Below are 54,716 nucleotides of genomic sequence, written 5' to 3'. Positions count from 1 at the left end.
CAACGCCTATACCGGGAGGAATAGCCAACCAAAGTGCGGCGCCGGATGGGGATCCGGCGCCGCAAACCCTTGAATGCAAACACACATATTGATATACTTTTATATATCAAGGTTGAACTATAGATGTAAGGAAGCGTCATGAATATCACAACATTGACCCAGTTGCTCCACACGACCATTGAGGGACTGGGGAAGCCAGTGCCGAATCCTGCCATCAAGGCATGGCCGCTCGGTTACCCCAAAGCACTCAAGGCCATCCCAACCTGCGGGGCACGTAACGTCCTTACCTCGCTCAAGCACTGCTCCGACGCAGAGCAAAAGTCGGTGCCTGAATTGGTCTCCGACATGCTGATCAACGCAATGCACTATGTCAGCCTTGATGCCGATGAGTCTGACTACGAGCCGGACGAGGACCTCGCCGAGCGCTTTGCCCTAGGGATGGCAGACTATGCGCCTAAACTGCAAGACAGTGAGCACGCGGTGCGTGACTACTGCCACGGGCTACTCCGGCTTGCCAGCCAGTACAAACCCGACAAAGCGGCACTGCAAGCCCAGGTCGCCGCGGCCACCGTCAACTTCGAGAATGAAGCACAGCCTGACGGTTAGGGGGTGGGTTGCCTTCACCGCCCCTACAGCGCAAAATACCACCGGCAGAGACGATGCAAAACTTGCTCTGCCAGTTGACTTTTTGTCGCATTAATATACAATAGTATATGTTGATTGAGTGAAGGATATACGGACATGCTGCACGGATACGCTGCGGTCTCTGACGGAGACACTCCCCTGTCGGCTGAGGTAATGCTCACCGACGGCAAGCTTTACCTGCTGCTGAAAAACGATAACGGCACCGCCGGAGCTCCGGTGGCCAGCCAAGCAGAGTCCAACCGACGCTGGCAGGACTTTTGCCACCAGCACGGATCCCTGAACCCACCGGTTCTTAGCTGGGGCCAGACCGATCCATTGCCACCTGACAAATACCAAGCCCTCACCAATCAGGGCAATGGGGCCGCCAGCGCCCACGCCAAGAGTTGGCCTGAGCAAGTTGCTACCCCCCGCACTGCGTGGCTGAGTGGCTACACCCCCAACGGGACACCTGCGGTCGAACTTGCGGATGAAGAGTGCTGCATCAACAGCCCCGACGAGCTTCTACCTACAGTGAACCGGCTGATTGACTCCGGCGCCGTCGAAATCTTCCTTGAAGGCACCGTGGACCTTGCAGAATCCGCCGCTGACACTGAGCCTGATCTCTTACAGAGCTTCTCTAAGGACTGGGCAGCGCGGATTTGGACTGACAAGCTCGGCTACCTCACTGCCCCCGAGGTCCGGCTAGAGTAAGCACAGACGGCGCAGACCATGGGCTGCCCAACGCCACACCCTACTCAAGGCGATCGCCAGACGACGGTTGACCGCCACACTTCTGGGTTGCCCCTTTCCCCTACCAGGCAACCCGTTATGACTGACAACAACGACCAAAACCCTGAGCCGGAAGCCAACTGGAGTGTTCATGAACACTCGACCCTGGTGCTGTTGCTGACCCTCAACCAGTTCCGCGAGCGCTTAGCCGCAAAATATTACGGTCGCTTCGATAAGACCTTGGCGTTCGCCATCTTTCTGCTCAGCTCATCGGCGCTGTCCGGGATCACCGCTGCCACCATCACCCTCGACAGCACCTCTGCTTCCGAGGTGGCCAGTCAACACAGGCCGGGTGAAGATGGCCAGCCCGACGAACATACCGATGACGACAATGCACTGAATGGTGACACCGACACCGCGCAGACTTCCAACCGCTCCGAGGGCGATACTTCAAATGACTCCAACCAAACAAGCGAACACATCAATAACACGTGGGCGGTGTTCCTAGGCTTTGTTGGCGCGATCATCGCAGGCATGCAGGCGGTGTGGAAGCCCGGCGAGCAAGCCGGCAAGGCATCTAATCAGGTCCGCTCATATCGACAAATGGCCATTAAGGCACAGCGACAACCCCAGAAATACGACGTGAATATGCTGGTCGAGGAATGGCTCTCCATCATCGACGGCAATGCTCAGTTCGACTGCGCCTTTACCGCCTACGCCAAGCACGAAGCGCGAGAAGAGTTGAATTTGGAAGAGATCTACGTCGGCAGAATCGGACGATGGAACCGCCTTCGCCTGTTGTATGCCGGGGCGTCCAGCGCCAGAATCGATAGGATCAACAGCCTGCAGCGTCCCACCCCCGCTCCTCAGCAGGCAACCCAGCAGCAGACCGAGCCGAAGCCCGAGCAACAGCCCGATCAAGAACCAGACACCCCGTGAACAGCTGCACCCAGGGCCTGCCTCCGGTTTTTGCTCACACAACCGGCGGTTGGCCCTCTGGCCCCCTTGATCCGGCAGCCAGCTTTGGACATGCTCTAAAGCCCCTGTGAACAGATAACTACAACGACGAAATGACCACAGAAGCTCAAACAAGCAAGCAGCTGTTCAAACTGGCTGACCGACTCAACAAGCAGAGCATCAGCAACCAGGCCTACGCCCTGGAAAAGGCCCCCGACGACCCTCTGCTGCAGTTCATCTCACAGGAGTATCCGGTACTGTCCGAAACCCCGGTCCCCTATGTCGATGAGGACAAGTTCCGCTCCCTGGTATCCAGCACTGTACGCTCCTCGATGAAAAGCGCCCGCGCCCCTCTGGAAGCATGGCTTGAGGAATTACGCCAGCTCAATAACGAGTACGCCGGATGCGACCAACTCACCCCAAGCATTGAGCTGTCCGGCTCGGCCACCGAGATGCGACTGATGGACGAAGGCCTCGCCATCGCCAAGCAGATCGCCTATCACTGGATCAAGCGCCTTCGCCGCAACCCCACGGCCAAAGAGCTCTCTAAGCTCATCGAAACCCACGTCCGCCCTATCGAAGCCTGGCCCCAGGAAAACCCTCTGCTATGCCACTACGTGCTGGCCATGACTGAGCTGGTGGTGTTCTGGTGCATCCACGCCTATGCGGAAGGCAAGATTAGGATCGGCAACCAATACGGCATTGACGAGATCGCCATACACTACGTGGCCAGACTCAGCGACGGTGAAGTCGAGTTTGCCAAGCACCACATGCGGCTTTGGGGACTGGACCAAGCAGCACGAGCCCAAGGCTTCGCAGATCTCATCCCCGCCAATGACCTCACCAGTGACGAACTACGCCAGCAGTGCGCCCTGCTGTTCGAAGACATCCAGGCCATGCGTGCCCGACTGCTTCAGATCAACCAGTTCTACACCTTCGAGCTAAGCAACGGGTTTGCCTGTGGCTTCCGCTTTGCGGTACTTAACGGCATGCTACAGGTGATCATCGATAAGGAACTGGCGCCGCTTAAGGCATTGCAGGACAAAAAGGGCGGTCTGATGGTCGTGTCGCTCAATTTCCGCGGCCAGCTGATCTACATCGACGGCCACTGGGGCCGGGCCGCGCACATTGGCATGAGCGAGCACGACGATCTGCGCGTTACCCACTACCTGCTCTCTGGCATTCACCAAGCCGCGCTGGAGCATTACAGCCGCTTGCCGAGCCAGTCAGATACCCGCCTGGACGAGCCCAAGAGCATGAACGAGCTGGACATGGCCAGCGCCATCGATGACCTGATCAGCCAACAACCTGATGCGCCAGAACTGGTACAGGCCGATGAGCCGACACCGGCGGCGCCAGCAGAAGAACAACCCAAGCCCAAGCCGCGTCTGCGTCAGCTGCGCCGCTCTGTGGTGCTCTCCAGGCTTGAAAGCATGGGCGTGACCATCAGCCGGGCTAAAGGCTCTGAGCTTAAGCTGCACCGCCCTGGTGGCCGCGTGTTCGTGCTAGGCGATCACGGCGGCAACGACCGACTTCCCTCGTTCATCATGGCAAAGCTGGTGCAGCGACTGGCTCTGAGCCATGACGAGATCACCACCTTGTGTCGGTGACTTCAGTGCCATGCTCTATTGTGCATGGCGCCACGCTCAATTAGGCCGTTTACCACCCTTACACCTGCCAACGCCGCCAAGATCATCTCAGGGTGCTCTGCCCACCAACGGTAGAGGGTCTTGCGCGGCACCCCCAGCCTCGAAGCCAGGTCGACCACCTTGCAGTCCAGCTGTTCACGAACCACCTGCCTGAGCGAGACATCTACAGCCTCTTCCTGAGGCTTTTCCTGAACCAACCCCAGACACACAAACCTGGCCATCCGTTGTGAGATGCGGTCCACCGACCCAAGCGGCCTGCAGCCCTTCGGTAACCGCTTCTGCAAGCTGGCTGGAGTCTCTCCCGCCAACTGCATTGTAAAATCCACCAGCATTCCCTGCTCCAACAACAAAGAGCGCTGGCCAAAGGCCAACGCTCGTAACATCACGATATTATCGCAAGCTATCGGCACTGTCACTGCCGCTGCTCATACCCTAGGGCTCCACTTCAACTTCCCCAGTCACTTTGAAGTTGTCAGAGTTCGTTTTGTTCATCTGCCAGGTCGGCAGAGCCGGAGCAACTGGAACAGTATCCGTTGTCATATCCAGCGAGAACACCAGGGGGTAACCGGTCCGCCATTTGTAGTTTTTGACAGGGAATACAGCATCATTCTGGATAAAGACCGCCACGCCAACCTGACCAACGATGGAGACAAGATCTCTGTACGCGCGGTCTGTTTGCGGGACGGGCCCCATACTGTCCACATGTCCTCACCCTGGCAGCGACCTGAGGGAGAACGCAGCTGGTTTGGCAACGCCATTGAACGTTTTCTGCGAAAGGCCGTGAGTAACCAGATGTTCACCGGACCAGACCGCTAGTCCCAGACACAAGAGCGCCGGCTACCGCCGGCGCTCTTTGGACCCATTCTTATCGACCTGGCATCTCTAGCGTGCTTTGCTGGCGCTTCTCGAATCGCTCCATGTCGCTGTATGGAGTGATCCGCTCTGCACTGCCATTAGCATCCGCCTCGAAGTAACGCAGTGGAATGGCGTTCTTTGATTTCTCGCCGTACAGGCTATCACAGTGTTCTGGTGCCACCATGAAAGCCTGCGAAATCGCCTCAGCAGGCCCACGAGCCAATGTGGAATCCAGCAGCATTGCTTCCTTAATGGTTGGCGCCACGATTGCCTGGAGGTCCTTCATGGCCCTCCCAGGTCGCCACCTGATGTGTTCCGCAACCCGCCTTACGCCGGCCAAATCCCAGCCCCCCGACGTCTGCGGCAGGAAAAACTGGCAATGGGCTTGTATCTCAGGCCCGCTGCACATTCGACATGGAGTAATCCCATGGATATCCAGCTCTTCCTGGCAGGTCTGCAGTGATGTGTGTGGCATCAGCATGACAAACAGTCCTTTACCAGCGATCCGCCCACCGTGTAGCAGCTCAATCTGCACTACATTCCGCACCTTGTCTAAAGCCCGCTGAAAAAGCTCAAACTCACCATGGTCTTGGACCTCGACCGTCATCATGACATCGCAATAATCCCGCCCACCAGCCTCGACGTAGCGCTGCACTCCCTGCTGGTACCTATCAGCGGCATTCTTTAGTTGCTGCTCCCAACCGTCTTCGGCTTCATTGAGTTGCTCCAGCTCTGCCCTCAGCCTCGCATCACTCTCCTGGAGCATCTGGGTTGTGAAGAATTCGGACCCATATCTCGCTTCGGAGTCCTTCCAGCGTGATTCGTTAGCCCCAATCTCGGACGGGAGCTTGTTAAGACGGCGCCTGCCCTTATGGACCTCACCGGCCACCCTCAACGCGGTATGCATGGGTGCTTGAATGATCTTGTGCACCATTTCTCTACTCCTCAAGTGCCATCAACCTAACGCAGACTCGTTGCTGACCTCCAGGGCCCACTGTTTTTCCGCCAGTTCTATATCACTGTAAGGCTCGACTCGCACCGGATCGCGCCCATCTTCAAACCTGAACTCGGTTGCGCCGGCATTGGGGTGCTTCCTGTCGTTCTGAATCCCAGGGGCTTCCTTGATCATCCGCACAATGGCATCTCGGATCCTGTCTCCAATGTTCCGCTTACCAACAAACGGAAATTGAGCGGTACCACCCAAGGGGATGCAGACATCGTCGTAACCTGCCCCATCGTACCTAGCTCCGATTTTCTCAGCAGTTTGAGTCATTGAAGTAGTTGGGAGAACAACCCCGAACTTGGTGTATCCCAGACCCCTTAGATTGCGCTCTTCTTCAAAAGCCTTCTTAACATCTACAAAAGCCTCTAGATGCCAATGCGGCATAACCAGGTATCGTGTCTCCACGACGTCAAACGGTCCTCGTTTAGGGCTGGCATTTGGGTTTTTCCAACGTGCTGCCTGTACCACATCCAACCCTGAGTCCAGTGCCTTTGCCAGCATCTCTTCAAACAGAGGGAGCTGACTTTTCTCATCGAACTCCAGCTCGCAGCTGGCCGTGTAAATAGGATCGCCACCGGCTTTTTGAAGTCGCTCGCAAGCCTCTAGGTAACGCGGCGATTCCAATTGCTTAGCAGCATTCGCCGGGTAACGCTTTGTCTTTTGCCTGGCCACACCCAACTGGTGCCGCAATTTCGCCTCGTACTGCTGATGCCCTTTGGCAAAATCACACTCCCCATCCGGGAACGCAGCCAGCATCTCTGCGGATTTTGTCCTGAAATTGTCTAGCGCTTGCGAAGCATCCTGCTCTTCGGTTAAGGCACGATTTACTGCGCTCGATACCTGTAAGTCACTGTGCAACGCCTCATAAACTGCTTTGTGGTGCTTCGCCAACTTCGATACTGTCACGCCCAACTCCAAATGGTAGCTTGTGCCTATTCGGGCACCCTTGCTTTAATTTTACCACCTGGCCCAAACACCCCTGCGGTATCGGCCCACCCACAACAAGCCGACAAGCTTCCAAACAAAGAGCCCTGTCAAAACTTCGCGTTTTTGACAGGGCTCTCTGAACTGGTTGCGGTGCTTCTGCTTGCGGTTGTAGGCCTTAACACTCTCTTCTCGCTTGGGCCTGAACACCTTTGACGTTACCAATGCGGCAAGCGCATCGTCCTTCACGGCTCCCCGGCCGTGGTCTACCTTCTTCATGGTTTACCTCTGTTGTTTAAAGCACCCTTACGGGCACAGTTCCGCGGCTCTTAGGCCGCCACTTACCCCCAAAGTCCCAGCGCGTACTCCACCAGGAATATCAGTACACAGATCACTGCACCGGTTTTTAGCCAGGCCCGGATGGTGTTATCGGGTCGCTTCTGCACCTGTAACACGGCCCGCAGATCATCCGGCGAGTTCACGCCCTTGGAGCCACGCATCATCCGAAATGCCCGCTCTACCGCGTCGTCGCTACTGCAGGCGCGCTGCACCGCGACCAGGTCATCGCCGCGATAAATCGCCCAAGCAGGCTCTGGATCTCTTCTGCTCATGATTTCGACCTCACTAAGACTGGGTCCGGCATTATGGCCCAGACCGCAGATCAGCGCCAGCGATAACCCACCCTCAAGGGCTAACCGGTAGAAGACACCTCGATCAACCGAGCCGCTAGTTTCTCCCAGGCCCAGGTCCTGATGGCGTTGGCCACCATGTCCTCGGACATCGCGTTAAGATCCATCGGATCCATCGCCAGATGTTTCTTGGCCGGTGTGTATTGTGCTTCGGCCAGAACACGAACATGCCCGGGATCATCAACTGCCCGCTCAAACTCTTGCTCCACCACCACGACAAACTGGTATACCTCACCCTGGTAAAAGCATAGCACCAGCACCCGGCCGACAAACTCATAGCCCTTGTCCTGGATCATGCTCATCCGGGTCACAACCTCAGCGTCCTTCAGGCTTTGATAATGCCTTGTCCTCATTAACCACTACCTCGACTTAAACCGGCACGCACATTGCCACCGTCAACGCCACAACGGTACCACCTAGACTACAAAAGGCCTACCCGAGGGCAGGCCTTCGAGCGTCCCTTGCCGTTTAGCGACCAGGGCGGAGATCAGCTTGCTTGGCCTGTCTCTGAGCGACAATGAGGGTCTCCAGAGATTCCGCCACACCCTCCTGATCCATGCCCTGATGACGCACGACGTCACCCAGCACAGGCAAATCCCTTGCATGCTCATTTTGGAGGCCCACGATTACCTCTCGTAGACTATCAGCAAGCTCCGGATGTTCAGCACCTAAATCGCGGCGCACTGACCCCAGATCCCTCTCCATTGCACCCAGGCAAGCACAGCTCTGCTTGTCCAATTGCTTGCCCTTTTGTGCCTGCTTGCCATGATGAGCAGCCATTGTTTCCAACTGGTCAAAAAGACTGCCCTGAATGCCAAGAACGGTTTCGTAGGCCTTGTCCAGAACTAACCTGGCATCAAAAACGCAGTCTGCCAGCGTTTCTCTAGCGCCTTCCAGTCGTTCGGCGCTGCCCCATTCATCACAACTCAATTCATCCTCAAAGTCCCTGCAGGCCTGATAAACCAAACCAATCGAACCCTGTTCTACGTTTGTGCGTTCAACCAGTAGACCTTTTTGCGCTTTCGGCAATGCGTTCCAGCATTGAACTTCTTTTGGCAGAACGCGCAAACTTGGATACACACTGATTGGCAAACTCTCATCGCCATCTTTCAAGGTTTGCTCGATCTGATCGAGCGCGTTGCGGATTCTCTTGAGGCCGCCCGCCAGGCCACGCAACAATTCAGCGCTCTGACGCGCACTTTCAAGGTCGATCATCACTGTACTTCCCGTGAGATTGTCTTCCCCTATTATACCGCTGCCCCCACTCTAGCTGACGAACACCAGCGTATGCCTGATAGGGTTCTACAACCCAACACAGTGCCTAGGGATAGAACTCTGTTTTGCCAGCTTTCTGCCGCACCACTACACACCGGAACGACATTACCCAGCATTCCACACCCTATTGGCAACGGCACCTCCGCCACCCTTGACGATATACTTTCATATATTGTAACTTTGAGCTTCACGGTGAGTTTTGCTCACCAGGGAATGCGGATGAACCGCAAGAGACACCAAGGATGGAACAAAGATGAAGAATATTTTTGCTGCGCTGTTTTTATCACTGCTACTCGCTGCCTGTGGCGGCGGTGGCGGTGACGAGCCGGCTCCGACCAACCCGACTACCCCTGAATCCGGCACTGGTACCGGTTCTGGTGGCGACCAAGGCACTGACAATGACGACAGTGACGGTGATCAGGGTACCGACAATGGCGACGGTACCGAAAGCGGCAGTGGGGACGGCGACTCTGCTCCACCCACTGGGACCTTCACCCTGACCCTGACCGAATCGAATATTCACGGCTATGCCGGCTTTGGCCGCGTTGACGTTGAGACCTCGCCCAACCAGCGGGCCATCACGGCGATGCTGCCCCACTCCGCTGCAGCCCAGGCCGCCAATGTCGCCAGTAACGAGAGTAGTCTGGCGGTGGGGATCACCGAGGACAACCAGGTTGAACCGATCGTGGCCAGCTTCACCGCCGTGGATGCCGATGGCAACCCGGCAGACCTCGCCGCCTGCAACCTGGTGGCTATGGATCCCTGGGTGATCCGGGACCTCAGCCAGGGCTGGCTACTGATCCGAGCAACCATCATCGAGCAGGTGCACAATTGCGATGTCGTTCACGCTCGCTTGGTCGATCTGCTTTCGCACGTCGATCACGGCACCTTTGAACTGGAAGAAGGACCCAACTTCGATCTTGAAATGCCGATCAACCTTCCTAACAGCAACCGCAACGACACCAACGGCGCCTTGATCTCTGGCTGGTATATGACCGAAGACAAGGACGGTCCGACCCACCATGACGCGCTTTGGCACGTCACCCTGCCCACCAGCGCCGAAGACGCTCCAACCGTTGCTCTGGTCAGCCCCAACCAGAGTAAGTTCAACGTGCTGCTCGATGGCCACCTATACACCTACGTGGATGAGTTGCTCAAGGTGATCGAGGTCGAGAGCGGCAACATCACCGGGTCCTTCCCACTGCGCAGCCACAATGCACTGGCCACCCTCAATGGCAAGACCATCGTGTCCACGCTGTTCCTCGACCCGGAACTGTTCGGCCCCGACATGGGGATCATCGAACTCAATCCCGACGGCACCTACGGCGAGAAGACCCTGTTGCCCCTGCACCAGCAGGATGATGTTAGCTGGACCTACATCGATATCCGCCAGGTCGTCGGTGTGTATGCTGACCGTTACGTGGTTGGCGAGAGTTGCGCTATCTGGGACACCCAGACCGGCGACTGGAGCGCCCCGACTGAGGCTAACAACCTCCCGTGGTTCCAAGAGGTGGGCATTGAAGGCGTCCGGATCACTGATAACGGCGTCTACTGCACCTCCGCGCTGCATGATACTGAATCCACTCTGTTCCTGACCAAGCAGTCCTACGACCCGCTTGAGCCTGTTACCGTCTACACCCGGCCCTGGGACAGCGAAGTAGGAAACTCAATCCAGCTCAATCCGCCCATGGTGAGTTTCGTCGCCAAGGACACCAATGTGTTCGACGAGGAAATCACCCTGCTTAACCTCGACACCGGCGAGTCGGAGACCCACACCTGGCTGTTCGATGGCGCCAAGGTCTACAACTTCGTTCCACTATCCCAGTAGCCCACACCGGCGGGGCCTATGCGCCCCGCCCTACCCTTCATAATTAATGTTAAACGGCTATTTAGCAATATTAATGGCTACACTTACACCCCCTCAGCAGTGCATCTCACTTCTGCGGGAGTTCCGATGGTCAAGCCAACACGCGCACAGCTCATCCTGCTCTACTGCAACAACGGCCTGTCCGCTAAAGCACTTGCAGACCAACTGAGGATCAGCCGCAACAAGGTCTACCGCCTATTGGCCGAGTACGGCATCCCCCGGCGCTCACCCCGTGATGCCAAACTGGTCGACGGGCCCAGTACCGCCAGCGTCATCAAAAGCTACGTGCAGCACTACCTCGGCCAGGGCCTGACGGTTGCTGAATGCGGCCAACTGATTGGCTTGTCAGCACCCGCGCTGCTTGCACGCTGGCAGCAGCTCGGCTTTGAAACCCGCAACCACGCAGAGGCGATGGCCAACAAACTCAAACAGCAAACCCCCAGGTTGCTGCAATTACAAGCCCAAATCCTCGACGAGGAGATTACCCTTAACGAGGCCGCCAACTCATTGGAGATCACTCCCGGCCAATTTCAGAACAAACTCAAAGCCATCGGCTCTCCCATGCCCAAGGCCAAGGGCGCGACCCTGACCCCAGAGGATGAGCAGCAGTTGGTGGCGCTGTACCAGCAACACAGTCTCGCCGAGGTCTCCCGCCGTCTTGAGATCAGCACCAAAAAAGCCAGAGAGGTCTTAACCCGGCATAACGTCAGCATCCGGCCTCACCAACAAGCATTAAGGCAAGCGATGGCCCAGACCTCTGGCAAACACCTCAGGGTGGAAAGTGGCAATCCGCAACGGCTCGGCAACGAACTTAATCCGGCTACCGCATGGGCTCTTGGCGTGATCTGGGGTGATGGCACCCTTTGCCGTTCTACCGGGGTTTGCCACGTCTACTCCAAAGACCGCGGCATGCTCGAGCAGATTGCCGATGCCTTTGAACTGGATCACCGTGCCATTTACGACCTGCAGCGCTGCCATTCTAACCGCGCCCAGAGTCACACGCTGACCATTGCCAACCCGGCCATTCTCCGTCACCTGGTGGATTACGGCCTCACCCCCAACAAAAGCGCCACTATCAGCACCCCGCCTATTGCAGCCGACCTCCGCCACCATTTCTATCGCGGCTACTTTGACGCTGACGGCGGCTTTAGCCTGCACGGGCCTAAACGGCGACTTCGTGCCTCGATCTCCAGCAAATCCGTTGTCATGATGATCGAGTTCTCGAAGTGGCTCCGCTCTATTGGGATCACACCCATTAGGCGCCAGGCCTCACTGCGGCGCATTACCGATCAACCCGAGGAATGCCTGTCCATCATGAAAACGAAGTCCGGCGTGTTTGCCCTGGCCATCCAAGCTGAATCCCACGTCACTCTGTTTGCCCAGGCCCTTTACCTGGGCAGCCACGTGAAAACCCGGCTGGAGAGAAAGTACCGGATGATCCAGCACCTTTTGTGATCGCCGCTCGGCCAAGGCACATGGGATACGGTCAAGCCCCTGCTGCCCCTATCCGTGACTGATCCGAGTCGCTACAATGCTTGAATCACATTGAGAACATTGCTGCCCATGGAATCCGCCACCCACTTTAGCCACCGGCTTGAACAGTTGCACCAACGCGCCATCAAGACCTGCAAACTCAGAAACCTGCTACAGAGCAAAGTTGCCGCGTGCGCCTTCACTGCCAGCTTAACGATCCTGGGCACTGCCATCGACTGGGCCTTCGGGTCCCACCTGACCACCATCCTACTGGTCTTTGGCATGTTTGCGTTCATGCTGGTACATGGAGGGTTTGAGGAACACCAGTGGAATCCGCTGTGCCGGGACTACAGCAACCTGATCAAAGATCTCAAGCGCGCCACCGACGAAGCAGAGCAGGCGGTCCTCCAGCACCCAACACCCGAGCGCATTGAGGTACATGGGGCCCTGGTCCGAGTCATGGTCGACCTGGCGGACTCCCATACCCAGATGGTGCACATCCCGGCGGTGTACTCGTTCTATGAGATGCGAAAGCTGGCCATAGCAGAACAGGAAGGCACACGATGACCGAGGACGTGGTGTTGCGACAATGCTTTGAAGCCCTTGAAGGCAAGGTGGAGCGGCTGGCCCCTGTTCGCAATCTGGTCACCCGCACCTGGTTCCAACTGTCCCCCGCGGTGATCCTGGTGCTGCTGCTGGCGCTGAACCAGACGCTTTTCCAGACCCCCCTGCCGGAACTGTCCCCGTTTGCACTGGCTGGCGGCGTTCTGCTGTGCGCCCTACCGGTGTTCGCCCGGGTCGCCCACGCCCGGTACCAATACTGGCCGCTGTACCGCGAACTGATGGATTTGTACGACCGGGCTGAAGCACTGCACATCCAGGCACTGGATAAGGCCGCAGACACCGACAGCCCCACTACTGCCGATCCGTTGCATGCCAGCCAACAGTTGCTAACCGACTGCAATGCCCTGCTAGACCGCTGGAGTGACCTCGGTACCGATTCCCCCAGCGCTGCCAACCCAGCTTAAGAGCCCCCACTATGAGCAATATGACACTGCAACAACTCAAAGATCAGGTCACCGACGAGGACCGCCAGTTGGTGCACGATGCGGGATTTGGTAATGCCCCAATGTGGCGACACGGCAATGACCTCTATGTTGGCCATCGCCTGCTGTTTCATTGGGCCCTGCTGAAGAACCCTGTGGTGATGGGGGGCCAGGAAGACCGCCACTGCTACTTTGACGTCGAGACCATTGAGCGAGGCCTTCAAGGCCTGCTGGACACCGGGGAACTCATGTTCTGGCACAAATGGCATACCAAGAACCTCACAGTGAACGGAAGCCACCTGTACCCACCCGGCGTGAAGCACGAGCCACAGTTTGCCATCGATACCGTGCCATGGGTGGTGAACATGGAGCTGGACACCTCCCTGCCGCTAGAACCCAAGTAAAACTCAGCCCTCAGCGTTCAATCCAACTGCAGGTGGCGCCAACGCCACCTGCGTCAGCGACACCATGGTTATCAGCCCAAACCCGAGGCCGACCCAGTTCCCGACGCCCACACAACAGATCAGCCAGAGCGGGTAGGAGCCAGCCGTAACCAACCTCATCGCCCGACCCTCTAGCGTGTGAGCCGCCAGCAAGAACACAGCGACCGAGGTAAAGCCCATCCATTCCGCCAGGATAGGATCTGATGCCACGAACAGCCCCAAGCTTATCGAGGTCACCGCAGCCATTGCCCACACGCCCTTCCACCGGGTACTTGCCAACCAGATCCCCAGCCCACTGAGCACCGAAGTCAATGCTGTCAGCGGCGTACCCATACACCAAAAGCCGACAGCGGCGATCGCCGATGACACCATCATCCCCTGTAGCAAGCGACGATCATTGCGAAAGCGGGACGCCACCACACGCACCAACTGACCGATCAGGATCAGCGTATTCCCCAGAACCAGCACCACACCACCCCAAACAGGCAATCCGGCCTGGCCCGGATCACCGAAACACAGCGACCTGGCGGCAGGCGCCCCGGGCCACCCCCGGTCTACTCAACCTGCTCTACAGCCACCGTAAAACTGCACACTATTGACCCACCTATCGCAATGAACATGGACGACGATGCGAGCCACCAACACTCCCCAGATTACCACGCCCCAACAGGCTCCCAGCGGATCGGTCCCCGCCCTTCATATCGGTTAGGGACAACGTAATCAATGGATTCACAATGGATGGGAGGCAGCATGACAGCACACAACCACGCGGATTGCCTGGGATGGATTACCTGCGTGCTTGGATGGCTTCTGCAGGCCCTGGGTACTCTGGTGCTAATCCTTGCCCTGCTGGCCATTGTCCTGGCGGTCTGGCGCTATTTCCGTTACACCCAGAAAGAAGACGACATCTTGGTCAGCCATGGGCCCCAGTATTCCCTGCTTAATGACATCCTCCTAGGCAAGCCAGATCCCTTTACCGCCCATTTCCCGGACATGGCCGCGCTGAGTGGACACGTTTACGGCAATGGCGAGGTACCCTTACCGCAAGGCTGGAGCATCCTCCATCAAGGCCCCCTGCCTGTAAACCAGCAGACCAAGAACCCGGTCTGTTTCCTCATAGCCAAGCATGAAGAAAAAAAACTGCTGGCCCTGGCGATCCGCGGCACAGACAGCCTCAGTGATTTCATTGATAACTTTCACTGGCTCAGCAAGTATGTGCCCCGAACCAAGAACCAGTACAAGCAAGTCCCCGATCTGCTGGCCATCTTTCAGCGCCATATCGACAGTCACCCCGGCTTCACCTACGTCACAACCGGCCACTCCCTAGGGGGAGGGCTAGCACAGAAGGCAATGTATTCCACCACTCACATAAAGCACGCCTACGCGTTTAATTCCTCACCCGTGACCGGCTGGGCGGACCTGAAGATCACCGATAGGAAGAACAACGACCATGTTAAGGACTCTGTGGTGTACCGGGTCCACGAGCACGGCGATGCCCTGGATTTGCTGCGCATCCTGATCCGGGTCTCTTACTTACTCGACCCAACGTCGAACAAGCACCCCGCGGTTAAATCATTCCGGGTGGACTTCATCAAGGGCAACCCGATTAAGCAGCATGGCATCAAACCGATGGCACAGGGACTCAGTCGGGCCGCCGCCAACATCGCCTCTCCTTCACCCAGGAGAAAGCGCTCATCCAATCCAGCGACTGGGTCCCCCAAAAAACCGTAGCGACTCTCCCGCAATAACGAAACAGGGTTGCCATTGGCAACCCTGCACATCATTTACGGCTTCCCCGCTAATCAGCCGTCTGCACCCTGGCCGACAGCTGTTTGAATTCAGGCAGACCAAACCACGCGGCTATTTCCCCTTTACTGGCACCGCCCTTTCGCAGGTCTGGTAACCAACGTCCCATTGCGTCCTCAGGCGACGGCGTAGCGACCTCCTCACCAGAAGCCCCGGCCACATAAGCCTCCACCAATGGGTTCCAGACCTGACAGTGCTGCCGGTGGTTGTCACGAAACAGTAAATCACCACTGGTAGAGACCACCGCAAACGACGGGATCGCATCCAACCCACCCTGGAGGTATTCCATGCGGTAATGCCTGGCGATGCCGATCAACGCCTCTTGGGTCAACATCGTCTTGTCCGGGCACCAGCGCTGGATCCGCTGCTGCAGATCACTGGCATCAAAACTATCCACAAACCACTCTGCCGGCGCCGGGAACATCGGCATCAACAGCAGGTTGTCATCAACGCCCATCCCCTCAAACAGCCTCTGGGCCCAGTCTTTTGGTGGCGCAAAAGGAAGCTCCTCATCCCACAAGGTCGCTGGCAGCTCCTCCCATCGCACCGGTGCTATCCAGATAGCCGCCGGCCGCATCACGTCAGGCGGCAACGGGTAAAGCGGAAGCCCATCATAGGTCCTCACCATGTTGAACCCCGGGTAGTCCGTGTGACCGGTCCGCACCCAGGGCAATGGCAACACCTGTTTGAGTTGCTCGGTAGTCACGGATTGATTCATCGGGTACACCTGGAACTCGAACAAGCGCTCACCCAGGCTACCCTCAACCACCGCCGTCAATCCCAGCAAGGCACCATCAAGCTCAAGCTCGCCATAGATCACCCGCTTGGCTTCAGCACCTTCCGGCAGGCTTTCCTCAAACAGCCATTCGTAAGGATCAAGCCCGCGGCGGAAGCTAATACTGTCATCCAAGCTGAATTCCGACATCTCTACCCAGCAACTATGATCCCAACGAACCCCCTTTCCATCCACATAAGGCCACGCCAGACAAAAATCCATCGCCATCTCGCTGGCAACATGCCTAGACAAACCAATCAGGTGCTCGATGGTGCCGCGGACCTTCAGCAGGTCCTCATAGTCGGTACCGGCGAAGAACTGCTGCATCATCGGCAGTTCCAACACGATTGCCCCGTCCTCTATAGACAGTGCCGGACACATCGGCCAAGCCGCCTGGCCATCGGCCGGACGTCCCAGTGCTGTGAATACTACGGAGTCGTACTCGCGTAACTTTGCGACAATGTCAGCCAGCTCTACTGTGCCGAACGGCGTTAGGTACCCGCCATCAGCGTCCCGCTGGCCGTCTTCCGAGCACACCTCGACCGATTCTACAACGAAATAATAGGTCGCCTCGGCGTCGGGCCCAGTACCTGGCATCGCCCAAACCCCCTCTATGGGCTCGAGTTGGTGTGGTGTTTCAAGCGGAAACAGCATGTCGGACCCAAGCCCCACGGTATCGCAGTGATCCCCCACCACCCAGTTGAGCTCATGACGCACAACTGCCGGCTCCCGGGTCTGTGCCACCTCGGCCATCAGACCCTCAAGCGATTGGTCCAGCCCTCCCAGCGAAGAGGCGTTGGTGCAAAATCGAGCACCGTCCAAATACCAGCTACCAAGCCCCAGGTCTTTAAGCTTCTGGCACAGGTGTCCTTTCAAGTCATCCGTCCCAAACCAACCCCCAAACATGGAGTCGTCGTACCCTACACCTACACATTGCAAGCGCAACCGTGCGTAATGCACTGGGTGGGTGACGATGTCGGCGACATCCTCATTGCAGGCAGCTTCGATGGCAAAGGCGATGGCCTCTTGCAGTTCTGTGGGACTGTTATCGGGGCTGTCCGGTGCACAAAGTGTGATACCAACCTGACCCTTAGCACGGGCCTTTAAGGCAGACCAGTTGCGCCCATCCAACGTCTGGGCAATGGCGTTGTTGAGCTTGCCCAGTCCCTGAGTGTGGCCCCGGGCTTTCAATTGGGCACGGATGTACTTGAACAGCGGGTCAAGCCGATCAGCAGGAAGCCATAGCTTCATAGGTGACACCTCCAATGCGTGGAGCGGCCGGTTTAACACCACGCACAGGTGGTGAAAAATGAGGGTATTGCGGGGTGTATCGAGTCTTCGTGGGTCAACGCTGTTCTGGCCGGCACCAAACCTAGCAAGGTTCTAAAAGGCTAACGCCCTTAGGTTCTTACCCTGTAATGATGGTGTCCGATAGCGACCCCAAATGCAAGGGCCCCAGTCATTGACATGACCGGGGCCCAGGGGGATTCAAGGCGGTGTTATTTACGCCTGGGAGCGAAGCTCAACGTGATGTCCTCAACAAAGGGCATCAGGTAGCCAACACCCTGGCGCCGTTCGCCCCGGGGCAACCGCCTGGCAGAGCGATGCAATGCGCCTTTGAGCTTCAAGGGTTGTTCACTGCCCATGGCCTGACTTCGGGCCATGGCCTGCGCAGCGGCCTGGCGGATTTTGCTGCACTCAAATAACGGGTCTTTGTTCACGGTTCCACTCCACTCTCTGGGCTATCCAGAGCAGCCGACAACCCATCCGCCAGGCGCTGGAATCGCTCGCCACCCAGGTACTTCTTCAACCACCAATCCTGCTTGTCGGCCTGGCCGCACTGCGCCTGCAACGCCCGCCGCAAACCGGTCACGCCGCCTTGTTCAGCAAAATGGGCGATCACATCATCCACCGGCGCCAAGCGTGCGAAGGTGATCGGCAGCAACATCGGTTCCCGCCGGGCGATCGCCCAAAGCACATCCCGGTCAAAGTCCAGGCCCGCTTCCTTAGCGCCGGACATCGCCGAAGAACGCACCATGCCCATGGACTCGCAAAAGCCGGAGAGATTGACGGCCCGGTTAACCAGCGCATCCTGGCGGATCTGATCAAGCGACACCAAGGTGAAATAGCCCACCCCTTTGTCGGTACCGGCCAGCAGTTGCACCTTGCGCTTGAGCGCTTTGGAGGGGATCCCCCGCTTGCGCAGGCGACGGCCCAATAACTCCTCGTTGGAGTACCCCAACTTACGCGCCGCATCCAGGGTCGAGCCAAAGCCCTGCTCAACAAAGAAGTCAGCGAGGGAGTCCAGCCCGCCGGCGATGGCGTCCTCAAAGTCGTCGCCCAATGGACGGGTGCGCTCGAACAGCACCATGCCACTCTCATCCACCAACTCCCGGCGCAAATCCATCCACTGAATGCCCCGCTCACGCAGGACCTGGCCCACCGCCTGCGGCGACACGCCAATGTCTTTGGCCAGGTGCACCAGCGTCGGCACCGTATTCTCACTGCAGTATTTCAAGAGGTTACTGCGACTTGCCAGCACCGGGTGCTCCCCCGCCTGCTGCAGATAATTTACCGCTAAATTGCTCACGTCCACTCCCTGAACAACCTTGCCGGCGAACAACCAACGTGCCAGCTTCAGGTTTTAACGGGACCGACTTTAGCAACTCAGTGCGGCTAAAGAAAGGGCTTCATCGAGACACCGTTTAGACCCGCGGTGGGCACTGGTGCCACCGGCGCCACGGAGATTAGATCACCACTCTGTAACCGCCGATATCATCTTTCAGGTAGGGGGATGTCGGGTAATCAATCCAACCGAGCAACGACTCAACGGGCTCCAACAGCGACAATGCGGCATAGCCGGCGGTTGCCCCACCGCCATCCTCGCCACAGTAAACCACAAAGGCCTTCTCACCTTTCAGCGCATGCCAGGCCCGGAATACCGCTTTTAGTGGCGAACGGCGAAAAGGCCAGATCACCATCAGTACATCATGACTGGGGCCATGCGCTTTCACCGCCTCTTCCATCCCCATCTGCTTTACGTCATAGATGGCGGGCATACTGTCCCACAATTGCGAGTCGGTGGCCGTCACCTCGATGCCACACTCCGCCAGACCCTTAGCCATAAACCCCCGACCGGCACCGATCTCCAACACACGCTTGCCCTGTAACCTAGCGGCCACTTGGGCACACAGCGGCTTAGTCACCGTGGAATAAGCACCCAGAGTGGCAGCGGATTGCTTAAGTTCGAATGCGTAGCCACTGTTGAGCGCATGATCGAACTCGATCTTCTGGAACTCCAACCGCAACGACAGCATCTCATCGGCCATCGCCGGATCGGCGATTTGATCGTAGCTATACCCCATCGACTTGGCGTAGTCAGGGAAGCTTGGCGGCTTTTGGAACTCAACGGGGGCCGCCTCAGGAATGTTACCTTCCAGCAAACTCGCAAGGTAAGGGTGCATAAAAAATTTCACTACAGCATAACGTTGCCGCTCACCGTAGGGCTTTCTGAGGTGCAGTGCAAGCCCATTCCTCACAAATGTCGTTCAATGACTACCTTGCCACAGCAATGCACTGCAAAACATTAAAACCCCATAATTAATACCTGCGATACCAACTCGGCACTCACTCCAATGCCCCACCTTGAAGCCCCAAGGCCTGTTCGTGTATCGTGTCACACGTTGAAAAATCCTGAGTCCTGATCCACGGATAATGACGTCGATATGAAAAAGCTCGCCCTGGCAGCCCTGCTGCTGTCCTCTTTTGCCATTACTGGCTGCACTACACTGTCACCCTGGTCCCACGCCGCCAAACCCAACGCGCAATCAGCTGAAGAGCTGCTGGCACTGCCGGAGCAGGCGTTTGATTACCTGCTGTACCCGGCCGGCCACCGCCGCTACTTCCGCCAACTGCTGTCGACGGCTCGGCTCACTGAACGCAGCCAGCCGGGGACTGACGACTACTACCGTCACGCCACCGACCTTGATCAGCAGATCAACTCCGAGCGCCACCTGATGATGCTCACCTGGCTCTCCGCCCATCAACGCTTTGCCAGTGCCTGCCAGCACGAGCCGTTTACCAAGATGGACAAAGAGGTAGCCCGCCGCTGCTCCACCCTGCTGCTGGTCATCGACACCTCCGAGTTACAGGCACACAATCGCCACGCCCAGCAGGTCCATGCCCAGGTGAACTTTGCGACCTTACAGGCTTACCAACCCTCCGGAAAGCTGCGACTGGGCACCATGCGCTGATCTCCATACTTCCCCCCGAGCCCCCTAGCACCCGACCCCTGACGCCTTGTTGCTAAGGGGTTGGGTTTTCGGTAGCTTTTCCAGATACACCACGATCAAGGAAGAGCGTGTGGCCAAACGACCCGGGCAGATTGCCAGCGACAAACTGCGCTACCAGGCGCTCACAACCGACATGGCGTTCTGCCGCTACCTGGAGGCCAACAACCTCCACAGCCTCTCAGGCGCCGCCCGGCACCTTGGCCTAACCACGGCCCACCTTCGCTCGGCACTGCTCAACCTGGGCATGGACTGGCATCAGATCCTTGAACACCTTGAAAAGCGCAACCCCACCACCACCGACCCGACCCAGACCCTTACCGCCTCTGCGCCAGCACAGCCTGTTCACCAGGCACTGGGCTCAGAAGTGGAACTTAAAGCCTTCTGCGTCGAGCATGGGATCCGCACCATTGAAGCACTCGCTGAACATCTCCAGGTGCCGGAACGCACCGTACGTCACGCTCTGCGTCTTCACCGCGTGCAATGGCAGCAGGTGAAGAAAGCGATTTCCGCTGCGCTTGGGCCAAGCTTTGGTCTTCCACTCGCCCTGGCCTACGCCCTACAACAGGGGGATCAGGGCCTCGCCGACTACATGGCGGGCCAAGACATCCACACCCGCGGCGGCCTGGCACAACACCTCCAGTTGAGCGTCTACGAGGTCGATCAGGTCCTTACTCACCACAGGATCACACTCAGCCTGGTGCTTGAGTTGATCCACGAACAGCAAGGGCACCTGCGACCGGCGCGCTACTTCGACACTCGTACAGAGTTGCAGATCATCACCGACATCTTGCGGATCCGTGCCACCTCCATCGCCGACTTTGCCATCGGGATGCAGTTCCAGCCCAGCGACACCAGCCGGGCATTGTACTGCCGCAATCTTGATTTTGACGCGTTGCTGCTGCGCGCCGCCAGGCTAGAGCCGAAACGGATGGTCCTTACCCTGGCTCGGCTTGGCACAGATGATGAGGTGCTGGCGCTGTTAAGCGATCACAGCATCGAACTGCTTACCCGTGAAGCCCAGGATCACTATGCCGCCAACTGGCGGACCAGCTTGGGCCGACTTATCGGCAAGCCACGCTTTGCCCTCATTCGTCAGCACCATCCCATCTGACCGTACCGCAGCACCCCCGTCGCCACGCCGTGCCCCACTCGACCGTCGCCGGTTCCACCAGCCCCACTCCCAGCGGCGGTAAAATGGAAGGAGACCCTTCTAAGAGGCCCGGGGAATGGAACGCAGGACATTTTGGGTAGACACCGACATGCTCAGCTGGCTCATGACGAAGATAAATCAACTGGCCAAGCGCGCACGTAAATTGGGGCTACAGCCACCGGTGCTCACCGTCTCCGACGAGGAGAGGCTGGAGGACGTGACCCAGTTCACCAAGATAGAACCTGGCGAGCCTTACCACGAGCAGGTCATTCAGATCCGCAAACGCCGGGCCACACTGGAAGGCGAATGGCCGCAACTCTCAGGCCAAGACAACCAACAATGGCTGGCCCTGGCCAAGATTGAGCACGAAAAGGACCCGGAAGGCCAACCCGTTAACCTGGTTAAGCCCTTTGGCACCCAAGGCGAAGAGCGGCTTGAGCAACTCGGACTGGATCTGCACCAGCAAAAGCCCAACTGCGAGCACTGCTCCACCCTGCGCAACCGCAAGACCACCTACCTTTTGCAGGACATCAACTCCGGCGAAGCCAAACAGATCGGTTCGACCTGCGTGGACGACTTCATCGCTCCGGGCTCACTGAACAAACTGGCGCTGATGGCGGACACTCAGGCCTTGTTCCTGGACTTGTCCAAGATGGACGATCCCGGCTACGAGCCCACCCAGCGGGCGGCTCGCTACGTCGACACCAAACTGCTGCTGGCCATTGCCTCACTGGAAACCGAGCGCAACGGCTTCCACAAATCTGCCTCTCGGACGCCCACCAAGCTGGCAGTCCTTAACGAAATCCAAAGTCCCAGCAAGCCGGTGGCTGAATTAATGCAAGCCCATCACCGGGGCGAGGCGCACCCGCATCTGAGCAACGCGGAAGCGGTGATTGCCCATTACCGCAGCTCCGACAGCACCAACAACTTCGTTGCCAATGCTCGCTCGCTAGCGAGCGTGGCGGCCATCGACCTCAATGACCGCAACCACAACTTCCAGGTCGGCCTGCTGGCGTCACTGCCCAGCTGCTACCAGCGGGACATGGAGAAGCAAAAGGAGCAAGCCTTAGACGCGGCCACCTTGCTCAACGAGCACTACGGCGAACTGAAACAGCGCGGGCGATTGGCGCTTAAACTTACCAAATCACGTCTTCACAACTTTCATGACGGGGACAAGCTCCGATTGACCTTCCGAGACAGCGGAGGCAGGACGTTCGAATGGCTCACCACCCCAAGCAGCGCACCAGATCTTGAGGTCGGCAAGCACTACCATCTGACCGGCACCCTTGCACATCACAAGGAGTACAAGGGCACCAAATTTACGGCGATCAACCGCTGCAAGGACTTTGAAGAGGTACCAGAGGACACCCCGAATCCAGAGTTCCTAATCAAGAAGGGCAAGAAGGCCAGACAAGCCCAGGCCGAGCTTGGGCGATAAACTCAGTTTTTTCATATAAGAATTGTTGAATTTTAAATTATCTCAACAATTCTTTTATTTTTAAGTTGCTGCATTTGCTCATCTTTAAATTATCAATTATTTACAATTTAACCCGTCATTTTTATATTAAAAGGCGATGCCCACATCAGCCACGGGGTCACCAATAAAGAACAACGGCAAGAGAAATTTATTTTTTCTTCACCGGACAGCCTTGCATTATATTTTTCCTCGCCTAGCCTCAGTACTCCATCAACATTTTGAGGCCTTCACTATGACCCTTACTCGTAATAACAACCAAAACTCCAGACACTGCCAAATCGGAACGCTGAATAGGCTCATCAGTGAAGAGCTGATGCGCGCATCAGAACACTCCATGGTTCCCACCAAAAAACACCAAAGACGAGAGGCACCCTTTGTGCGTGGGATCGTGTCTCGCTTAGCACAGGAGGGATACTACGTTGAGAGTGAAGTGCCAGTTAGAAGCCGCACTAATCAGACCAAAGGCAGAGTTGATCTTGCCCTCAACCGTCGTAAAACCTTTGTGGAGGTATCCCTGGGTGTCGGCGAGAAAACCCAGACCTTTAACCCATCTCAAAATACCCCTGAGTTTGCCAAACTCTGTAACCTCGACGGCACCAGAGTACTTTGCCTGGCCCATTGGCTCCGCGACCCCCGATATTTGTTACCGATTGAGTCACTGCGTGAACGGTATATCAAATGCCTCGCGGAACTACCCGCAACGGGCACAGGCCTTGTCACCGTGGTCTACGCGACTCCGTTCGGCTGGAGCCAGTTTAAGATCTCGCTGAATAAACGCCATGTCCTTCCTGCTATCAACCAGCATCCAAAGACCCTGTGCTTGCCTGCCCCGGCTCGCAAGCACTGATAGCTATTGCCCAGGCCGCACCGCAAAACCCATAGTGCGGTGTGGCCTAATGGTTGTCGTCCCGTAAGCAACTACCCGCACCCCTACTTGTCGAGCATCAAAGCTTTTCTTGAAGCTGTCGTTCCACAGATCGACCTTATCCAGCTGGCGGCGGTACCAACACAACATCGGCCTGTAACCCTCAACTGCTGCGTATACCAGCATCTTGCTACTGCAATTTTTCGGTTCGCCGGCGGTCATCAGCAACCAGTCACCACTGCGAGCCAGCTGACTATCCACATCATCCTCCAACACCAGATAAAACGACCCCGGTAGATGCTCCCCTACCGCCGGCGCCCTGTTCGTGCTTTCCGGAACACAATTGCCGTGGTCACACCCGAGCCAATCCAGAGCCTCACTGGCTGCCATGACAGGCAACTCGCTTTGCTGGCGATCCACTACAGTTACTTCACGATCCATCTCCCCCGTACCGAGATTAAAGGTCTTTTCTATCTCCCGAGCACGGCGAGGCCCCATAGGCTTCACCCCCCGGCAATAACAGCTAATATTCTGTGGTTTTATCCCGAGCGCTTCAGCAAGCTTTCTTTGTGAACCCGCAAATCGCTCATCACGGAGTTTAATCAAGTTATTGCGACGAAACGCGTAAACACCAACTAATTCCTCTTTCATAACCCAGCTAACCCCTTAAAAATTCACTGTGGCGCTAAGGAGTATCAGAAGGGGAAATCAGTGTAAACAACTAATCAAAATAATTGAAAAATTAACACGTTATGGGTGTTATAAATAAACCGAACTGGGTTAGCCTCTGGAGAAAGTAATACGGCCCCAAGTACGAGTACCCGGGGCCGCGGCGGCTAAGGCGTTTATAGCCGTCGGTGAGCGCGCAGCCGTTCGCGTCCTCACCCTGATTACAACTTATCCCTATGGAACATCACGATCAACCCAAGCCTAGCGGCACCTTAGCAATCCGGCTTTCCTAGCCGATGCTGTCCACCAAAGACCCTGCCGTGCACTGAATCCTCTAACCCTCAGAGGGGCCCTCCACATGCTCAACCTCCCAGAGCCCGCCAACCGGCCGAACCACCCAAACTCGATTGCCCGAGTCCCAGAACAACTTTTCGTCACCTGTGCCCAGGTTGTAGGTATCACGATAGAAGCCCAACAACGCCACCAGACCCCCATCACTGAGGTAGTAGGTCCCGTCACCCAGGGGAGATACCAACCCCCTCTCAAGTAATCGGTTTAGGGTGTCCACCTGACTATTCCCATCAAAGTCCGGTAGCCCATCAGCACGGCGATCGTACATCATCTGCATGATACGGATCTCGCACTTGTTGAGTGCCCTTGCCTGCTGCATAACCAACTACCCTCGGAGTTTTCCTGCCACCCACACTACTTAACCTGGCGACAATCAACAACCGAGCAATGATTAATTATTGACCTTGAAGGTATACGATAGTATATTAATTGCGTACCCACTGAAGATAAGGATTTCCCATGGAAAGCAATAACCGTCAAAAGGCCCTGGCGCATGCGCTGGGGGAGATTGAGAGAAATTTCGGGCGTGGCAGCATCATGCGTATGGGCGACGCCAAGACCCTGAACATCGACACCGTCGGCACCGGCAGCCTGGGGCTGGACGTGGCCCTTGGGGTCGGTGGCTTGCCCTACGGCCGCGTGGTCGAGATCTTCGGCCCGGAGTCCTCCGGCAAGACCACCCTGACTCTTCAAGTGGTCGCCGAAGCCCAAAAGCAGGGCAAGACCTGTGCTTTTGTCGACGCTGAGCATGCGCTGGATCCCATCTACGCCGCCAAGCTGGGCGTCGACGTTGACGACCTGCTCATTTCCCAACCCGACACCGGCGAACAGGCTCTGGAGATCACCGATACCCTGGTGCGCTCCGGTGCCGTCGATATCCTGGTCATCGACTCAGTAGCTGCGCTGACCCCCAAGGCCGAAATCGAAGGCGAGATGGGCGATGCTCACGTAGGCCTGCAGGCCCGGATGATGAGCCAGGCGCTTCGAAAACTCACCGCCGGTATCAAGAACTCCAACTGCATGGTGATCTTCACCAACCAGATCCGCCACAAAATTGGTGTGATGTTTGGCAGCCCGGAAACCACCACCGGCGGTAACGCGCTGAAGTTCTACGCCTCGGTACGCCTTGATATCCGTCGCATCGGCGCCATCAAAGATGGGGACAATGTGATTGGCAACGAGACCCGGGTGAAAGTGGTCAAGAACAAGGTCGCACCGCCGTTCAAGCAGGCCGAGTTCCAGATCCTGTATGGCGAAGGCACCAACTTCGAAGGCGAACTGGTCGACCTGGGGGTCAAACTCGATCTGGTCGACAAAGCCGGGGCCTGGTACAGCTACGCCGGCGAAAAAATTGGCCAGGGCAAAGGAAACGCCTGCCGCACCCTGCGTGAAAAGCCGGAGTTGGCCACTCAACTGGAAAGCCAGATCCGCGACGCGATGCTGCCCAAAGCCGGGGAGGACGACGAGCAAGCCGCTGTTCAGACCCACTGACGGCACTGGCAACGCCCTGACTCAACACCAGGGATGATAACGAAACCGGGCTACCTGATTCAGGTAGCCCGGTTTTCTTTTACTAGGGTCCCGCCCGGGTTAATTCCGGCTAAGGCCAGGCTCCGACTCTGGCGTGACTTCCTTAAGATATTTCTGACAACGCGCGATGCCCCACGTTATATCTTTGTCCAGTTCAACAAGAACCTCGCGCCTCTCTGCAACGCAGGCCCCCTCAGCCCCGTCCAAGCCCTGGTCAAGCTGGAGACCTGTACAGTCAATGAAGTAGGCGAGGTCTTCGAGACGGCTGCTGTACTGAGCATCGACCAACGGGGCATTTTTAATCGCACCCAGTAATCCGCAAGCCTCCGAGATGAATTTCTCCGCTTCCGCCCGCTCCATCAAAAATCCCTCAGGCGCGCTCTCGCCCAGCCTTTCTTTCACCCGGCCCTGCCATTTGCTGACATCCTTAAGAAACTGCACGGCGCTTTTGAATGTGGCTGGCGCCACCCCCGGGGTATCATGCAGGCCATGGTCGATTGCCTCCCCCAAGGCATCGGCCAACCTCACCACCTCACTATGACAATCATCGTAACCCAACCAGGCCATTGCCTTGTGAGCGTGGCAGTTGAGATCGTCCTCATAGTCTCTTTCCCGCAGCGCCATTTCGTCCCGGTGGCGCTGTTCATCGATGGATTCCGATACGCCACTGGCACTCTGGTGCATGCTGACCAGCGTCCCAAGGTTTTCGATCAACCGCTCCCGGGTAATGTTGACACCTGGGTGCGCATATACCGTCGACTCCAGTTGGCTAATGACCTCAACAACGGCCGTGTAGCGCCCACCAGGAGGTATGCCGGCCCCTCCCATCTGCCCCAGGGCCGGCTTGACGCGTTCGATAAGACTTTTCGCAGACATACGGGATTTTTTCCTATAGGCAAAACGCCGGTTGGCGATACCCTAATTTTACCACCGCCGTGCAGCCGCTCTCTCAACCCGCTCCGACCAACCTGGGGCGCGTCCGCCTTCTACCAGACGTGCACACAGCTGGTGCTGGCGGCGCACCCGGGCCAGGCAGTGCCGCAACTGCAACCCGCCAACCCCGTGCCGGCTGGCGGCGCGGCGCTCACTGAGCCCCTCACACATCACCGCCTTCACTGCTCGGGTCACCGGGGCGGTGGCCCCGCCGATGGCCCGCAGCATCACATCCACGTGCCTGGGACACCACCGCTCGCGAAACACCCCTAGCCTCTTCATTAATGTCGATAACCGCACCGGTACACCCCACAATCAACTCAACCAAAAGGCCTGATCAACCAGACCTCAATATCACCCACTACACAACACCAAGCCTATGCATTCAGCCAGGCTGAACCGTCAGCACAACCGCCCCACTCATAGCGCCAGAGGCCCGATTCTGCTGTTGCCCAGGCCAGTGTGCATCACGGTCTCGGTCACGCTGCAGCGCTTTGCAGTATACGCCAGCGTGCCGCCATCTCCCAGACCATTTTCTACCAAATGAACCGACCTCAAACTTGCATCGTTAAATATATTTATGTATATTACTAACTGTTGAGTGAGACATGATTTTTCACATGGAGTGACCCACATGGATAGCAACACCGCCCGCACCGACGCTATGGACGACCGCATCATTACCGGCCTTGGCAACCAGCTTGACCTGTTCCAAGGCGACATCATCGCCCAGGCACCGGCCACCCCCAACGTGTACTTCGAGGCCGAAGACATCGAGTTGGACTACGATCTCTTTATCGTCTGCATGAGCGGCAAAGACTCCTTCGCCTGCCTGTTCCGCCTGCTGGAGATGGGCGTGCCCACCAGCAAAATCGAGTGCTGGCACCACCTGGTGGATGGCCGCGAAACCCCCGGCTACTTTGCCGACTGGCCCCACATCGAAAGCTTCCTGGAGAAGGTCTGTGAGTCCATGGGGATCCCGCTGTACTACAGCTGGTTAATGCACGGGTTCAAGGGCGAGATGCTGAAAAAAGATTCCATCCCCCACCCGCACAAGATCCAGACCCCGACTGGCACCCTGACCCTGGACCGCAGCCGCTCCAAGCCGAACACCCGGATGATGTTCCCCCAGCAGTCCGCAGACATCCGCACCCGTTACTGCTCAGGTGCCCTGAAAATCGATCCGGCTCGACGCGCCTTCACCTCGCAAGACCGCTTCATCGGTCAGCGCGTTCTGTTCATCACCGGTGAGCGCCGCCAGGAATCCCCTGGCCGCTCCAAGTACAACCAGCTGGAGCCGCACTTCAATGATACTGCCCGGGGCAAAAACCCGCGCACCCCGCGCTTCATTGACCACTGGCGCCCGGTGCTGCACTTCTCTGAGCAGCAAGTCTGGGACATCCTGGCCAAGCACAAGCTGATTGCCCCGCTGCCCTACCGCCTGGGCTTTGGCCGCAGCTCGTGCATGGCCTGCATCTTCAACCACGACCGCATCTGGGCCACCATCGGCCATTACTGGCCAGAGCGGATGCAGGCCATCGCTGAGTACGAAAAGCAGTTTGGTGTCTCCATCCACCGCAACGGCAAGACCGTGGTAGAGCGTGCCGCTGGTGTTAAGCCCATCGACAATCTGCCGCCGGAACTGGTTGCCCAGGCCGTGGCCACTGACTACACCCTGCCGCTGTTCCTGGACCAAGGCCAGGACTGGGAACTGCCCCTGGGGGCCTTCAGCGAGCTGAGCTCAGGCGCTGTGTAAACCTATGGTCGGCGCCGCCAAGGCGCCGACTTCCTCAAGGAGAGGACCATGACCGCAAAAAAGAAAGCTTCCAGCAGCCCGGTACCCAAGTGCCTGAAGGTGGGCCAGGTGTTCTACTCTGCCAACATCTTCACCACCGACGGCAAGACAGAGTTGGAGATTGAAGAGTGGCACATCCGCACCCTGCGGGTGCCCAATACGCGTGCCAATGGCTGGGCTAAGAACCACTTACCCAGCAGCTACGCCAACCAACGGGCCCGGAAAGCGTACCTGGTGCTCAAGCACGACCTGACCTACGACAGCAAAGCCGCCAAACGTGGCCTTAAGCCCTGGAAATCGAGCATTCCCGATCTTTGCCGCAAGGAATTTTCCGAGAATGCTGATCACCTTCCCCACGGCCTCTTCACCACCCCGCTGCAGGCCCTTCTTTATCTCAAAAAAGAGCACAAAGACTTGCTGCCTGACTTGCAAGGTGATGTGGAGTATTGGAAGGCCGAAACCCAAGCGATGAAAGAGGAACAGGGCAGTGTTTGCCCAACGCTTACAGAGGAGCTTGAACAGGCCCAGGAAAACGTTGAAGCCCACCCCAAGGAACTGGTGATCATCGCCACCCGGATCACCAAACTTCGGAACCAGCAGAAAAAGCACACTCGCCCCTGAATTCCCCAGATACGCCATGGCATCTGCCAGCGCTATGGCGTACCCTTGCCGAAAACTGTTCAGAGACAAGCACCATGTTCGTACCACAGACCATTATCAATTGCGGCGTCGAAGTGCCAGGAGCGGACAGAGTCAACATCGTTCCGTTCTGGGTCATCACAAACGAACAAGGCCGCTTCGCGCTCAACTGGACCAGCGGCACAAAACAAGAAATCCAGACCAGAAAGAATCAGTTCGCCCAGGTGAAGATCACTCAGCTCCAATCACTCATCGCACCCTGGCTAACCGATCATCATGTTCAGATTGTCGAGTTACCCAACAACAGCGCAAAAGCAGTTAAGCGATTACGCCAGTTGTGCCGCACCACACCAGCTGGCAGCCGGGTGATTGTGCTTTTGCCCACCCCCAAGCATGACGGTCAGTTCTACCAAGCCATCGGCATTGACTCTCGTAACCCACCTAAATCCGCACTGACGCACATGGCCGCGCAAGAACTGATCTGCGTACCCCCATACATTGTTGGGCCTGCTCCTGCTGACCTTTCTGATGCCAAGGTCGTAACCACGCAGGATCCCAGCGACTTACAAGCGTTCCCCCGCTACCCCCACCACTGACTTACCGGTAAACGCGTACTGCGGAACCTGCATGCTCTTAAGTGCCCAAGACAGCTGTTGGCCCACCCGGCACAATGAACTTGAGCACGGCATCTGGCCACCCCAGCAAGCACATTCAGAGTGGGTTCCGCCGCCAGCAATACGGCAGCCCTTCGCTCCGAGTTTGAACCTGGTCATGCTACGATGGTGTTAGGTCGATTGGGACCACGGGTCTGCGAAGAGTAGGCCGCAGCATACCGCCCTTGGGCGGTATTGTTGTATCTGCCACAACCACCCCACCGTTACCAAAAAAGGACGCCGTAAGGCGCCCTATCTGCAAATCACTTTCTGGAAGAAGCTACATCAGGGCTTATCACCGGCCGCCGCCTCCAGCCCCGCCTGAGCTGCCTCCCCGAAGTCAAACAGCACGGTGACCTTGGTATCCCACAGCGAGCTGAACGCGTCCGTGAGGCTTTCTCTCAGCTCTGCTAGCGAGTCACTGCGCTCAGCCTGCTCCAGGCCCTCCAGCGGCACCTACGACCCGTGCGCTTCGGCATCCAAGGTCGCGGTCTGGGAGGCAATGCCAACTCCGGCGTCACCCTTGCCATGGATGAACGCCTGCTTCACCTGCTCAGGGATAAACAACCGTGCCCCCATTAGCTTTTCGATTTCCAGCATGCCCCCTCCTTAGCGACACTCGATTTGACGACGACAATGGTGCTGGAGTGCCTGCTTTTGGGCCTCTAACGCTCGGATCTGCTTAGTAAATGCCTTCCCCTCAGCGCCCTTACCCTGCAACTTGCCATGCTCTCGCTGCAGCCACAAATCATCAATGGCCCAGGACAGCTCTCGAATGGCCGGCCCCACCAGGTCCAGGACGTGCTTCTTTACGGCCAGGCGAGCCTCTGACTCAGTGGCGTAATGCTGGTAACCCTCCATGCTATCTCGCGGGCTCAGCTCGACGCCCTCCCCGATAGCCGCCGGCTTGTAGTCCACTTGAGACACGTGTGCCTCAGCCAAGCTGGTTTCGTCTCTGGCCGTGACCGCAAAGAAACGAGATCCCCAATACGCACCCATAAAACCTCCAATGTTCTGTCCCTAGTGCTGGCGGTCCCGCCAGCAGCTCTAACCACCCTTCCAGGGCACCATGTCCGTTAGTATACTCAAGTATATTATGGGCGCTTCGCTATGCCCTACTGGCCACCCCCTGCATGCCGCCCTATACAGCATTAAATGCCGAATTCTGGGTTAGCTGGACGCTCCCGCTGCAACAATGGCTGATGAGAAACATTCCCGTAGGGCCCGCCTGCTTGGGGATTGTGCCCATCTGCAGACCACTCATTCCGACGCCAAAGCGCCCATGAGGGAGCATTGTTCACTCCCCCTTAAGCCAGGCCCCAGATATAACAAAGCCGCCCTCAGGCGGCCTGTGTAGTTTTGCCAGGTCAGCGCGACGGACCCACTTCCCGCTTAGGCTTAATCCCGGCGAAATGAATGCTTACCCTATCAAGGTCCGGGTATGGCAACTTCCTGCCATCGCCAAAATAGCAATCGTGAAAGCTAAACCGATACTGCTCGCAAAAGCCGTTTTTAATATTATGTTTGTATACAGTCACCGACTGGGCACGGACATTAAAGCGGCCCCCGTCTTCAAACTCCGCGGTGACCAGCGCCTCAATATTACTGGAAACCCTCAAAGGCGGCGACGATAGCCCGCCCTCTTTCAAATCCCCGCGCGCCACCAAGATCCCGCCAATTTTTTTGCTCAACTTACCCACAAATTCGTCTTTAAGATACTGGTAGGCAGTCTCGGCCCTCTCTTTTATAACCCTATCCCGCTCCGCCTTAGGCTTAATCACGAACACCTCACATCCCCGCTCTGGGTCATACTCAGTATCCGCCACCGTTACCAGGTCGGAGCCACCAAACTGGTGGTAAGGCAAAGCCTTGTCACGCTTCCGCGGAGCATAAGACTGCCAGACATAGTCAGCGTCCTTGATGGCCGCAATCATCGCCTCTTGATGACGCTCAGTCCGCCGGGCCATCTCCTGGATGATCCCTTCTCTGGACTGCTCCACCAACTCCTCAGCAAACTTCACGGCATATTTCACGTCTTTGTGGCCGACCCGTCGGGCCTCTTCTTTCTCAGCCGCCTGGCGCTTTACCACCGCATCACGCTTCTGACCTTGGGTCACCACAAGACCGTCATAACCCTTTACCTCAACATCCAGGGCTATCAACTCCTCGGCACACTGACGGGCCTCTATAACCAAGGTCCTGGTGAGTTCGGTTTCGGTGCCGAGGTCAAGCTTTGCACTGTCGCGGAGAAACTTTTTTAACTGCGCCTTTCCGGAAGGCAGGGCAGAGTTTAAGCTGGTTTCTACTGCGGTTCTATTTTCCCAACCATTGTTCCGGAACTGTTCCAGCAATTGCTCCTTGAACTGGCTAAAGACACCTTCAACTACGTTACCCACATCCTTATTGAGCTCGACATACCTCGACTTCAGTAATTCACCTTCAGCAGCATATTTTGGCAGACCTTCGTCCAACCGCGCCAAAGCACGACGACCCTCGTTTCGCCAGCCCCCTCGAACATCTCGCGCCAACACTTCCCGGTACTTCGCCATCCCACGCTCACAATTAACACTTCTTTATTCTTTGATGGTACCACAGCGGCCAATGGCGCTGAACCAGTCAACCAGCTTTGCAAATAGGCAACCCCTTGACCTGGCCGATATAAATATGTATATTCAAACACGTCCTCACTATGGTGAAAGACGGGCCTAAGCAGCCTGCCGCCCCAATCGGCAAAAAAGCCCTGCATTTAAATTTAGGACTTGGAATGTGGATCGATTTAACCCGGTCGCATTCTGGTTATGGGGCAACTGGAAACCCGACCGCACAAGGATAAGCGCGATGCACTTCATTTCTCAGGAACACTACCGCCAGGTCACCGCCGGCATGAACGCCCTGCACAGCAATGGCAAGCCGACCCTTAATCAAAGCCGCGATCAACTGGCCGCCCAGGCTGGCTACCACTGCAATGCCAAGCACCGGGAATCACTGCCGGAGTGTAGCGATCTGTGGCTGCACATCTGCCACCACCACAACCGCCTATCCCGCCTTGCCGAGGGCGAGCAATCTGGCGGCGCTCAATGGCAGATCAGTTTCGCCGTTGCGCATAAGGGTGCATTGGCGATCACCGGCAAAGCCTACGCGGAGGCCGTCGAGCAGTTGCTTACCGCGCTGCAGGATGAGTTGTCTGATTACCAGCCCAAATGCAGCCAGGGTGGGTTGGAATTTAATGTGTTTATCTGCCGGCCGACCAGCGACAGCGCCTTCAACAAGGCACTGGCCCTCTTTGCCAAGCTGCCCAGTGCCCACCGGCAGGGCTTCGACGAGCTGTGCCAACCCATGTTCCAGTCGATGACCGAAGAGGACACCGTGGTGTCCATCAAAGCCAGCGAACGCCGCGCCCTGGAGTACCTTGGCCACTGGAGCACTCTCCCCCCTCTGATTGCACATGCCTTTGAGTACCAACCGACCCAGGGTGAATTCAACCTGTTCAGTTATACCCCGGGACTCTACGACGGGCCCGTGCTGGAGCAGATCTATTTCGAGGGCACCGAGAGTAACTGGCTCGGCCTCTGGTTGACCCAGCACGCGGTTGATCATCACAGCACCCAGGCGTTGGACGTGCTGGACAGTACCGGCCTCAGCCTGCAGCAGATCAGCGCGCTTTGCCATGAAAAGACTGCCGAGGCCGTACTCCATGCTGTGTGCAACCAAGCAGCCTGGCTGGCGGTTACCAAGGCCAGCAAACGCACCACCGACTATCAGGACGATCCCGATGGTGAGATCCAGCAAGCGCTGGCCCGAGTAATCAGCAAAGAACGCGAACGGCTGTTCCGCTGCTATCTGACCTACCCGCACCACCTCGGCTGATGCGGCCTGACATCATCCAGCCCAGGGATAGTCCCTGGGCCCCAAAAGGAGCCTGCCCACTGAATGAGCCAAGCACAATGGTACCTGTGCACACCCAACAAGCCCCGCGGGCACCCCGAAGTGACCCCGCAGCGCAAAAGCGTCGCGTACCGGCGCTTAGATATTCTGGACAAGAACGGCCACAGAGCTTGGCTTGAGGACCCGATGGGCAACCGAGGGGCCGAAACCATCGCCGAAGTGAAACACTGGCTGTGTGAATGAAACCAGGCCCCCTGGCGCGGACAGCGCAAGGGGGCCCTTATTTACATCCGGCCGGCCTGTGACAACGGCCTATGGCCGCTCGCCTTGCGCCTGGGCGCCGGCCTCCAAGATCAGCACCGCAACGTGCTCGACGTACTCGCGGTAGTCAAAATCCGTTTTCAGACCAAACATATCCTGGCAAACGCGAACGAGGTACGCGACCACCTCGGCCTTGCTAACGCCGGCCTGCAGCATATCGGCCAGCTCCACGGCATAGCTGCGGTACTCCCCCTCCGCCCTGGGCAGGTGCCCTATCCCGATGGGGTCCCAGTCTTCCATCAAAACCTTATCGATGGCCTCGACCACCTCAGGCTTTACCCCTACTGCCATATCGTATTCCCGCTCATCAGTTCCGGCTTGTGCCGATGTCATAAGTATCTGATGCTACACCGTCAGGAGTTGCTGCACCACGCCCACCGGCCCCCAGTCGCTGCTGGCGGGCACGCACCGTCAAGGCTTACCCCTTCCCGCCGACGGCAGCGCAATCACCAGGTTCACTGCAACCAGAGCCAGCAGGGCGACCCACTCCTGCCAGCTGGGCCACACCCCGCGGGACAACGACAGCAGGATCACCGCGCCCACCGGCACGCAGTACCAAAGCAGGGCCAACATGCTGCTGCGAGATTGCACCAAGGCGAAGTCGCACAGCATACTACCAACGGCGATCATCATTAACCCCGCGAACAAGGCGAGGTACACAGCGCCGGTATCGATATCGCCCAAGCCTTCTAACTCGGAGAAGCCCAGCACCACCAGCACCGGCAAGGCGGCCATCCGCAATGCAAACTCCACAGTGACGCAAGCGGTCAGTGTTTGGTTACCCCCGTCAAGCTGGGTACTTATCCGCTGCACCAGCATCACACGGCCCAGAGAAGTCAACGCCATGCACACCGCACCAACGAACGCCAACGCCCCAACCTGAAAGGCCCCGGCATTGACTCGGGCACCGCCATCCCACCACAGCCAGGCATAGCCAGCAACAAAACCGAAGGTGATCAGCACCACAGCGTACCCCTCGCCCGGGGTGATCTTTTGGCGCCGGCGCACCAAGGTGTCGACCAAAAAGAACATCATCGGCCACAGCTCAAACACCATGACCGCCAGCACATCCCAATCCTCTGACAAGGACAAAGCCCAGTATAGAAAGCCATGGTTAAGCATGACCGCACAGCCGGTGGCCAGTACCAGAGCGAGGTTTCCTGGCGCCAACAGGACCCTACCCAGATCTCGAACCGGACCCCGACGCCACGCCACCGCACAAAGCAGCAAACCCGACCCCACCAAGGCGATGCCATGCACCATCACCAGCACCGCCAGCGGACTGCTCAGCCCCACCAAGGCGTTGCTGACGACCGGATACGCCATCCACAGCAACACCGATACTACCATCGCCAACAACGCTTTCTTACTCACGTCGGTCACGCCACCACACTCCACTACGCAAAAACCGGCCCCAGGTTGTCCCTGGGTACCGGTCTTCAGTATACGGGGGTGGTTATCGGCCCGTGTTAATTACAGGGCTTAGTCCCTTTGGTGTGAAGATCAAACAGCGCAGCCTAACCGCCCCTCCTGATCCAACTCATAGCAGCGCTGACACATCGGGTTGTCCATGTCGTCATAGCAATCCGCCGGATTAGAGCAGGCCTCATAACTGCAGGTCTCTGGTACTGTCGCTCCCTGCACCTCACGGGCATCATCATTGAGTTTCATATCGGCTCTTCCCTGATTTACAATGGTTAGCCTGGCCGGCAAGACCAGCCAACGTTGAGTATATTATTATATATCAGAGGGTCACCCAAGCCAAGGGCCTGGCCCCGTCACGGAGTAGACATTGTTATGGCCATCCCAAGCACCCGAAAGCGCCCGGATCCCGATTTAAGCCAGTTGATCCGCTACTGCGACCAGCAACCCCGCCCCGGCCAGAGAGTGTTCTACTTCTGCGCTGAAATCGGCATGCACTTCGGCGTCTACGAAGGCGATACCTGGTTCGGCGGCGAGTGTGGTGACATCGACCGTGATGTTACCCACTGGGCCCCCGAGAGCACGGCTTTTCCAGCGGAGATCCTTTGCCGCTACTGCGCACCGTCTGAACGGCTGTCGGAAGACAATAACGTGGACTAAACCCTAGTCCTCCGCCTTTGGTCGGCCTTGAGGACCATGACCCCCACCAACGCCTGCCCATCGAGGCGCTTTATTCTTAAATATTGCGCCCCAGCCTGCGCCTATCTCCTGACACTCTGACATACCCCGCAGCCCTACTGCTGTAGCCTAATGCTAAAGAGTACACCTCAACCTGAACACTCAGGCCAATGGAACAGTTATATTATTTTTACAGAGCTGGAGAAGACCCCAAAACCCCATTGGCAAACCGTTGGACACTTTATCTCCACCAACCTCCTCCATTAAATAAGCCTAAAAATAATACCTTGAGGCATTAACAGGATTTTTGAGGTTGTCATTGTAAGAGTTCAATAATAAGGTCTATAAGAATTGAAGGTCAGATTAAGAGAAGCCTCCGCTAAAGACGCCGCTGCCATTGTTGAAATAAACAACAGCCATATGAAAGGTGACAGAGACACCGGCTTCTTGGTCAAACCCTTGGCAACCCACACCTTGAAGAAGGCACTTAGGCTTGGCAATGCCACTTACTTCGTCGCTGAGGTAAACCAGAGCGACATCATCGGTTTCGTGCAGATTTCAGGGGCTATAGAAAAAGCAGTAGTACGTTCAATCCACTGGGACAACCAGATTCAATATGAAAATTTTCAAACCCGTAAATATCGGTGCATTGAAAAAATTGCAGTAAGGAAAGAGTACGGCAAACATGGTATCGGCTCCTTGATTATGAATGAGGTGTCTCAGTTGTTTAAAGGGTTTACACTCTACTCATTCATCGTTGTAAAACCGATAACCAACAGCCCGTCAATTCGCCTCCACGAGAAAATGGGCTTCGAATCAGCCGGACATTTCAGACCCCACAGTTATGCCGGCTATTCAAACTATGAAAGCCTGCTAATGGTGAAGGCCAACAAATAACTGCTGACAAACCACAATGAAAAATCCTGGTCGTTCTTTGCGCTAGTTGACTATCTCCAGGCGAACATGAGGGTCCTGGCCAACTGGCAAGCAGTAATTGGCCCACACCCTGGCCCTGCCTACCGCCTTGCCGTTAGCCCCCGGCTCATATAGAAACACGGTCAAGCTGCGGATAGCCGCAATGTCGGCTGGGCTCAGATCATTCAACAACCGACCGACTGCCGACCGGTACGCCTCTGAGTCGCAGAACTTGGTCATGCTCTCCTTCAGATCGCCATCCCCGTAGTCAGCCAACGAGGCCACACCCTGCTCGGCACGGCGCTGACGGCTTCCGCCCCAGCCTTTCACCAGGGCTACCCCAAAGGTAAAGCGCTGGCGGCACTCTGCCCCTGCTGGCGGCATCGGTAGCGGCAATTCACTGCTGGCGGATAACACCAGCTGGGCCCGCAACCCCCGCGGCACCCGGACCTTCAGGCAACCAGCCCACTCCTGCGGCGGTGAGGCTAGTGCAATGGCGTCCAAGTCCGCGAACACGCCGTTAGACGGATGCTGTCTGTTCCCATGCAGTTCAACCCGGACACCGGTGATCCTGGCCCCAAGTTCGTGCTGGGCACGCTGCGCCGCATCAGCGACGCTTTGAGCGAAGTCGCTGGCGGACACCAGGGCTTCCAAGCTGGCTTTGGGGGACGATGCCAAGGTGCATCGAAGAGGCCAGCTGCGATCACACTGCACCTCAAAACTCACCCCATCTGCCGTCTGGCATTGCAGCGAAGCGCTAAAACCGGCAGCCAGCCCGTTTGTCACCCGATCCCAACTGCGTTCCTCTTGAGGGGTTGCAATAGCGGCCTTCTGGCTGGCCACGATGGCGTCCGCTCTTTCTATCCTGCACGGATCCAACGCTGGTGGCCGAACGTAACCGGGGCCTCCGATCAGCTTGCCCTCGATGGCCCCCGCCAACTCCTGTGCAAAATCGCCATACCACCGTGCCTGATTGAGCCACCGTAAGGACAACTGGCCGCCGGCATCCAGCGTAACGGTCAACTGTACCGGCCAACTGCACCCCAGCCCCTTCACATAGCCCTCGATGTCCTGTAATTCTCCCCGGCCACGCTTTTCAGGCAGATTCACCTGGCGCACCAACTCGGCAATCCGTTCGGGATGTTGTAACTGACTACCCAGAGCGCTCAAAAGGCCTTCCGCCCGGTAATCCCGACCTGGCCAGGGCCAGGCCACCAGCCTGTGCCGGTGCTCATCAAGGCGCCTGTCCTGACGGAACACACCGTCAATCACCAGCTGCAAGCCGACATCCGCGTCGCCCTGAAGGGCCAGGTGGCGGTGGCGGATCGCAGCCATGGCTTTCGGGTCAGCGCTTATTTTGTCCCGATCCCCCGGCGACAAGGCAAAGAGCTCCACTAACCCCACCACCTGGTTCACGTCCCTCTTGATCACGGCGACCAGCCCACCGGGGACACCACGCGGATAGATCAGCACAGCCCGGTGATCGGGCCCGAACGGGCTTTTACGACTGAGTTTATTCAGCTCAATACGGCGGGTGCTCACCAACATCTGTGCCAGGTGATGGGTATCCAGCCCCTGGTTCCTCAAGCCAAGCTCGGCCTCCACCGTGTAATACGGCGCCACGGTACCCAATTCATGGGGCACCCAGGTGTATCCCTTGACCCGTCTGAGCATCGCTGCGCCACACAGAGTAACTGGCAGCTCGTAATTGCGCTTCCTCCCAACGACCCGGGCCAGCACGCGAAAGCCGACAATGGATTGCCGGCGGCCCACCGCCTCAAGGCGTTCCAGCACACCGGCCATCACCCCATCGGCCGCCAGGCATTGACCCAAATTACCAAGATCCGCCTTACCTACGGCCAGGGCGTCGCCAGAAAGCCGGGCCATAAAACGGTGCAACAGCACGGCAGACAACAACCCACCCTCGGATGACTGGCACAGCGCCTGCAACTGGACCGTGGCATTGCCCTGGGGCAGTGCATTTCCCTTAACCGGCAGCACAGACGCCGCTCCCGGCCCCTTCCTCCAGTTAGGCCGCTCCGGCAGCGCGAATCGCCAACCGCCGTCCACCGGGGCGCATTCCAACTCGCAGATCAGGCTATGCCGCTGGCGGCGCCCCTTGCGAAAGTGACGTAATCGCAGGGTGTCGATCTTTGACCCCGGGCAGCTTGCCAACTCCGGCACTCGACCCAACAACGCAGCCGTGGCCACACTGGCAAAGCCCTCCCGCTGCACCAGTCCACGTAGGTGCGAGTCCACCTGCTCCGCGGGCAGGTTCGGCAACATCCATCGGCCCAACGCCAGGATCTGTTCCCGGTCATTCAGGGCGGCCTCCAGCACCACACTGGGCCCATCCGGATCCTCCGCCCCCATGACCAGCTCTTTGGCCTGGCGCTGAGCCTCCATGGACACGCCCCAGGCACAGTTTTGGTGGTAATCCAAAGGCAGGACGGTAACGATGGCGCCGTTGCTGGTACCGCCCATTTTGGACCCGCCCTGCAGGCGGCAAACCGCAACGAAACACTGCCGATCAGGCTCAGAATAGAACAGGTAGTGCGAGCGTAGCTCCTTGCCCCACTCTCTGGAACCAATGGCCACACAACACCCCGTGTTCAGCAGATGCTCCACCTCCTCCACGGCAAGCGAGGTCCTGGTCCCCACCCGCATTGAAGAATAGCCTGTCGCTTTTAGCTCAACGTCCACCGGTTGCTGACCCTCTGATATCCAACGCCTTATTACCCCCCTACGGTAGGGCAACCACCTAGCCATGGCAATCCGCCGATACAAAAGAGAGGCCCGAAGGCCCCTCTCAAGATGCTTGTGAACAGTTCACAAAACCGCTAGTCCCAGAACTCACACTCACGACCTAACTGCAACGCTAGATCGCAATCGGGCAAGGCCCGGTGCGGCACCTCCCGGCCTTTCCGCAACAGCCACCAGGCCCAGGCATTCTGTCGGTTCTCCAGACACCAGCCGGACAGGCCAATCACCTCGTAGGTGGGATCCACCCCGGCCGCTGCGTGTAACCGGTCCAGCCAGCGCCGGTCAAAGTCTTGTGCATCAGACAACACCCTGCAGCCACGCAGCAGGCTGTTCAGGCGCTCAGCGGCTTCATAAACACTGAGCTGGCCGGCCAACTGCTCGCGGGGGATCTTGTGGATCCCCTCGGCAGCGGTACTCCAAAAGGTCCAATCAACGCCCTGCGGCACAGTATCGGGGTCAATGAGAAATGACTCTCGCAGGCTGCCAGTGTTCGATGCAAACCCCACCTCAATTGGGTAGGACGCCATCTCCAGACCACTGGCCTCAATATCAATCCAGATCACTTCCGCTTCGGTCATTGCAGCGGCACCCCCGGGATCTCCCCATCCGGCGCCAGCATGTATTCCGGTGCCACGTCCGCTCCGCATGCCAACGCATGCTGCCCCCAGGCTGATTTCAAGCTGTGGTCGAACCACACCCCTGGGCCTGTGTCGATAGCCAGCATCGCCTGCTCTGCGTACTGGAACCGCACCGGCAGATGCCAACCCGCCAGATCCGTCTTGGCCATGTCCACCAGGTGGGTACCCGGCCCGTCCGCGATGGTCCAGCCGCCGTCGGTCATCCGAACCGCAAATAGGCAGGCATCAGGACACTCGATCGCGCCGATGTAATCGTTACTCAACTGCATACCACCCCCTGGCGCGACGCCATCACGCTGCGCACTGTGGTCAGGGCCTGCTGCACTACCGGGCCCTCCAGCACACACCGCTCCGGACTTTTTTCCAAATCGTAGCCCACCATCCCGCCAGGACCACAGGGCGCCACCTGCACCACGGTGCCCTGCTCAGGTTCAAACACAAAGCCACGGTGCCGTGCCCGGCGCAACGCCACCCCGATCAACCGGTGCCGGACCACCTGCTCTGGCCGGCTCAAACTCACACTGTAGTACCACTTACGCGCCATCCTGGCCCCCACTACAACTCACCACATCAACCCGCCCAGCGGGGTCATCAACCCCCTGACTGTAACCCAATGACGCCGTTTGGCAATCCCTGGCAAAGCCCGCGGTGCCTGACCCGACCAGTGATACCGGTTCAACCGTTTGCATGGTTCAATCGCAATTTGGCCACAATATATTTATCCCTATCACGGGGACTATTCACACAACTGCTAGGGCGCGGGGCTATTCAATCGCCCCCAGGAACTTCAAATACACATCGAGCTCAGCCACGGTTTCTCGGATGTCAGCCATCGCCGTGTGAGCCCGGCGCTTCTTGATCTTGTTGGCCACGGACGGTTGGTACCGTAGAAACAGCTCGTTCATGGTCGAAACGTTGACCAAGCGGTAGCTGAACAGCGACGCCAGGGTCGGGAGTTTGTGCCCGATGAACGCCGCATCGAACTCCACGCTGTTGCCCAGCAGGGTATAGCGCGTCCCATTGCCAAGCTTGATGCCATGCCCGTCGAGGTACTGCAGCAGCGCCTTCTCGGCCTCCGCCAGCGGCAGCCCCTTCAGCAGACACTCGGGGATGAGCGTGTCCTGAAACTCCGCTTTGCTCCAGGGCGACAGGTTCTTATCTGCCTGCTCCGGGGTCAGTTCGAGTACCACACGGATCCCCTCATCCAACAACTTCATGTTGTTGTCGACCAACACAATGGCCACCTCAAGGATCGGGTAATGCTGAAGACCCGTCATGCCCACCGGGATGTTGGGGTCATCAGCATTTTGGGCACCCGGGAGGCCTCCCGTTTCGATGTCAACGCCGATAAAACACTGGTGTTTGTCCATAGGTACCTCTGGCTTGAAGGGCCCTGACCTGGCGTAACTTCCGGTGGTTCACACCAACAGGTCTCATCGCATGCCAACGCCCAATGTCACAACTCAACTACCCACCAGTTCTGGTGGGTACAGCACCCCCGCCCAGCAGGGGATCAACGCCATGACTGTACCCCAGTGGCAGAGTTTGGCAATCCCCCGCGACGGTGCCTTACCCTCGATGCAGACCCGGGCCCCACCCAAAGACGCCGGGTCCTAATCTCAACTTGATTGAAAATATATTTTTGTATACTATTGGGGTTGTTAAGTTACAGCCGGTGGCATGTCCTGCGCTTGACCGGTTCCCGCTCCCACCGCACTGCGGCTAGGGCAACAAGCGCGCTATTAGCAACACCCTCACCTATCTGACGCTATGGAACCCATTTCCGGCTCAGTGGTGTGAAACGGGAGCATCGCATTACCGACGCCATTAAATGGAGATCCAACCATGCAAGGTATCATCACCACCCCCAAGCAGCATGCCGCCCTTATCCGTGAGGTCGCCAATGCCACTGGCACTGACCGCAAGGACATTGAGTCGGTTGTCGCCCGTCGCCTGTTTGACGGCAAAGACCATCACGCCGCGATCAGCTGGCTTAAGAGCCGCCCCAAAACCGTTGCCGGTACCGTTGCCTCTCGCCTGAACACCGGTCCCGCTTCCGCCCTGGTGGCTCGCAGACTCAAAGAGATGGACACCCTGCTTCGCCGGCACAAAGTAGCCCAGGAGCAACTGCAGACATTCTTTGCCGGGATCAAGCCGGCACCGAGTTTCGCCCGGGACTACCCCAACGCCAGCGTAGAAGAGAAAGCCTTTGCCGGGGCCCTGGCCCGGGCTATTGCCACTTCACCGGAACAGATCAGTGTGTCCACTGGCGGGCTTGATCAGCCGGTCAGCTCGACCTCGCACCCGTTTACCATGGTGATTGAGTTTGGCCAGTATCGGCTACATGTTGAGGGCGGCTTTATCCGACCTCATCGCAACAAGTGCACCAGCGTCAGCCTGCGTGAGGTCTACTGTTACCACCGCCTGCCCAGCAGCGGCCGACGCTTCCCCATCGAGCACCTCACTCGCTTCCTGGATCACCACATCGCCGTCTGCCTGGACAAGCTGATCTTTGACCTGCCGCTGGCGCCCCTGCCGGTCTCAGCCGCATGCCTTAACCTGCTGCTGGACGAACTGCTGGCGGACCAAACTGCCACCCCGGCCCCAGCCCAAGCGCTTTCCGAAGACCTGTTCCATGCCCTGCGCGCCCGCATGGACTGCATGGAAAGCACGTTTGAAGATGCGCAAAAGCGGATTGAAGAGAGCGAGCTGGACTTCGAGATCCACATCGGCGATGACAGCAGCGACGATACTGAGCAAACCGCTTGCCTGTTGCTGACCTTTAGCCCCAGCGGTGCGCACTGGGCTATCGGCGTTCATGATAGCTTCGAAGACGACAGCTTTGCCATTGAAGCATCCGGCTACCTGGGCCGTGACGACTTCACTCTGCATGGCAGTGACGACCAGCAACGCAACGTCACCTGCGAGGCCGATCGGATGCTGTCAGATCGGGTGCAGTTTGCCTCCGAGCACCTGCAGGTCGCCAATCACGCCAGTCGATTGGAAGAACTGCTGTCCAAGGGCAACCTCGGTGGCCAGTGGGATGACACCATCCACACCATCAGCCAGATCCTCGAACAGGCCTCCGCGTAACCCAGCCAGCGCCCTGGCCAGCACCAGGGCGCGTCTTGACGACCCCAAGCCGTTAAGATACCTTTCGAATCAACCGGTGGCATGTCCAGCGTCTGACCGGCTCCCGCTCCCACCGCTTAGCGGTTCGGGCAACAGACGATCTTCTTTGCAATACCCCCTACTGACGCCCTGATGCTTTTTTCTAACGGCTCAATGGTAGTGGAACGGGAGCACCACCGACCTTGCAGCCAGTGAAGGAGCAGCCCCATGAAAGGCGCAATCACCACCCCTAAGCAACTTGCTGATCTCAACCACGCCCTGGTCCAGGCCACCGGCGCCAAACGCAAAGCCATCGAACCGGTTACGTCCTCGCACCTGTTCCCAGGCATGGACCACCCCGCGGCCGTTGCTGAACTCAAACGCCGGCCCAAGACGATCGACGGCACCATCAACAGCCGCCTGCCCACCCGCCACGCCGGCCGTACCGCCAAAGAGGCACTGGCCCAGACTGCCAGCATGGTGGCCCAGCTCAGCCACTACCACGCACTGCGACGCAAACTGGTGGACCGTTTTCTTAGTGAAGCCGACGAACGCCTCAGAGACGGTGACATCCCCAGCAACTGCGCCGCGGCCCAGCTGATCGCCAAGTTCCAGGCCAACGCCAAGAGAATTGAGGTAAAAACCCTGGGCCTGGCCGCGCTGGCGGATCCTGGCAGAACCCGATTTGACGACCTGTTCATTAAGATCAGCACGGAGGGTATCGAACTGTCGATCCGCTTCTACTACAACACCTCCGGCCTGCTCACCTTCGACACGATGACCACCGTCCAGGTCGAAATCAATCAGCAGGACCCCGACGTTTGGCTACGAGCTCAAGGCTATTCCGGCCAAAGTGAAAACAGCCACATCGACATGTTCGCCGGTACGGTTGCCATGAACGCCGTAGACCTGTTGAGCGAGGACATTGCGCCCCCCAAGGGGCAACTGCCGATCAGCACCGAACTGCTCAACCTGGTGCTTGACGAGGTCCTAGACGGCCGTGAAGCCCTACGGCCAGTGTGGCAGCAGGTGCTGGACATCGGGGCCGTCACCCCAGCGCTGCTTGAAGAGCTTAGTCAGGACGCCCAAATCAGCTGCGCCACCGTCGAGTTGGCCAACAAACTGCTGCATGGCGATGGCCTTGAGATGGTAGTGCGACCCAGTGAAGACCCCTTTGAGTCCAACCCCCAGCTCACTGTTTGCCTGACCCATCTGGAGATCCGCTGGTACCTTGGGGTAATCAACCACCAGCGTGCCGGCGAGTTGCATATCGAAGCCTCTGGCAGCCTGGGCCTCGACAAGACACGGTTTGCCAATGGCACCAACCTGCCCTGCCCCCCTGATGCCACCCTGCACCAGCGCGTCACCAGGGCGCTTGACCACCTGGCGGCCAAAGTGCCGGGCTCACCTCTGGTGCAGTGCCTTAACGAGAACCCAGAAATGGCAAAGCAGTTCCGCGACAAGGTCTTCGCCCTGAGCCTCAGCCTCAGCGCCGACCAGTGGGAAATCTAGTCGATTGAATTGACCCGCCTGATATACTTTTATATACTTAGCGGGTTGATTTAGTTCGCCGATGGACCCGGCGATAATGGATATGGAGAGCCCCACATGGCAGAAACCAACGTTGAGCTAACCCTGCTCAAGTCCTCACTGGCGCACGCCGCCTTTGCTACCAACAACGAACTGGCAGAGCAGTCCAGCCACAGCATTCACGCTTCGGTGGATAACACTGAGATTGTCCGCTTTGTGTTTGAAGGTGCAGAGGATGGCCAGATCTTCGTTGATGAAGCTTTGGCTGCGGCCAACATTCCCCATGTCATCCAGATCGAAGCCTACAATCATGACCCGGGCTGCGCCGAATCCCACACCTTGACCGCAACCGGTGAGTTTACCCACCAAACCCTGGCTGGCCATCAACGCTACCCGGATGCCCAGGCTCTGGCAGAAGCCCTGGCCCTGGACGATGCCCAGCTGCGCATTGCAGTGGAAAAGGAAGTGGCCCGCTGCAACCTCATCCACTGGCCCACCCAGGCAACGCGATACCACACCGCGGCGCTGTCCGAGAAGGCGGCTCAGCCTAAAACCGTGGAATTTCTCACTGCCTACTTCACCGTGGTGCTTGTTGCCGACGGCCAGGGTGTGACCGTGCTGGATGTCGACCAGGACAATGACCACGACCTGACTGACTTTGCCCTGGTAGACACGGATTTCCGCACCCGCAACTTCTGGGAAGCCAAGCGCATGGCCCTGGACACCGCAGCGTCTCGCAGCATCCACTACGTGCCGTTCAGCTCCCGCTACGGCGCCGATAACCAACAGGACTGACTGAAAGCGAGGCCGGCAATCACCGGCCTCGTGAACCCGCCCATGTGCTGCGATGTGATGCTTTCCTGCCACACTGTGGCGGTATTCTGGAACAGGGCAAGGGCTGAGTCATTGCGGTGGCGCTTGTTTGGCCGACCAGCGTTTGCTAACGTCATCAATAGGAACCGGAAATCCTTCGCCGCGCGCCCGGGAAAAACCGACTGATCACCCATGCTGATGACTCCACTGCTGTCCTGGTCAACAAAATAGGCGCTGAATAGACCCTTTGGGACGCATAAGGAACGTCAATGCAACCGATCCATGCTCATCCTCAGTTCCACCTGGACCCCGAACTGGTCTCCGATACCACTGTCATCAAGGTCCAAACCCTTAAGGCCTTTTCGCGCCAGATCCGGGACCGACTCAAGGCCGACCAGAACCCAGCGCCCGAATCGGCACGCAGCCACCACGCCTTGCTCAACCAACTCGCGCAACAGATAGGCTCACGGTCTTACAACCGGCTATCGCGGCCCACTAAGTCCGGCCTGGCCGAGTGGGTCCCACCGGTGGCGTTGCGCCTGGATGACCTGGCAGGCGCTCTCAGCCCACTCACGCTCCCCCACCTACCCTGGCTTGCCCAGCTGTACTGGGAGCTTGGGCAACCGCCGCTGGAAACCGCCGGCAAGGACGGTTTCGCCCTGGTCTACCGTGACGACGCTACCCTGCTGCTGACCACCGGCCCCAAAGCCGAACGGGTCCCCAACGCCGAGGGGATCCACTATCTGCCGCTGGGCCAAGATCCCTACCCGGAGATCACCGAACCCAACGACACCTGGACCTGGCTGCATCATGATGTTCAGGCCTACGTTAATCGGGTTTGCACCGATGTCCCCAGCTGGGGCCCTAATGCCCGGCGCCTGCTCAGCACCGTACCAGTGGGCGACCTCTATCGAACCGTTCCACCCCAGCTGTACCTGACAACACCAAAGGCAAGTGAATGGCTCAGTGAGAACGTTAAGCTATGGCAGGAACGCCGCTCCGAGCGCAAAGCACGCCAACTCACCGCGGCGCTGTTCGATGACACCCACCCACCCAGCCCCGATCAGCTGTATGTCTGGGTAAAGTCGCGGTAAACCACCCCATGCAGCCCTGTTGTGGAGAGGGCTGCATTCACCAATCTATAAGCTCCTTATGAACCGGTCATAGGCCAAGGCAAAGTTCCGGTTCAAAGCCTACATCCGCCCCATCCTGCCAACGCAAGGATTCAGCGCGCAACATCCGTTGACCTGAACAGTATTCCCACCCATCCTGACCACCTCGCGCCGGTCACACCGTGCGGCTATTAGGAACACTCACAAACCGAGCCCAAATGAGACTCTACAAATGCCAATAACCCGCATCTTCTGCCTAGCCGCCAGCTTGGCCTTTACCAGCACAATTAGCCTTGCCTCAGAGCAACACTTCGAGGAGCTTCAGTCTGCTATCGACCAGGCTGTCCAAACCCACTCACAGCACGGATGGGCACATGCCTTATCCGACGATCTCGTGATTGAGTTGTATCAAGGCTTAGAACTTTCTCAGCAGTGCCAATCTGACTCGCCAGCTCGGCAGTATTGGGATGAGCGGGTTTTCTCGCCGATCGGCCAGACCCTAGATGCCTCAGTCCTGTTCATTCACCTTCTCGACAACGCCTACATTCGCCTAATGCTTGCGGACCTTGGCAGTGACCAGCCTATGCTCAGTGATGAGCTGATGACCTTCATCCAGTCAGGCCGGTCCGAGGTGCGCGTTGAACCGGTACCACCCATTCGGAAGTTCAGTGCTCAACCTTGGCAAGATTTCGTCACTACCAACCCAGAGCACCCAGCTGCCGCCGTTAGCTTTGGGCCTCACAGCTTGGAGCAACACTTCCGATTGATCAGGCTTTATTGGGTAGGGAAAGAGATGTTGCCCAGCCAGGCCGGAATACTCCAGGCCCAGTGCGAAAACCTGCCCCACAAAGCACGAATGCTATCGAACATCGTCCCCCAGCCATAGCCGAACACGATCTCGATGCAGATGCTGCGAAAATCCAGCAGCTATGTGTGACCGGCCCTGCACCGGGATGATGGTAACGGTGCCCCCCCTTGCCCCCATTACTACCCGGCAAATCGTGTCACTTTCTGGCACGATTTGACCGGTAATCGTTTCACTTTCTGGCACGATTAGGCCAGCAACAGCCCCAGCTCACATCGAGCTTGAAGCCAAACCATCCTAATTTACCAATTGTCTGCTGCTCAAAAATCCACCACCTCGTGGACCTCAACGACATGCCCCCCAATAGACTTCACGGGGACACCTTCACCACAACCCTGAACCTTGCCCAGCCAGCGTTGCTATTCGCCGCGCAACTCCCTCAAGATCCTCATCCAGACCGGAACTGATCACCGACAACGGAGACCGGCCTTCAAAAAACGGGTTGTGGTTCGGCATGGCCATAAAGCCAAATCGGTTGTCCGGGTTCTCAAACAAATCCGCGAGATGGCTGTCTATCTGCAGGATCAGTGCTGCCCGCTGTTCACGGCCCAGTGCGCCCTCAGCGACCCCTTGCGACACTTCCGCCGCCTTGGCTGGCGGTAACCCCCACCGCTCCAGAACCCCAACTGCCGCTTGCTGTTGTGCCATCCCCATCGACGAATCCGTTTTATCCAAACACCTGCCCCCAGATTGCGCCATAGCCTGCTCGTTGTCCACAACGTGACGGCACTGCTGGCGGTTACCACGACAAGGACTTACCCTGTTCAAAAAAGGAGAAAGCGCTTGAGCCTATTTCAATGTCAGCACTGTGGCTGCATGGAGAACACCAGTGACTCCTGGCAAGGATTCACTGGCGTCTTCGCGGAAATGTTCGACTGGACTGGACTAGAGGAGCGCCGCGGAAAGCTACTTTGCAGCGCCTGTGGCCCAGCAAAGTTCACCGACGGTAGGCCTTCGGGATGCGGCCAATGGCATGGCACGTTTGACCGGCTATATCTGGAAAAAGGGCAGTGGTTTACCAACGATGTCGGCAACCTGGAGCACCGGCAGACCGGCCGTACTGACTACCGGTCATTCGCCAAGCTCAGCCCGATTGAAGCGCTGCCGGAAGACTAGCCGGCGGTGAGCGGTAGAGGACTCACCAGTCACCGCGGAAGGTGGAAGGCTTGGCAAAGTACCGGCGCATCTCCTTCTGGCTGCCCCACCGGGCAGGGTCAAAGCCATAGGCTTTCTTAAAGGCCCGGTAGGAACGCCCCCTGGATGCGTAGTACGCCCCAAGGCTATTCTCCTTGAGCCACAGATAATGCCAATACCGGGCATTGGACGGCGAATGCGTGCGGTTCACCACATTGTCGTGCTCGCCACGGTGCATGGTTTCAAACCAGATCTTGCGGTCATCAAACCCCGTCATCAGGCTACGGCGGAAGAAGACTGTGGAGAGCACTGCCCCATCAGGAAGACGGGTCACCAGGAACCGCTCTGTCAGGGAGTCTCCCATCAACCTGGCCAAATTCTTGATATCTCCAACACCGAGCTGAATGACCTGGTCGGTCACCGGATCATATCGACCCAAGGCGGAACGTTCAGGATGGAGGGGTTGCATCATGGGATCTGTCACGCTTTGTCTCGTAATAGGCAGTTTTCCGACACCATACTGATCACCACCGGCAGGTACAAGGGCCAGCGCTCATCTCCCGAAGGACTGTCACAGCTCAACATCAGCCTCCCCAGGCACCCTGATCACCAATTCCACCTGCCCACCGATTGCCTCAACGTACTGGCGAAGCTGAGCCAGCCTAAGCTGCTCTGGTGCCTTAGCCTCCAACTTGCTCACCCCAGGGCAACCCATGCCCATCTGGTGTGCCACCACCTCTTGTTTCTGTGCGGCCCGCTGCCGCAGTTGTTTTAAATTAGTCATCGTCGCCGTCCGCAAGAACTGGCGTAACAAGCGTTTGGATGTGGAGGCGGCCAGCGGATTCGAACCGCTGCCCCGTTGCCGAGGACCCGGATTCAAGCCGGGCACATTAAGCCACTCTGACAGGCCGCCATGGAAAGTGGTGGAGAGGGTAGGACTCGAACCTACGTAGGCAGTGCCGGCAGATTTACAGTCTGCTCCCTTTGGCCACTCGGGAACCCCTCCAGTATCTTGCGTTGGGGCCAGGCATTGAGCCCAGCCCCGGAATTTGGCGGAGAGAGAGGGAGTCGAACCCTCGGAGGGCACAGCCCTCGGCGGTTTTCGAAACCGCAGCCTTAAGCCACTCGGCCATCTCTCCAAGGCTTTCGCTTACCGTGGCTTAACCGCCACGGCGTCGCTTGTTACGCCAGATTTTTAAAGAACAAAAAAAGCCGAGCTTATGCCCGGCTTCTGTTTGGTCATACAGCCGGGTTTACCCGGCCAGTCGACCAGGTACTAAGTGATGGATGAATACGAATAACGCACAGCTGCGCAGCCGAAAGTACGGCAGGCTTGGACGGTATGGCTGTGGTTCATTTTCGCGTTCATGATTGCACCCCTCATGTGTATATATTTATGGTACCCAGGTTTTGCCCGGTGGTGCAAACTCACCGCTTTCCAGAACGGAAACCTGGCTCCATCTGACTCCCGCTGCTTGCAGCTTTCCTCATTCCAAACAGTGGGATATAGTGCCCTGGTTGCGCGCCTTGAGGTACCCCGTTTCATGCACACGCCAGACATGCTTTCCGGCAATATCAGCAGCCGTTTTAGCCCCAATGACAAAGACCGGCGGATCATCACCGCTATCGCCGCGGCCCTGGAAACCAACCCGTCAAAGGCTATGCAGCTCTTTGTGAAGAAGCAGCGCCAGATCAGCGATTACGGGTACTGGTTCGTGCTGTCGACCGCGTACGTTAACGATGCCACGGCCGCCCCGTTAGCCACCTGGCGACGCTTACTGATGTCATCCCGGCCCCACCGGGCTGAATGCCTAATGAAACCGAATGAACTGGCCCAGTTCCAGCAACTGCCCGACACCCTGACGGTCTATCGCAGTTACAGTCCGGAACAAACGGACTGGCTCTCTTACAGCCTGGATATGGAGACGGCAGCCAAGTTTGCCGTGGCCAAAGACACCTTCACGGTGCAGGAGTACCAGATCAACAAAGCCGATGCCATTGCCCTGTTCCTCCGACGTGGCGAGCACGAGATCCTGATGCTCGACCCCAGCAAAGCCACCTATATCCAGGAGTTTGCCGTGATCCGGGAAAACCCCGTCACCGGCGAAGTCTGCTAACCCACCTGAAACCCAAGGGATTGAACATGAAGTTGAGCCAGATCCAGCTCATTAGCGCCATCCTAGTTGAAATAGACCGGCAACATAACGGGCTGAATCTCACCAGAGAGCATTTCGCGCCCGTTAACAATGCCGCCATTGAGGCAGCCAACGGTATTATCGCTGCCCTGAAGGACGTAGAGATCGCCCCCGAAGACCAGGGCACCAGGTCCAAAACGGCAGACACTGATGAGTGAACGAGCGACCCTGCGCCGGCTATACCGCGCTATCCCGGAGATGTCTTGCAAACCGGGTTGCCAGGATTGCTGCGGGCCGGTACCGCTGTCGCCGGCAGAGGCCCGGCGCCTAGGCGTTGATGGCGTGACCACTGCCGGTAGCGACAGCCTCACATGTCGCTTTGCCCGCAAGGAGGGTGGCTGTTCCGTGTATGCGCAGCGGCCACTGCTGTGCCGGCTGTTCGCAATCGGCCCTGCTGCCCTGGCCTGCCCCCACGGCTGCCAAGCCAAGCACCCACTGAGCGAGCTAAAGGCCCATGCCATCCGGGCCGAATACGTGGCGCTGTCACCCAATGCTGGTCCTGATCAGATGATCCTGGACGCCGCCGGGATCAGCGCGGCCAGCAACGTGCTGGCGGACGATCCACTAGCGGCCTTGCTTCGGTCAAGGCGATAGTGCCGCACCCTAGCGAAGCCCCAACTGCAATAAAGCCCCGCCAGACTCGATGTCCTGACGGGGCTTTGCCGTTTCGCCGATTGCCGCAATTACCAGTCCCGGTTCAGAGCCCGGAGCAGATCCACACTGAAGTTAAACTTGGGCGGGATGCAGTATGGGTCGGCCAGATCCAGGAAAGCTCGACCTAGATTGGTTTCAAGCACATCGGTTGCGACGTACAGGTCAAAATCCTCATCAGACGGCCGACCCATGTCGTCGATGTCGATTCCCAACGCCTCTTCCACGCAGATCCCGTTAAGCTCCGACCCCTTGTTTGACCCCCGGGCACTGCCGGTGGCGTGGCAATCTTCCCACTCAAACTCCGCAAGTTCGTAACTCCCAGCCGGCCCCTCAAGCCGAATGGTCACTGCCCGCAACTCCTTTGCAAACGAAGTGTCAGCACGGACTGAATCACCCCGCTTCGCTTCGAGACGCCGGCCCGGGGTGATGGCGATGGTCGATTCAGGGTCCGCGAGGATCTCTCTCAGATGCTTCGTCAGCGGATGACCCTGGTGATCCACCTCAAACTCACGCAAACAGCGCATCAGCGTATACAGCGCCACATCGGTTCGCCCTTCGTACTCCACGGCATTGAGCAGGTCCTTTTCAATCGCCAGGCACGCCAGCAGCAGGACCTCCCGCTCAGCGTAACCATCACCGCGCAGGAACCTCAACCAATCCAGTGCCGGCTCGAAGCTCAGTAGCCCTCCCAAGGCATGCACACTCATATCGGGACAATGTGGCTGGAGACCGGCGGCCAGTTTGGCCAACTGCCCAGCATCCAACTCTAACCCCAGGACCGGCAACAGGTTGCCACCGCCATACTCCGCCCACAGCAACGCATGGGTGCGCTGACTGTCGACATCGTCCCAGCCATTGTGCTCATCCAAAACCCACGGACGGGGATCTTCGAGGTTGTGACGCACCACAGTCAGGCTCTCGCACACCTCGGCCATAAAGGCCCGGTAGAGCATCCGCCCGTCTTCTGGACGCTCAAGGGCTGCGAAGTATTGCGCAGGTGTCTGGTCGCACTTCTTACAATGCACGATGGCCACTGCGTGCTCCACCGCGAACATTGCCCTGGATAAGGCCTGCTCAACAGTGCGTCGACATAAAGAGGGGGACTGAGGCTTAAGTGCGCTGAATAACGCCTTAACGTAGCCGTTGAAACGGGTTCTGGAGGTTGCGATCATCGTCTTATCCATTACCAGGCTTTCGGGCTGCTGTCCTTGCCACAAGCCTGTTGGAATAGGTCTTGTCGCGAATAGTAATTAAGCTGCGTCATTTGTCCGTACCCCTTGGTGGGCGACAGCGGAAGCGGTAGACTGGGACCGCAATGCACTTTGGTGCAATCCCTGCTGTTTGTCCAGCGCTGTCAAACCACTGCGCCAAGTTGGCGCAAGAATTCGTGGCGGTTATCACAGTACCCACCAACCGGAGACACCCAGCCTCATCATGACCGAGCCAACGGAACACACACCGCTCACTATTGCTCATGCCAAAGCCCTGATCACCCGCAAGGTCGACAGCTTCTGGCGTAACCGGATGCCCACCCAACTGACCTACACGCCGGATTTCGAGATGTACCTACGTAAGCTCGACATGACCTCGGCGGTTACCATCGCCCGGGTAGAGATGGCGCAACACCTCCAGCAGCACGGCCTGTTTCACCACTTGGTGGCCACACTGGCGCATACGGCGCCTGAGCGCTACAACAGCCTCCGGCTTGAACTGATCCACAACGAGAACCTCGCCAAAAGCCTCTTAGCCAAGCCTGAGATCTGGCACTCCTACCGTGACGACCTGGCGCCCTGTCTCAGTGCAGACCTTGCCAAACTTCGCGCTGTCTACCCAACACCCTAATCACAAACCCCTTCAGGATCCCGGGGGCAGGCCTTACCCTGTCAGCATCAGCCCTTCATTTGACCACTAATGACCACACTGACAACGGAAGTGCTGGGCTGGCTTTGCGCCCTTACCGCGGTCATTGCACCCTGGATCAGACACGAGCCGACCATGCGCGCCCTGTTCTCGCTTAGCAGGGTGTTTGCCATCGGCCACTACCTGGGCCTGGGCTCTGCGCAGATCGCCAGCCTCAAAGCCCTAAGCGCTGCCCGGGACCTGGGCTCCATCTGGCTCCGAGGCCTACTCGCCGGGGTCGTTGTCATCGCCGCTTACTGGCTGGCAGCCGCCATCACCGCAACCCAGCTAACGGACCTTATTCCCTTCTTG

At 57.8% G+C, this 54,716-nt stretch carries 63 protein-coding genes, 3 tRNA genes and 1 pseudogene (2 of these 67 cut by a window edge); 34 read left to right on the top strand and 33 right to left on the bottom strand.

Annotated features, from left to right (window positions below; all coding sequences use genetic code 11):
• The 5 genes from BUC04_RS09130 to BUC04_RS09110 form a co-directional block, all read left to right on the top strand.
• Window positions 1-24, top strand: partial view of a hypothetical protein gene (locus BUC04_RS09130; protein ID WP_067655491.1) — the 3' portion only. It extends 2,097 nt beyond the left edge of the window; 24 of the gene's 2,121 nt are visible here — the last part of the coding sequence; the start codon falls outside the window, past its left edge; its stop codon occupies window positions 22-24.
• Between the two features lie 114 nt (window positions 25-138).
• Window positions 139-606, top strand: coding sequence for a hypothetical protein (locus BUC04_RS09125; protein WP_067655494.1), 468 nt, complete (start codon window positions 139-141; stop codon window positions 604-606).
• A gap of 135 nt (window positions 607-741) precedes the next feature.
• Entirely contained in the window at window positions 742-1,335 is a 594-nt protein-coding gene (locus BUC04_RS09120; RefSeq protein WP_067655497.1) for a hypothetical protein, read from the top strand.
• 117 nt (window positions 1,336-1,452) lie between these two features.
• A complete protein-coding gene (locus tag BUC04_RS09115) occupies window positions 1,453-2,292 on the top strand; it encodes a hypothetical protein (RefSeq protein ID WP_067655500.1) in 840 nt (279 codons plus the stop codon).
• A gap of 131 nt (window positions 2,293-2,423) precedes the next feature.
• Window positions 2,424-3,920: a hypothetical protein gene (locus BUC04_RS09110; protein WP_067655503.1), complete on the top strand. Its 1,497-nt coding sequence runs from the start codon at window positions 2,424-2,426 to the stop codon at window positions 3,918-3,920.
• Window positions 3,921-4,824: 904 nt separating this feature from the next.
• Here the strand turns inward: BUC04_RS09110 and BUC04_RS09095 are convergent.
• The 6 genes from BUC04_RS09095 to BUC04_RS09070 form a co-directional block, all read right to left on the bottom strand.
• Window positions 4,825-5,748 (bottom strand): hypothetical protein, encoded by a 924-nt coding sequence (locus BUC04_RS09095; RefSeq protein WP_067655512.1) that lies wholly within the window; start codon window positions 5,746-5,748, stop codon window positions 4,825-4,827.
• A 21-nt stretch (window positions 5,749-5,769) separates the two neighbouring features.
• Complete coding sequence (locus BUC04_RS09090) at window positions 5,770-6,723, bottom strand: hypothetical protein (protein ID WP_067655515.1); 954 nt, start codon at window positions 6,721-6,723, stop codon at window positions 5,770-5,772.
• A gap of 51 nt (window positions 6,724-6,774) precedes the next feature.
• Complete coding sequence (gene arfA, locus BUC04_RS09085) at window positions 6,775-7,020, bottom strand: alternative ribosome rescue factor ArfA (RefSeq protein WP_067655518.1); 246 nt, start codon at window positions 7,018-7,020, stop codon at window positions 6,775-6,777.
• Window positions 7,021-7,082: 62 nt separating this feature from the next.
• Window positions 7,083-7,352, bottom strand: a complete 270-nt coding sequence (locus BUC04_RS09080; protein WP_067655521.1) for a hypothetical protein — start codon at window positions 7,350-7,352, stop codon at window positions 7,083-7,085.
• Between the two features lie 80 nt (window positions 7,353-7,432).
• On the bottom strand, window positions 7,433-7,783 hold the full coding sequence (locus BUC04_RS09075) for a hypothetical protein (protein WP_143165632.1): 351 nt from the start codon (window positions 7,781-7,783) through the stop codon (window positions 7,433-7,435).
• Window positions 7,784-7,898: 115 nt separating this feature from the next.
• Window positions 7,899-8,645 carry a hypothetical protein gene (locus BUC04_RS09070; protein ID WP_067655526.1) on the bottom strand — a complete coding sequence of 249 codons (747 nt, stop codon included), beginning with the start codon at window positions 8,643-8,645 and terminating at the stop codon, window positions 7,899-7,901.
• Window positions 8,646-8,958: 313 nt separating this feature from the next.
• Here BUC04_RS09070 and BUC04_RS09065 point away from each other — a divergent pair, with 313 nt between their 5' ends.
• From BUC04_RS09065 to BUC04_RS09045, 5 genes are all read left to right on the top strand, one after another.
• The gene (locus BUC04_RS09065; protein ID WP_067655528.1) at window positions 8,959-10,533 is read left to right on the top strand and encodes a hypothetical protein; all 1,575 of its coding nucleotides are present in this window, start codon (window positions 8,959-8,961) and stop codon (window positions 10,531-10,533) included.
• Between the two features lie 18 nt (window positions 10,534-10,551).
• On the top strand, window positions 10,552-12,027 hold the full coding sequence (locus BUC04_RS09060; protein WP_143165631.1) for a helix-turn-helix domain-containing protein: 1,476 nt from the start codon (window positions 10,552-10,554) through the stop codon (window positions 12,025-12,027).
• Between the two features lie 108 nt (window positions 12,028-12,135).
• Window positions 12,136-12,612 carry a hypothetical protein gene (locus BUC04_RS09055; RefSeq protein WP_067655534.1) on the top strand — a complete coding sequence of 159 codons (477 nt, stop codon included), beginning with the start codon at window positions 12,136-12,138 and terminating at the stop codon, window positions 12,610-12,612.
• The gene (locus BUC04_RS09050) at window positions 12,609-13,073 is read left to right on the top strand and encodes a hypothetical protein (RefSeq protein ID WP_067655537.1); all 465 of its coding nucleotides are present in this window, start codon (window positions 12,609-12,611) and stop codon (window positions 13,071-13,073) included. Before BUC04_RS09055 ends, BUC04_RS09050 begins: the two co-directional genes overlap by 4 nt.
• An 11-nt stretch (window positions 13,074-13,084) precedes the next feature.
• Window positions 13,085-13,495, top strand: a complete 411-nt coding sequence (locus BUC04_RS09045) for a hypothetical protein (protein WP_067655540.1) — start codon at window positions 13,085-13,087, stop codon at window positions 13,493-13,495.
• Window positions 13,496-13,498: 3 nt separating this feature from the next.
• On the opposite strand, the gene BUC04_RS09040 is transcribed toward BUC04_RS09045, so the two are convergent.
• Window positions 13,499-14,005, bottom strand: coding sequence for a YgjV family protein (locus tag BUC04_RS09040; RefSeq protein WP_159437679.1), 507 nt, complete (start codon window positions 14,003-14,005; stop codon window positions 13,499-13,501).
• Window positions 14,006-14,284: 279 nt separating this feature from the next.
• Here BUC04_RS09040 and BUC04_RS09035 point away from each other — a divergent pair, with 279 nt between their 5' ends.
• Entirely contained in the window at window positions 14,285-15,265 is a 981-nt protein-coding gene (locus BUC04_RS09035; RefSeq protein WP_159437678.1) for a Tle-like phospholipase domain-containing protein, read from the top strand.
• A gap of 67 nt (window positions 15,266-15,332) precedes the next feature.
• Here BUC04_RS09035 and BUC04_RS09030 read toward each other — a convergent pair whose 3' ends face one another.
• The 3 genes from BUC04_RS09030 to BUC04_RS09015 form a co-directional block, all read right to left on the bottom strand.
• Window positions 15,333-17,366 carry a hypothetical protein gene (locus BUC04_RS09030; RefSeq protein WP_067655550.1) on the bottom strand — a complete coding sequence of 678 codons (2,034 nt, stop codon included), beginning with the start codon at window positions 17,364-17,366 and terminating at the stop codon, window positions 15,333-15,335.
• Between the two features lie 466 nt (window positions 17,367-17,832).
• The gene (locus tag BUC04_RS09020) at window positions 17,833-18,705 is read right to left on the bottom strand and encodes a hypothetical protein (protein WP_067655556.1); all 873 of its coding nucleotides are present in this window, start codon (window positions 18,703-18,705) and stop codon (window positions 17,833-17,835) included.
• Window positions 18,706-18,862: 157 nt separating this feature from the next.
• Window positions 18,863-19,579, bottom strand: coding sequence for a class I SAM-dependent methyltransferase (locus BUC04_RS09015; RefSeq protein ID WP_067655559.1), 717 nt, complete (start codon window positions 19,577-19,579; stop codon window positions 18,863-18,865).
• Window positions 19,580-19,840: 261 nt separating this feature from the next.
• Between BUC04_RS09015 and BUC04_RS09010 the strand changes: the two genes are divergently transcribed.
• The 4 genes from BUC04_RS09010 to BUC04_RS23635 all read left to right on the top strand — a co-directional run bounded on the left by BUC04_RS09010 (window position 19,841) and on the right by BUC04_RS23635 (window position 23,881).
• Entirely contained in the window at window positions 19,841-20,368 is a 528-nt protein-coding gene (locus tag BUC04_RS09010) for a hypothetical protein (RefSeq protein WP_067655562.1), read from the top strand.
• 109 nt (window positions 20,369-20,477) lie between these two features.
• A complete protein-coding gene (locus tag BUC04_RS09005; protein ID WP_067655565.1) occupies window positions 20,478-21,518 on the top strand; it encodes a hypothetical protein in 1,041 nt (346 codons plus the stop codon).
• Between the two features lie 115 nt (window positions 21,519-21,633).
• Window positions 21,634-22,995, top strand: coding sequence for a hypothetical protein (locus BUC04_RS09000; protein ID WP_143165629.1), 1,362 nt, complete (start codon window positions 21,634-21,636; stop codon window positions 22,993-22,995).
• Window positions 22,996-23,266: 271 nt separating this feature from the next.
• On the top strand, window positions 23,267-23,881 hold the full coding sequence (locus BUC04_RS23635; protein ID WP_143165628.1) for a hypothetical protein: 615 nt from the start codon (window positions 23,267-23,269) through the stop codon (window positions 23,879-23,881).
• A gap of 3 nt (window positions 23,882-23,884) precedes the next feature.
• Here the strand turns inward: BUC04_RS23635 and BUC04_RS08990 are convergent, their stop codons facing one another.
• Window positions 23,885-24,550 carry a helix-turn-helix domain-containing protein gene (locus BUC04_RS08990; RefSeq protein ID WP_067655574.1) on the bottom strand — a complete coding sequence of 222 codons (666 nt, stop codon included), beginning with the start codon at window positions 24,548-24,550 and terminating at the stop codon, window positions 23,885-23,887.
• Window positions 24,551-24,902: 352 nt separating this feature from the next.
• Window positions 24,903-25,238 (bottom strand): hypothetical protein, encoded by a 336-nt coding sequence (locus BUC04_RS08985; protein ID WP_067655577.1) that lies wholly within the window; start codon window positions 25,236-25,238, stop codon window positions 24,903-24,905.
• A gap of 140 nt (window positions 25,239-25,378) precedes the next feature.
• On the opposite strand from BUC04_RS08985, the gene recA reads away from it, so the two are divergent.
• Window positions 25,379-26,410, top strand: a complete 1,032-nt coding sequence (gene recA / locus BUC04_RS08980; protein WP_067655580.1) for a recombinase RecA — start codon at window positions 25,379-25,381, stop codon at window positions 26,408-26,410.
• A 99-nt stretch (window positions 26,411-26,509) separates the two neighbouring features.
• Here recA and BUC04_RS08975 read toward each other — a convergent pair whose 3' ends face one another.
• Complete coding sequence (locus tag BUC04_RS08975) at window positions 26,510-27,325, bottom strand: hypothetical protein (RefSeq protein ID WP_067655583.1); 816 nt, start codon at window positions 27,323-27,325, stop codon at window positions 26,510-26,512.
• Window positions 27,326-27,373: 48 nt separating this feature from the next.
• Window positions 27,374-27,664, bottom strand: coding sequence for a hypothetical protein (locus BUC04_RS23630; RefSeq protein ID WP_143165627.1), 291 nt, complete (start codon window positions 27,662-27,664; stop codon window positions 27,374-27,376).
• A 352-nt stretch (window positions 27,665-28,016) separates the two neighbouring features.
• Between BUC04_RS23630 and BUC04_RS08970 the strand changes: the two genes are divergently transcribed.
• The 3 genes from BUC04_RS08970 (at window position 28,017) to BUC04_RS08960 (ending at window position 30,412) form a co-directional block, all read left to right on the top strand.
• Window positions 28,017-29,138, top strand: coding sequence for a phosphoadenosine phosphosulfate reductase domain-containing protein (locus tag BUC04_RS08970; protein WP_067655586.1), 1,122 nt, complete (start codon window positions 28,017-28,019; stop codon window positions 29,136-29,138).
• A 48-nt stretch (window positions 29,139-29,186) separates the two neighbouring features.
• Window positions 29,187-29,798 carry a hypothetical protein gene (locus tag BUC04_RS08965; protein ID WP_067655589.1) on the top strand — a complete coding sequence of 204 codons (612 nt, stop codon included), beginning with the start codon at window positions 29,187-29,189 and terminating at the stop codon, window positions 29,796-29,798.
• Window positions 29,799-29,872: 74 nt separating this feature from the next.
• Window positions 29,873-30,412, top strand: coding sequence for a hypothetical protein (locus BUC04_RS08960; RefSeq protein ID WP_067655592.1), 540 nt, complete (start codon window positions 29,873-29,875; stop codon window positions 30,410-30,412).
• 342 nt (window positions 30,413-30,754) lie between these two features.
• Here the strand turns inward: BUC04_RS08960 and BUC04_RS23915 are convergent, their stop codons facing one another.
• From BUC04_RS23915 to BUC04_RS08950, 4 genes are all read right to left on the bottom strand, one after another.
• Window positions 30,755-30,925, bottom strand: coding sequence for a hypothetical protein (locus BUC04_RS23915; RefSeq protein WP_156479962.1), 171 nt, complete (start codon window positions 30,923-30,925; stop codon window positions 30,755-30,757).
• Window positions 30,926-31,069 (bottom strand): hypothetical protein, encoded by a 144-nt coding sequence (locus BUC04_RS23910; RefSeq protein WP_156479964.1) that lies wholly within the window; start codon window positions 31,067-31,069, stop codon window positions 30,926-30,928.
• 9 nt (window positions 31,070-31,078) lie between these two features.
• Window positions 31,079-31,411 carry a hypothetical protein gene (locus tag BUC04_RS08955; protein WP_143165626.1) on the bottom strand — a complete coding sequence of 111 codons (333 nt, stop codon included), beginning with the start codon at window positions 31,409-31,411 and terminating at the stop codon, window positions 31,079-31,081.
• 425 nt (window positions 31,412-31,836) lie between these two features.
• A complete protein-coding gene (locus BUC04_RS08950; RefSeq protein WP_067655597.1) occupies window positions 31,837-33,018 on the bottom strand; it encodes a hypothetical protein in 1,182 nt (393 codons plus the stop codon).
• A gap of 289 nt (window positions 33,019-33,307) precedes the next feature.
• Between BUC04_RS08950 and BUC04_RS08945 the strand changes: the two genes are divergently transcribed.
• The gene (locus BUC04_RS08945) at window positions 33,308-34,336 is read left to right on the top strand and encodes a hypothetical protein (protein WP_067655600.1); all 1,029 of its coding nucleotides are present in this window, start codon (window positions 33,308-33,310) and stop codon (window positions 34,334-34,336) included.
• Window positions 34,337-34,399: 63 nt separating this feature from the next.
• A complete protein-coding gene (locus BUC04_RS08940; RefSeq protein ID WP_067655602.1) occupies window positions 34,400-34,597 on the top strand; it encodes a hypothetical protein in 198 nt (65 codons plus the stop codon).
• A gap of 69 nt (window positions 34,598-34,666) precedes the next feature.
• Here BUC04_RS08940 and BUC04_RS08935 read toward each other — a convergent pair whose 3' ends face one another.
• From BUC04_RS08935 to BUC04_RS23905, 3 genes are all read right to left on the bottom strand, one after another.
• Window positions 34,667-34,966 (bottom strand): hypothetical protein, encoded by a 300-nt coding sequence (locus BUC04_RS08935; RefSeq protein WP_067655605.1) that lies wholly within the window; start codon window positions 34,964-34,966, stop codon window positions 34,667-34,669.
• A gap of 120 nt (window positions 34,967-35,086) precedes the next feature.
• The gene (locus tag BUC04_RS08930) at window positions 35,087-36,058 is read right to left on the bottom strand and encodes a hypothetical protein (protein WP_143165625.1); all 972 of its coding nucleotides are present in this window, start codon (window positions 36,056-36,058) and stop codon (window positions 35,087-35,089) included.
• A 120-nt stretch (window positions 36,059-36,178) separates the two neighbouring features.
• Complete coding sequence (locus tag BUC04_RS23905) at window positions 36,179-36,346, bottom strand: hypothetical protein (RefSeq protein WP_156479968.1); 168 nt, start codon at window positions 36,344-36,346, stop codon at window positions 36,179-36,181.
• A gap of 126 nt (window positions 36,347-36,472) precedes the next feature.
• Here BUC04_RS23905 and BUC04_RS08925 point away from each other — a divergent pair, with 126 nt between their 5' ends.
• Both BUC04_RS08925 and BUC04_RS08920 read left to right on the top strand, forming a co-directional pair.
• Window positions 36,473-36,757, top strand: coding sequence for a hypothetical protein (locus BUC04_RS08925; protein WP_067655611.1), 285 nt, complete (start codon window positions 36,473-36,475; stop codon window positions 36,755-36,757).
• Window positions 36,758-37,126: 369 nt separating this feature from the next.
• Entirely contained in the window at window positions 37,127-37,672 is a 546-nt protein-coding gene (locus tag BUC04_RS08920) for a GNAT family N-acetyltransferase (RefSeq protein ID WP_067655614.1), read from the top strand.
• A gap of 42 nt (window positions 37,673-37,714) precedes the next feature.
• Here the strand turns inward: BUC04_RS08920 and BUC04_RS08915 are convergent, their stop codons facing one another.
• The 5 genes from BUC04_RS08915 to orn form a co-directional block, all read right to left on the bottom strand.
• Window positions 37,715-40,174: a hypothetical protein gene (locus tag BUC04_RS08915; RefSeq protein ID WP_143165624.1), complete on the bottom strand. Its 2,460-nt coding sequence runs from the start codon at window positions 40,172-40,174 to the stop codon at window positions 37,715-37,717.
• A 356-nt stretch (window positions 40,175-40,530) separates the two neighbouring features.
• On the bottom strand, window positions 40,531-41,031 hold the full coding sequence (locus BUC04_RS08910) for a 3'-5' exonuclease family protein (protein WP_067655620.1): 501 nt from the start codon (window positions 41,029-41,031) through the stop codon (window positions 40,531-40,533).
• On the bottom strand, window positions 41,028-41,360 hold the full coding sequence (locus BUC04_RS08905; protein WP_067655623.1) for a hypothetical protein: 333 nt from the start codon (window positions 41,358-41,360) through the stop codon (window positions 41,028-41,030). The genes BUC04_RS08910 and BUC04_RS08905 overlap by 4 nt, the downstream gene beginning before the upstream one ends.
• Window positions 41,351-41,635 (bottom strand): hypothetical protein, encoded by a 285-nt coding sequence (locus tag BUC04_RS23445; protein ID WP_143165623.1) that lies wholly within the window; start codon window positions 41,633-41,635, stop codon window positions 41,351-41,353. Before BUC04_RS23445 ends, BUC04_RS08905 begins: the two co-directional genes overlap by 10 nt.
• Window positions 41,636-41,855: 220 nt before the next feature.
• Window positions 41,856-42,461 carry an oligoribonuclease gene (gene orn, locus BUC04_RS08900; RefSeq protein WP_067655629.1) on the bottom strand — a complete coding sequence of 202 codons (606 nt, stop codon included), beginning with the start codon at window positions 42,459-42,461 and terminating at the stop codon, window positions 41,856-41,858.
• A gap of 475 nt (window positions 42,462-42,936) precedes the next feature.
• Between orn and BUC04_RS08895 the strand changes: the two genes are divergently transcribed.
• The 5 genes from BUC04_RS08895 to BUC04_RS08875 all read left to right on the top strand — a co-directional run bounded on the left by BUC04_RS08895 (window position 42,937) and on the right by BUC04_RS08875 (window position 48,543).
• Window positions 42,937-44,184 carry a hypothetical protein gene (locus BUC04_RS08895; RefSeq protein ID WP_067655632.1) on the top strand — a complete coding sequence of 416 codons (1,248 nt, stop codon included), beginning with the start codon at window positions 42,937-42,939 and terminating at the stop codon, window positions 44,182-44,184.
• A gap of 246 nt (window positions 44,185-44,430) precedes the next feature.
• On the top strand, window positions 44,431-45,714 hold the full coding sequence (locus BUC04_RS08890; protein WP_067655635.1) for a hypothetical protein: 1,284 nt from the start codon (window positions 44,431-44,433) through the stop codon (window positions 45,712-45,714).
• A gap of 96 nt (window positions 45,715-45,810) precedes the next feature.
• A complete protein-coding gene (locus tag BUC04_RS08885) occupies window positions 45,811-46,527 on the top strand; it encodes a hypothetical protein (RefSeq protein ID WP_067655638.1) in 717 nt (238 codons plus the stop codon).
• A gap of 287 nt (window positions 46,528-46,814) precedes the next feature.
• Complete coding sequence (locus BUC04_RS08880; RefSeq protein WP_067655641.1) at window positions 46,815-47,639, top strand: hypothetical protein; 825 nt, start codon at window positions 46,815-46,817, stop codon at window positions 47,637-47,639.
• A gap of 250 nt (window positions 47,640-47,889) precedes the next feature.
• Window positions 47,890-48,543: a hypothetical protein gene (locus tag BUC04_RS08875; RefSeq protein WP_067655645.1), complete on the top strand. Its 654-nt coding sequence runs from the start codon at window positions 47,890-47,892 to the stop codon at window positions 48,541-48,543.
• Between the two features lie 303 nt (window positions 48,544-48,846).
• Here the strand turns inward: BUC04_RS08875 and BUC04_RS08870 are convergent, their stop codons facing one another.
• Window positions 48,847-49,221: an antitoxin Xre/MbcA/ParS toxin-binding domain-containing protein gene (locus BUC04_RS08870; RefSeq protein ID WP_067655648.1), complete on the bottom strand. Its 375-nt coding sequence runs from the start codon at window positions 49,219-49,221 to the stop codon at window positions 48,847-48,849.
• Between the two features lie 84 nt (window positions 49,222-49,305).
• On the opposite strand from BUC04_RS08870, the gene BUC04_RS08865 reads away from it, so the two are divergent.
• Window positions 49,306-49,638: a hypothetical protein gene (locus BUC04_RS08865; protein ID WP_067655651.1), complete on the top strand. Its 333-nt coding sequence runs from the start codon at window positions 49,306-49,308 to the stop codon at window positions 49,636-49,638.
• A gap of 22 nt (window positions 49,639-49,660) precedes the next feature.
• Here the strand turns inward: BUC04_RS08865 and BUC04_RS08860 are convergent, their stop codons facing one another.
• The 5 genes from BUC04_RS08860 to BUC04_RS08840 all read right to left on the bottom strand — a co-directional run bounded on the left by BUC04_RS08860 (window position 49,661) and on the right by BUC04_RS08840 (window position 50,795).
• On the bottom strand, window positions 49,661-50,128 hold the full coding sequence (locus BUC04_RS08860) for a hypothetical protein (protein WP_067655654.1): 468 nt from the start codon (window positions 50,126-50,128) through the stop codon (window positions 49,661-49,663).
• 99 nt (window positions 50,129-50,227) lie between these two features.
• Window positions 50,228-50,440, bottom strand: coding sequence for a helix-turn-helix domain-containing protein (locus tag BUC04_RS08855; RefSeq protein WP_082766550.1), 213 nt, complete (start codon window positions 50,438-50,440; stop codon window positions 50,228-50,230).
• Window positions 50,441-50,481: 41 nt separating this feature from the next.
• Window positions 50,482-50,569, bottom strand: a tRNA-Ser gene (locus tag BUC04_RS08850).
• Window positions 50,570-50,577: 8 nt separating this feature from the next.
• A tRNA-Tyr gene (locus tag BUC04_RS08845) sits at window positions 50,578-50,662 on the bottom strand.
• Between the two features lie 44 nt (window positions 50,663-50,706).
• Window positions 50,707-50,795: transfer RNA gene (locus tag BUC04_RS08840), tRNA-Ser, on the bottom strand.
• 405 nt (window positions 50,796-51,200) lie between these two features.
• On the opposite strand from BUC04_RS08840, the gene BUC04_RS08835 reads away from it, so the two are divergent.
• Genes BUC04_RS08835 through BUC04_RS08825 form a run of 3 tightly spaced genes read left to right on the top strand, consistent with a single transcriptional unit; the run spans window position 51,201 to window position 52,445 of the window.
• The gene (locus BUC04_RS08835; RefSeq protein ID WP_143165622.1) at window positions 51,201-51,773 is read left to right on the top strand and encodes a hypothetical protein; all 573 of its coding nucleotides are present in this window, start codon (window positions 51,201-51,203) and stop codon (window positions 51,771-51,773) included.
• Between the two features lie 26 nt (window positions 51,774-51,799).
• Complete coding sequence (locus BUC04_RS08830; protein WP_067655660.1) at window positions 51,800-52,009, top strand: hypothetical protein; 210 nt, start codon at window positions 51,800-51,802, stop codon at window positions 52,007-52,009.
• On the top strand, window positions 52,002-52,445 hold the full coding sequence (locus BUC04_RS08825) for a YkgJ family cysteine cluster protein (RefSeq protein WP_073325773.1): 444 nt from the start codon (window positions 52,002-52,004) through the stop codon (window positions 52,443-52,445). Before BUC04_RS08830 ends, BUC04_RS08825 begins: the two co-directional genes overlap by 8 nt.
• An 89-nt stretch (window positions 52,446-52,534) precedes the next feature.
• Here BUC04_RS08825 and BUC04_RS08820 read toward each other — a convergent pair whose 3' ends face one another.
• Window positions 52,535-53,677 (bottom strand): hypothetical protein, encoded by a 1,143-nt coding sequence (locus tag BUC04_RS08820; RefSeq protein ID WP_067655666.1) that lies wholly within the window; start codon window positions 53,675-53,677, stop codon window positions 52,535-52,537.
• Window positions 53,678-53,939: 262 nt separating this feature from the next.
• Between BUC04_RS08820 and BUC04_RS08815 the strand changes: the two genes are divergently transcribed.
• Both BUC04_RS08815 and BUC04_RS08810 read left to right on the top strand, forming a co-directional pair.
• Window positions 53,940-54,347: a hypothetical protein gene (locus BUC04_RS08815; protein WP_067655668.1), complete on the top strand. Its 408-nt coding sequence runs from the start codon at window positions 53,940-53,942 to the stop codon at window positions 54,345-54,347.
• A 69-nt stretch (window positions 54,348-54,416) separates the two neighbouring features.
• Window positions 54,417-54,716: pseudogene (locus BUC04_RS08810) on the top strand (YgjV family protein); it runs 206 nt beyond the window's last position.

The sequence above is a fragment of the Ferrimonas marina genome (assembly GCF_900129905.1).
In the GTDB taxonomy this organism is placed as follows: domain Bacteria; phylum Pseudomonadota; class Gammaproteobacteria; order Enterobacterales; family Shewanellaceae; genus Ferrimonas; species Ferrimonas marina.
This window is presented reverse-complemented; position numbering and strand designations above follow the sequence as displayed.

What these genes read in the sequence shown, in the direction of transcription:
- BUC04_RS09125 (WP_067655494.1), top strand. Translation starts at nt 139, where the DNA reads ATGAATATCACAACATTGACCCAGTTGCTCCACACGACCATTGAGGGA.
- BUC04_RS09120 (WP_067655497.1), top strand. Translation starts at nt 742, where the DNA reads ATGCTGCACGGATACGCTGCGGTCTCTGACGGAGACACTCCCCTGTCG.
- BUC04_RS09115 (WP_067655500.1), top strand. Translation starts at nt 1,453, where the DNA reads ATGACTGACAACAACGACCAAAACCCTGAGCCGGAAGCCAACTGGAGT.
- BUC04_RS09110 (WP_067655503.1), top strand. Translation starts at nt 2,424, where the DNA reads ATGACCACAGAAGCTCAAACAAGCAAGCAGCTGTTCAAACTGGCTGAC.
- BUC04_RS09095 (WP_067655512.1), bottom strand. Translation starts at nt 5,748, where the DNA reads ATGGTGCACAAGATCATTCAAGCACCCATGCATACCGCGTTGAGGGTG.
- arfA (WP_067655518.1), bottom strand. Translation starts at nt 7,020, where the DNA reads ATGAAGAAGGTAGACCACGGCCGGGGAGCCGTGAAGGACGATGCGCTT.
- BUC04_RS09080 (WP_067655521.1), bottom strand. Translation starts at nt 7,352, where the DNA reads ATGAGCAGAAGAGATCCAGAGCCTGCTTGGGCGATTTATCGCGGCGAT.
- BUC04_RS09075 (WP_143165632.1), bottom strand. Translation starts at nt 7,783, where the DNA reads ATGAGGACAAGGCATTATCAAAGCCTGAAGGACGCTGAGGTTGTGACC.
- BUC04_RS09070 (WP_067655526.1), bottom strand. Translation starts at nt 8,645, where the DNA reads ATGATCGACCTTGAAAGTGCGCGTCAGAGCGCTGAATTGTTGCGTGGC.
- BUC04_RS09065 (WP_067655528.1), top strand. Translation starts at nt 8,959, where the DNA reads ATGAAGAATATTTTTGCTGCGCTGTTTTTATCACTGCTACTCGCTGCC.
- BUC04_RS09060 (WP_143165631.1), top strand. Translation starts at nt 10,552, where the DNA reads ATGCGCCCCGCCCTACCCTTCATAATTAATGTTAAACGGCTATTTAGC.
- BUC04_RS09055 (WP_067655534.1), top strand. Translation starts at nt 12,136, where the DNA reads ATGGAATCCGCCACCCACTTTAGCCACCGGCTTGAACAGTTGCACCAA.
- BUC04_RS09050 (WP_067655537.1), top strand. Translation starts at nt 12,609, where the DNA reads ATGACCGAGGACGTGGTGTTGCGACAATGCTTTGAAGCCCTTGAAGGC.
- BUC04_RS09045 (WP_067655540.1), top strand. Translation starts at nt 13,085, where the DNA reads ATGAGCAATATGACACTGCAACAACTCAAAGATCAGGTCACCGACGAG.
- BUC04_RS09035 (WP_159437678.1), top strand. Translation starts at nt 14,285, where the DNA reads ATGACAGCACACAACCACGCGGATTGCCTGGGATGGATTACCTGCGTG.
- BUC04_RS09030 (WP_067655550.1), bottom strand. Translation starts at nt 17,366, where the DNA reads ATGAAGCTATGGCTTCCTGCTGATCGGCTTGACCCGCTGTTCAAGTAC.
- BUC04_RS09015 (WP_067655559.1), bottom strand. Translation starts at nt 19,579, where the DNA reads ATGCACCCTTACCTTGCGAGTTTGCTGGAAGGTAACATTCCTGAGGCG.
- BUC04_RS09010 (WP_067655562.1), top strand. Translation starts at nt 19,841, where the DNA reads ATGAAAAAGCTCGCCCTGGCAGCCCTGCTGCTGTCCTCTTTTGCCATT.
- BUC04_RS09000 (WP_143165629.1), top strand. Translation starts at nt 21,634, where the DNA reads ATGGAACGCAGGACATTTTGGGTAGACACCGACATGCTCAGCTGGCTC.
- BUC04_RS23635 (WP_143165628.1), top strand. Translation starts at nt 23,267, where the DNA reads ATGACCCTTACTCGTAATAACAACCAAAACTCCAGACACTGCCAAATC.
- BUC04_RS08990 (WP_067655574.1), bottom strand. Translation starts at nt 24,550, where the DNA reads ATGAAAGAGGAATTAGTTGGTGTTTACGCGTTTCGTCGCAATAACTTG.
- BUC04_RS08985 (WP_067655577.1), bottom strand. Translation starts at nt 25,238, where the DNA reads ATGCAGCAGGCAAGGGCACTCAACAAGTGCGAGATCCGTATCATGCAG.
- recA (WP_067655580.1), top strand. Translation starts at nt 25,379, where the DNA reads ATGGAAAGCAATAACCGTCAAAAGGCCCTGGCGCATGCGCTGGGGGAG.
- BUC04_RS08975 (WP_067655583.1), bottom strand. Translation starts at nt 27,325, where the DNA reads ATGTCTGCGAAAAGTCTTATCGAACGCGTCAAGCCGGCCCTGGGGCAG.
- BUC04_RS23630 (WP_143165627.1), bottom strand. Translation starts at nt 27,664, where the DNA reads ATGAAGAGGCTAGGGGTGTTTCGCGAGCGGTGGTGTCCCAGGCACGTG.
- BUC04_RS08970 (WP_067655586.1), top strand. Translation starts at nt 28,017, where the DNA reads ATGGATAGCAACACCGCCCGCACCGACGCTATGGACGACCGCATCATT.
- BUC04_RS08965 (WP_067655589.1), top strand. Translation starts at nt 29,187, where the DNA reads ATGACCGCAAAAAAGAAAGCTTCCAGCAGCCCGGTACCCAAGTGCCTG.
- BUC04_RS08960 (WP_067655592.1), top strand. Translation starts at nt 29,873, where the DNA reads ATGTTCGTACCACAGACCATTATCAATTGCGGCGTCGAAGTGCCAGGA.
- BUC04_RS23910 (WP_156479964.1), bottom strand. Translation starts at nt 31,069, where the DNA reads ATGCTGGAAATCGAAAAGCTAATGGGGGCACGGTTGTTTATCCCTGAG.
- BUC04_RS08950 (WP_067655597.1), bottom strand. Translation starts at nt 33,018, where the DNA reads ATGGCGAAGTACCGGGAAGTGTTGGCGCGAGATGTTCGAGGGGGCTGG.
- BUC04_RS08945 (WP_067655600.1), top strand. Translation starts at nt 33,308, where the DNA reads ATGCACTTCATTTCTCAGGAACACTACCGCCAGGTCACCGCCGGCATG.
- BUC04_RS08940 (WP_067655602.1), top strand. Translation starts at nt 34,400, where the DNA reads ATGAGCCAAGCACAATGGTACCTGTGCACACCCAACAAGCCCCGCGGG.
- BUC04_RS08935 (WP_067655605.1), bottom strand. Translation starts at nt 34,966, where the DNA reads ATGGCAGTAGGGGTAAAGCCTGAGGTGGTCGAGGCCATCGATAAGGTT.
- BUC04_RS23905 (WP_156479968.1), bottom strand. Translation starts at nt 36,346, where the DNA reads ATGAAACTCAATGATGATGCCCGTGAGGTGCAGGGAGCGACAGTACCA.
- BUC04_RS08925 (WP_067655611.1), top strand. Translation starts at nt 36,473, where the DNA reads ATGGCCATCCCAAGCACCCGAAAGCGCCCGGATCCCGATTTAAGCCAG.
- BUC04_RS08915 (WP_143165624.1), bottom strand. Translation starts at nt 40,174, where the DNA reads ATGGGCGGTACCAGCAACGGCGCCATCGTTACCGTCCTGCCTTTGGAT.
- BUC04_RS08910 (WP_067655620.1), bottom strand. Translation starts at nt 41,031, where the DNA reads ATGACCGAAGCGGAAGTGATCTGGATTGATATTGAGGCCAGTGGTCTG.
- BUC04_RS08905 (WP_067655623.1), bottom strand. Translation starts at nt 41,360, where the DNA reads ATGCAGTTGAGTAACGATTACATCGGCGCGATCGAGTGTCCTGATGCC.
- BUC04_RS23445 (WP_143165623.1), bottom strand. Translation starts at nt 41,635, where the DNA reads ATGGCGCGTAAGTGGTACTACAGTGTGAGTTTGAGCCGGCCAGAGCAG.
- orn (WP_067655629.1), bottom strand. Translation starts at nt 42,461, where the DNA reads ATGGACAAACACCAGTGTTTTATCGGCGTTGACATCGAAACGGGAGGC.
- BUC04_RS08895 (WP_067655632.1), top strand. Translation starts at nt 42,937, where the DNA reads ATGCAAGGTATCATCACCACCCCCAAGCAGCATGCCGCCCTTATCCGT.
- BUC04_RS08890 (WP_067655635.1), top strand. Translation starts at nt 44,431, where the DNA reads ATGAAAGGCGCAATCACCACCCCTAAGCAACTTGCTGATCTCAACCAC.
- BUC04_RS08885 (WP_067655638.1), top strand. Translation starts at nt 45,811, where the DNA reads ATGGCAGAAACCAACGTTGAGCTAACCCTGCTCAAGTCCTCACTGGCG.
- BUC04_RS08880 (WP_067655641.1), top strand. Translation starts at nt 46,815, where the DNA reads ATGCAACCGATCCATGCTCATCCTCAGTTCCACCTGGACCCCGAACTG.
- BUC04_RS08875 (WP_067655645.1), top strand. Translation starts at nt 47,890, where the DNA reads ATGCCAATAACCCGCATCTTCTGCCTAGCCGCCAGCTTGGCCTTTACC.
- BUC04_RS08870 (WP_067655648.1), bottom strand. Translation starts at nt 49,221, where the DNA reads ATGGCGCAATCTGGGGGCAGGTGTTTGGATAAAACGGATTCGTCGATG.
- BUC04_RS08860 (WP_067655654.1), bottom strand. Translation starts at nt 50,128, where the DNA reads ATGATGCAACCCCTCCATCCTGAACGTTCCGCCTTGGGTCGATATGAT.
- BUC04_RS08855 (WP_082766550.1), bottom strand. Translation starts at nt 50,440, where the DNA reads ATGACTAATTTAAAACAACTGCGGCAGCGGGCCGCACAGAAACAAGAG.
- BUC04_RS08835 (WP_143165622.1), top strand. Translation starts at nt 51,201, where the DNA reads ATGCACACGCCAGACATGCTTTCCGGCAATATCAGCAGCCGTTTTAGC.
- BUC04_RS08830 (WP_067655660.1), top strand. Translation starts at nt 51,800, where the DNA reads ATGAAGTTGAGCCAGATCCAGCTCATTAGCGCCATCCTAGTTGAAATA.
- BUC04_RS08825 (WP_073325773.1), top strand. Translation starts at nt 52,002, where the DNA reads ATGAGTGAACGAGCGACCCTGCGCCGGCTATACCGCGCTATCCCGGAG.
- BUC04_RS08820 (WP_067655666.1), bottom strand. Translation starts at nt 53,677, where the DNA reads ATGATCGCAACCTCCAGAACCCGTTTCAACGGCTACGTTAAGGCGTTA.
- BUC04_RS08815 (WP_067655668.1), top strand. Translation starts at nt 53,940, where the DNA reads ATGACCGAGCCAACGGAACACACACCGCTCACTATTGCTCATGCCAAA.